This is a genomic window from Mesorhizobium sp. M0587, assembly GCF_040320945.1.
Classification (GTDB): Bacteria; Pseudomonadota; Alphaproteobacteria; order Rhizobiales; family Rhizobiaceae; genus Mesorhizobium.
On the sequence record NZ_JAMYQP010000020.1, the window covers coordinates 57,672 to 106,030 of the forward strand.

Annotated in this window: 46 protein-coding genes and 1 pseudogene (1 of these 47 only partly in view); 21 read left to right on the forward strand and 26 right to left on the reverse strand. The window is 60.6% G+C overall.

Features of this window, described 5'->3' with window-relative positions:
• The 3 genes in view from queC to queE are tightly spaced (each overlapping or abutting the next) and all read left to right on the forward strand, a layout consistent with a single transcriptional unit that may run on beyond the window.
• Positions 1 to 618: the 3' portion of a 7-cyano-7-deazaguanine synthase QueC gene (gene queC, locus NKI49_RS18970; RefSeq protein ID WP_352695710.1), read on the forward strand. 81 nt of this gene lie to the left of the window's left edge; 618 of the gene's 699 nt are visible here — the last part of the coding sequence; the start codon falls outside the window, past its left edge; its stop codon occupies positions 616 to 618.
• Positions 618 to 974, forward strand: coding sequence for a 6-carboxytetrahydropterin synthase QueD (gene queD / locus NKI49_RS18975; RefSeq protein ID WP_352607713.1), 357 nt, complete (start codon positions 618 to 620; stop codon positions 972 to 974). Before queC ends, queD begins: the two co-directional genes overlap by 1 nt.
• Entirely contained in the window at positions 971 to 1,708 is a 738-nt protein-coding gene (gene queE / locus NKI49_RS18980) for a 7-carboxy-7-deazaguanine synthase QueE (protein ID WP_352607715.1), read from the forward strand. Before queD ends, queE begins: the two co-directional genes overlap by 4 nt.
• A gap of 87 nt (positions 1,709 to 1,795) precedes the next feature.
• Here the strand turns inward: queE and NKI49_RS18985 are convergent, their stop codons facing one another.
• Positions 1,796 to 3,142 carry an IS5 family transposase gene (locus tag NKI49_RS18985; RefSeq protein WP_352695712.1) on the reverse strand — a complete coding sequence of 449 codons (1,347 nt, stop codon included), beginning with the start codon at positions 3,140 to 3,142 and terminating at the stop codon, positions 1,796 to 1,798.
• Positions 3,143 to 3,325: 183 nt separating this feature from the next.
• Positions 3,326 to 4,469: pseudogene (locus NKI49_RS18990) on the reverse strand (ISAs1 family transposase).
• 208 nt (positions 4,470 to 4,677) lie between these two features.
• On the opposite strand from NKI49_RS18990, the gene NKI49_RS18995 reads away from it, so the two are divergent.
• Entirely contained in the window at positions 4,678 to 5,211 is a 534-nt protein-coding gene (locus NKI49_RS18995) for a Ros/MucR family transcriptional regulator (RefSeq protein ID WP_352606446.1), read from the forward strand.
• Between the two features lie 150 nt (positions 5,212 to 5,361).
• Here the strand turns inward: NKI49_RS18995 and NKI49_RS19000 are convergent, their stop codons facing one another.
• From NKI49_RS19000 to NKI49_RS19010, 3 genes are all read right to left on the reverse strand, one after another.
• Positions 5,362 to 5,712: a hypothetical protein gene (locus tag NKI49_RS19000; RefSeq protein ID WP_352606448.1), complete on the reverse strand. Its 351-nt coding sequence runs from the start codon at positions 5,710 to 5,712 to the stop codon at positions 5,362 to 5,364.
• A gap of 30 nt (positions 5,713 to 5,742) precedes the next feature.
• Positions 5,743 to 8,085 (reverse strand): xanthine dehydrogenase family protein molybdopterin-binding subunit, encoded by a 2,343-nt coding sequence (locus tag NKI49_RS19005; RefSeq protein WP_352606450.1) that lies wholly within the window; start codon positions 8,083 to 8,085, stop codon positions 5,743 to 5,745.
• A gap of 153 nt (positions 8,086 to 8,238) precedes the next feature.
• Positions 8,239 to 9,504: a type III PLP-dependent enzyme domain-containing protein gene (locus NKI49_RS19010; protein WP_352606452.1), complete on the reverse strand. Its 1,266-nt coding sequence runs from the start codon at positions 9,502 to 9,504 to the stop codon at positions 8,239 to 8,241.
• 514 nt (positions 9,505 to 10,018) lie between these two features.
• On the opposite strand from NKI49_RS19010, the gene NKI49_RS19015 reads away from it, so the two are divergent.
• A complete protein-coding gene (locus tag NKI49_RS19015; RefSeq protein ID WP_352695714.1) occupies positions 10,019 to 11,560 on the forward strand; it encodes an FGGY-family carbohydrate kinase in 1,542 nt (513 codons plus the stop codon).
• 108 nt (positions 11,561 to 11,668) lie between these two features.
• Here the strand turns inward: NKI49_RS19015 and NKI49_RS19020 are convergent, their stop codons facing one another.
• Positions 11,669 to 12,391, reverse strand: a complete 723-nt coding sequence (locus NKI49_RS19020; RefSeq protein ID WP_352606456.1) for an HAD family hydrolase — start codon at positions 12,389 to 12,391, stop codon at positions 11,669 to 11,671.
• A gap of 152 nt (positions 12,392 to 12,543) precedes the next feature.
• A complete protein-coding gene (locus NKI49_RS19025; protein WP_352606458.1) occupies positions 12,544 to 13,458 on the reverse strand; it encodes an ABC transporter substrate-binding protein in 915 nt (304 codons plus the stop codon).
• 506 nt (positions 13,459 to 13,964) lie between these two features.
• Between NKI49_RS19025 and NKI49_RS19030 the strand changes: the two genes are divergently transcribed.
• The 3 genes from NKI49_RS19030 (at position 13,965) to NKI49_RS19040 (ending at position 17,056) form a co-directional block, all read left to right on the forward strand.
• On the forward strand, positions 13,965 to 14,216 hold the full coding sequence (locus NKI49_RS19030) for a hypothetical protein (protein WP_352606460.1): 252 nt from the start codon (positions 13,965 to 13,967) through the stop codon (positions 14,214 to 14,216).
• 311 nt (positions 14,217 to 14,527) lie between these two features.
• A complete protein-coding gene (locus NKI49_RS19035) occupies positions 14,528 to 16,006 on the forward strand; it encodes a phenylacetate--CoA ligase family protein (protein WP_352695715.1) in 1,479 nt (492 codons plus the stop codon).
• Between the two features lie 18 nt (positions 16,007 to 16,024).
• Positions 16,025 to 17,056 (forward strand): beta-ribofuranosylaminobenzene 5'-phosphate synthase family protein, encoded by a 1,032-nt coding sequence (locus NKI49_RS19040; protein WP_352606464.1) that lies wholly within the window; start codon positions 16,025 to 16,027, stop codon positions 17,054 to 17,056.
• On the opposite strand, the gene NKI49_RS19045 is transcribed toward NKI49_RS19040, so the two are convergent.
• On the reverse strand, positions 17,013 to 17,489 hold the full coding sequence (locus NKI49_RS19045) for an NUDIX domain-containing protein (RefSeq protein ID WP_352606466.1): 477 nt from the start codon (positions 17,487 to 17,489) through the stop codon (positions 17,013 to 17,015). The genes NKI49_RS19040 and NKI49_RS19045 overlap by 44 nt on opposite strands.
• A 302-nt stretch (positions 17,490 to 17,791) precedes the next feature.
• On the opposite strand from NKI49_RS19045, the gene NKI49_RS19050 reads away from it, so the two are divergent.
• Positions 17,792 to 19,171: a S8 family serine peptidase gene (locus NKI49_RS19050; RefSeq protein WP_352606468.1), complete on the forward strand. Its 1,380-nt coding sequence runs from the start codon at positions 17,792 to 17,794 to the stop codon at positions 19,169 to 19,171.
• A gap of 59 nt (positions 19,172 to 19,230) precedes the next feature.
• Here the strand turns inward: NKI49_RS19050 and NKI49_RS19055 are convergent, their stop codons facing one another.
• Positions 19,231 to 20,250 carry a phosphoribosylaminoimidazolesuccinocarboxamide synthase gene (locus NKI49_RS19055; protein ID WP_352606524.1) on the reverse strand — a complete coding sequence of 340 codons (1,020 nt, stop codon included), beginning with the start codon at positions 20,248 to 20,250 and terminating at the stop codon, positions 19,231 to 19,233.
• A 131-nt stretch (positions 20,251 to 20,381) separates the two neighbouring features.
• On the opposite strand from NKI49_RS19055, the gene purH reads away from it, so the two are divergent.
• Positions 20,382 to 21,920: a bifunctional phosphoribosylaminoimidazolecarboxamide formyltransferase/IMP cyclohydrolase gene (purH, locus tag NKI49_RS19060; RefSeq protein ID WP_352606470.1), complete on the forward strand. Its 1,539-nt coding sequence runs from the start codon at positions 20,382 to 20,384 to the stop codon at positions 21,918 to 21,920.
• A 100-nt stretch (positions 21,921 to 22,020) separates the two neighbouring features.
• On the opposite strand, the gene NKI49_RS19065 is transcribed toward purH, so the two are convergent.
• A complete protein-coding gene (locus tag NKI49_RS19065; protein ID WP_352606472.1) occupies positions 22,021 to 23,784 on the reverse strand; it encodes a GMC oxidoreductase in 1,764 nt (587 codons plus the stop codon).
• A 325-nt stretch (positions 23,785 to 24,109) separates the two neighbouring features.
• Here NKI49_RS19065 and NKI49_RS19070 point away from each other — a divergent pair, with 325 nt between their 5' ends.
• Positions 24,110 to 24,769 (forward strand): phosphoribosylanthranilate isomerase, encoded by a 660-nt coding sequence (locus NKI49_RS19070; protein ID WP_352606474.1) that lies wholly within the window; start codon positions 24,110 to 24,112, stop codon positions 24,767 to 24,769.
• A gap of 15 nt (positions 24,770 to 24,784) precedes the next feature.
• On the opposite strand, the gene NKI49_RS19075 is transcribed toward NKI49_RS19070, so the two are convergent.
• From NKI49_RS19075 to NKI49_RS19085, 3 genes are read right to left on the reverse strand one after another with little or no spacing between them, the layout of a single operon-like run.
• Positions 24,785 to 26,011: an amidohydrolase family protein gene (locus NKI49_RS19075; protein ID WP_352606476.1), complete on the reverse strand. Its 1,227-nt coding sequence runs from the start codon at positions 26,009 to 26,011 to the stop codon at positions 24,785 to 24,787.
• 4 nt (positions 26,012 to 26,015) lie between these two features.
• Positions 26,016 to 26,363: a hypothetical protein gene (locus NKI49_RS19080; RefSeq protein WP_352606478.1), complete on the reverse strand. Its 348-nt coding sequence runs from the start codon at positions 26,361 to 26,363 to the stop codon at positions 26,016 to 26,018.
• Complete coding sequence (locus tag NKI49_RS19085) at positions 26,353 to 26,721, reverse strand: Rieske (2Fe-2S) protein (protein ID WP_352606480.1); 369 nt, start codon at positions 26,719 to 26,721, stop codon at positions 26,353 to 26,355. The genes NKI49_RS19080 and NKI49_RS19085 overlap by 11 nt, the downstream gene beginning before the upstream one ends.
• A gap of 264 nt (positions 26,722 to 26,985) precedes the next feature.
• On the opposite strand from NKI49_RS19085, the gene NKI49_RS19090 reads away from it, so the two are divergent.
• The 4 genes from NKI49_RS19090 to NKI49_RS19105 all read left to right on the forward strand — a co-directional run bounded on the left by NKI49_RS19090 (position 26,986) and on the right by NKI49_RS19105 (position 28,805).
• Complete coding sequence (locus tag NKI49_RS19090; RefSeq protein WP_352606482.1) at positions 26,986 to 27,789, forward strand: BtpA/SgcQ family protein; 804 nt, start codon at positions 26,986 to 26,988, stop codon at positions 27,787 to 27,789.
• Between the two features lie 247 nt (positions 27,790 to 28,036).
• A complete protein-coding gene (locus NKI49_RS19095) occupies positions 28,037 to 28,219 on the forward strand; it encodes a hypothetical protein (protein WP_352606484.1) in 183 nt (60 codons plus the stop codon).
• 8 nt (positions 28,220 to 28,227) lie between these two features.
• Positions 28,228 to 28,473 carry a hypothetical protein gene (locus NKI49_RS19100; RefSeq protein WP_352606486.1) on the forward strand — a complete coding sequence of 82 codons (246 nt, stop codon included), beginning with the start codon at positions 28,228 to 28,230 and terminating at the stop codon, positions 28,471 to 28,473.
• Positions 28,474 to 28,553: 80 nt separating this feature from the next.
• On the forward strand, positions 28,554 to 28,805 hold the full coding sequence (locus tag NKI49_RS19105; protein ID WP_352606488.1) for a hypothetical protein: 252 nt from the start codon (positions 28,554 to 28,556) through the stop codon (positions 28,803 to 28,805).
• A gap of 87 nt (positions 28,806 to 28,892) precedes the next feature.
• Here the strand turns inward: NKI49_RS19105 and NKI49_RS19110 are convergent, their stop codons facing one another.
• The 5 genes from NKI49_RS19110 to NKI49_RS19130 all read right to left on the reverse strand — a co-directional run bounded on the left by NKI49_RS19110 (position 28,893) and on the right by NKI49_RS19130 (position 32,687).
• Complete coding sequence (locus tag NKI49_RS19110) at positions 28,893 to 29,144, reverse strand: DUF2285 domain-containing protein (RefSeq protein WP_352606490.1); 252 nt, start codon at positions 29,142 to 29,144, stop codon at positions 28,893 to 28,895.
• 237 nt (positions 29,145 to 29,381) lie between these two features.
• Complete coding sequence (locus tag NKI49_RS19115) at positions 29,382 to 29,570, reverse strand: hypothetical protein (RefSeq protein ID WP_352606492.1); 189 nt, start codon at positions 29,568 to 29,570, stop codon at positions 29,382 to 29,384.
• 45 nt (positions 29,571 to 29,615) lie between these two features.
• Complete coding sequence (locus NKI49_RS19120; RefSeq protein ID WP_352606494.1) at positions 29,616 to 29,822, reverse strand: hypothetical protein; 207 nt, start codon at positions 29,820 to 29,822, stop codon at positions 29,616 to 29,618.
• A 6-nt stretch (positions 29,823 to 29,828) separates the two neighbouring features.
• Positions 29,829 to 32,282 carry a relaxase/mobilization nuclease domain-containing protein gene (locus NKI49_RS19125; RefSeq protein ID WP_352606496.1) on the reverse strand — a complete coding sequence of 818 codons (2,454 nt, stop codon included), beginning with the start codon at positions 32,280 to 32,282 and terminating at the stop codon, positions 29,829 to 29,831.
• Positions 32,283 to 32,285: 3 nt separating this feature from the next.
• Positions 32,286 to 32,687 (reverse strand): MobC family plasmid mobilization relaxosome protein, encoded by a 402-nt coding sequence (locus tag NKI49_RS19130; RefSeq protein ID WP_352695716.1) that lies wholly within the window; start codon positions 32,685 to 32,687, stop codon positions 32,286 to 32,288.
• A 675-nt stretch (positions 32,688 to 33,362) separates the two neighbouring features.
• Here NKI49_RS19130 and NKI49_RS19135 point away from each other — a divergent pair.
• The 5 genes from NKI49_RS19135 (at position 33,363) to NKI49_RS19155 (ending at position 36,120) form a co-directional block, all read left to right on the forward strand.
• Entirely contained in the window at positions 33,363 to 34,076 is a 714-nt protein-coding gene (locus NKI49_RS19135) for a ParA family protein (protein ID WP_352606526.1), read from the forward strand.
• A gap of 163 nt (positions 34,077 to 34,239) precedes the next feature.
• Positions 34,240 to 34,509 (forward strand): hypothetical protein, encoded by a 270-nt coding sequence (locus NKI49_RS19140; RefSeq protein WP_352606498.1) that lies wholly within the window; start codon positions 34,240 to 34,242, stop codon positions 34,507 to 34,509.
• Between the two features lie 3 nt (positions 34,510 to 34,512).
• A complete protein-coding gene (locus NKI49_RS19145; protein ID WP_352606500.1) occupies positions 34,513 to 34,905 on the forward strand; it encodes a hypothetical protein in 393 nt (130 codons plus the stop codon).
• Positions 34,906 to 35,174: 269 nt separating this feature from the next.
• Entirely contained in the window at positions 35,175 to 35,678 is a 504-nt protein-coding gene (locus NKI49_RS19150) for a helix-turn-helix transcriptional regulator (protein WP_352606502.1), read from the forward strand.
• Positions 35,679 to 35,718: 40 nt separating this feature from the next.
• Positions 35,719 to 36,120, forward strand: coding sequence for a hypothetical protein (locus NKI49_RS19155; RefSeq protein WP_352606504.1), 402 nt, complete (start codon positions 35,719 to 35,721; stop codon positions 36,118 to 36,120).
• A 397-nt stretch (positions 36,121 to 36,517) separates the two neighbouring features.
• Here the strand turns inward: NKI49_RS19155 and NKI49_RS19160 are convergent, their stop codons facing one another.
• The 6 genes from NKI49_RS19160 to NKI49_RS19185 all read right to left on the reverse strand — a co-directional run bounded on the left by NKI49_RS19160 (position 36,518) and on the right by NKI49_RS19185 (position 46,238).
• Positions 36,518 to 37,189: a tyrosine-type recombinase/integrase gene (locus tag NKI49_RS19160; protein ID WP_352606506.1), complete on the reverse strand. Its 672-nt coding sequence runs from the start codon at positions 37,187 to 37,189 to the stop codon at positions 36,518 to 36,520.
• Between the two features lie 257 nt (positions 37,190 to 37,446).
• Positions 37,447 to 37,842, reverse strand: a complete 396-nt coding sequence (locus NKI49_RS19165) for a hypothetical protein (protein WP_352606508.1) — start codon at positions 37,840 to 37,842, stop codon at positions 37,447 to 37,449.
• A gap of 300 nt (positions 37,843 to 38,142) precedes the next feature.
• Positions 38,143 to 41,427, reverse strand: a complete 3,285-nt coding sequence (locus tag NKI49_RS19170) for an Eco57I restriction-modification methylase domain-containing protein (RefSeq protein ID WP_352606510.1) — start codon at positions 41,425 to 41,427, stop codon at positions 38,143 to 38,145.
• Positions 41,428 to 41,441: 14 nt separating this feature from the next.
• Positions 41,442 to 44,828: a helicase-related protein gene (locus NKI49_RS19175; RefSeq protein WP_352606512.1), complete on the reverse strand. Its 3,387-nt coding sequence runs from the start codon at positions 44,826 to 44,828 to the stop codon at positions 41,442 to 41,444.
• A gap of 194 nt (positions 44,829 to 45,022) precedes the next feature.
• Entirely contained in the window at positions 45,023 to 45,412 is a 390-nt protein-coding gene (locus NKI49_RS19180; protein WP_352606514.1) for a hypothetical protein, read from the reverse strand.
• Positions 45,413 to 45,599: 187 nt separating this feature from the next.
• Positions 45,600 to 46,238, reverse strand: a complete 639-nt coding sequence (locus NKI49_RS19185) for a TetR/AcrR family transcriptional regulator (RefSeq protein ID WP_502899599.1) — start codon at positions 46,236 to 46,238, stop codon at positions 45,600 to 45,602.
• Positions 46,239 to 46,751: 513 nt separating this feature from the next.
• On the opposite strand from NKI49_RS19185, the gene NKI49_RS19190 reads away from it, so the two are divergent.
• Entirely contained in the window at positions 46,752 to 46,997 is a 246-nt protein-coding gene (locus NKI49_RS19190) for a hypothetical protein (RefSeq protein WP_352606518.1), read from the forward strand.
• A gap of 366 nt (positions 46,998 to 47,363) precedes the next feature.
• Here the strand turns inward: NKI49_RS19190 and secG are convergent, their stop codons facing one another.
• Together secG and NKI49_RS19200 are read right to left on the reverse strand one after the other, a co-directional pair.
• Entirely contained in the window at positions 47,364 to 47,825 is a 462-nt protein-coding gene (gene secG / locus NKI49_RS19195; RefSeq protein WP_352606520.1) for a preprotein translocase subunit SecG, read from the reverse strand.
• Between the two features lie 178 nt (positions 47,826 to 48,003).
• Positions 48,004 to 48,156, reverse strand: coding sequence for a hypothetical protein (locus NKI49_RS19200; RefSeq protein ID WP_352606528.1), 153 nt, complete (start codon positions 48,154 to 48,156; stop codon positions 48,004 to 48,006).
• Positions 48,157 to 48,359: the final 203 nt, after the last annotated feature.

Consider the following 48,359-nt stretch of genomic DNA (forward strand, 5'->3'; position numbering starts at 1 on the left):
GGCCTCCTGTCCTTCGACTACGGACAAAGGCACAGGAAGGAACTGGGCTTTGCCGCCCTCTGTGCGGAGCGACTGAACACCCCGCACCGGATCATCGACATCCGCGAAATCGGCAGCAACCTTTCCGGCTCGGCGTTGACCGATGATTTGCCCGTGCCGGACGGTCATTATGCCGAAGACACCATGAAGGTCACAGTAGTACCAAACCGGAACGCCATCATGCTGGCAGTCGCCTTCGGTGTTGCCGCCGCACAAAAGGCTGATGCCGTTGCCATGGCCGTGCACGGTGGGGACCACTTCATCTATCCCGATTGCCGTCCGGCCTTCATCGACGCCTTCCAGATGATGCAAGACCATGCGCTTGACGGCTACGCCAGAATTCGCCTTTACGCCCCTTATCTGAATATCTCGAAGGCGGACATCGTTGCGGACGGGGCGAGGTACAACACGCCATTTGCTCAGACCTGGTCCTGCTACAAGGGCGGCGAACGTCACTGCGGGCGGTGTGGCACCTGCGTTGAGCGCCGGGAAGCGTTCCACCTGGCAGGGCAAGCGGATCCGACCAATTACGCGGACCACGACTTCTGGCTGCACGCAATACGGACAAGGAGCGCGTAATGTTCCACATCACTAAAGAATTCCACTTCTCGGCCTCGCATCAGCTCACCTCCTTGCCGCCCAACCATCAGTGCGCGCGCCTGCACGGGCACAACTACGTCGTCGACGTAGAGCTCTCGGCGGGCGAGTTGGACGAACATGGCTTTGTGCGCGACTATCATGACCTTGCCGCCCTCAAGCACTATATCGACGAGACGTTCGACCATCGGCATCTCAACGACGTGCTCGGGCATGACCAGGTCACGGCGGAATATCTGGCCAGACATTTTTACGACTGGTGCAAGGCGCGACTACCCGAAACCTCGGCTGTGCGGGTGAGCGAGACGCCAAAAACCCGGGCAGAATACCGGCCATGACCTGCGCGTTGGATCCCGGAATCCGCGTGAGCGAGATTTTCGGGCCGACCATCCAGGGCGAAGGCATGCTGGCCGGCTTGCCGACGGTGTTCGTTCGCACGGGCGGATGCGATTATCGCTGTTCCTGGTGCGACAGCCTGCATGCCGTGGATAATCGCTTCCGTCATGAGTGGAACATGATGTCGACCGATGCGATCTGGGAAAAGGTCGTCGCACTTTCGGGTGGCCGGCCAATGATGGTGTCGCTATCAGGCGGCAATCCGGCCATCCAGCCGCTCGGCGCGCTGATCGAACACGGACATCGTAATGGGTACCGATTTGCGTTGGAAACCCAAGGTTCCGTGGCCAGGGATTGGTTTGCCGAGCTTGACGTTCTCATTCTAAGCCCAAAGCCGCCATCGAGCGCAATGACGACCGATTGGACTGCGTTCGAGGCGTGTGTCGATGCGGCGCAGGATAAGCCGCAAACCGTGCTCAAACTCGTCGTCTTCGACGAAAGAGACTACGCCTATTCTAGGGATGCCGCCGCGCGTTATCCGCAACTTCCCGTCTATCTACAGCCCGGCAATCACACGCCGCCGCGCCCCGGTCACGAAGATGCGTTCATTGACATGGACGGCATAATGAAACGGATGGAATGGCTGGTCGAGAAGGTGATCCGTGACAGATGGTTTGAGGCGCGCGTCCTGCCGCAGCTTCATGTTCTGCTCTGGGGCAACAAAAGGGGCGTCTAGCCCGCGCAATACTCTCGGCGCAGCACATCCCCGGTTGCCGCAGGGGAATCGGGTGCGTTAATTAGTCGACCGTGAACAATCCACCCCCTAAGCGGCGACCGGCTTGGGCCGGAGTTGGAAGAGAGCGATCAAGAGCGACAAAAAACCCTTCAGCCACCTGAGCAGGAGGGAGAAGTTGTAGCCGGCGGCGGCCAGGATGGCGTTGACGGCGTCGCCCTGCTGGCCGGCGAGGTAGTTGCGGCCCATGCGGTGCTCGGCCTTGATGTGGCCGATCACCGGCTCGACCGCCGACCGCCGCCGCATCTGGCGTTTGATTGCCGGGGTGACGCGGCGTTTCTGGCCGCTGGTGAAGACCCTGAACCTGTGGCTCTGGGGTGCGTTGTGGCCGCGATAGCCGGCGTCGGCGAGGATGCGGCCGATCTCGTTGCCGATGGTCTCTTCGATATCGGGGATGACGCTTGCCAGCGTGTGGCCGTCGTAGGGATTGCCGGGCAGTGCTTTTGCATGCAGAGCGAACTGGCCACCCTTGGAGCGCTTCAGCGTGGTGGCCACCGAGACCTTGACGCCGAACTCGTAGGGCATGTGCGCCTTGCCCTTGCCGATGCATTCCACCTCGTGCGCGTGCAGGCTGTAGATCTTGCGGCCGCGCTGGCGCTGACGCCGTTCGAGAACGGTGGCGGCCTGGTAGAGCGGCCATTTGAAGAGCGCGTCCAGCCCCGCATCGCCGGCAATCTGGCGGGCGATGTCGCGAATGGTCCGGCCGAGATAGGTCTTGAGCCTGCGCAGCGCCTTGTTGGCCCGCTTGAACTGCTTGGCGTGGGCATAGCGCTGGTGCTTGATCAGCGCCAGCTTGCCGACCCGCACATAGCTCTGGCGCAAATTGAGCCCCGTCTTCCTGGCCAGCCGCACCAGCCGTTCACGCGCCCGGTGAATGAGCTTGGCGTCGGTCGGGAACATGACGTTCTTCGGCTGCACGGTGGTGTCGACGATCACCTGGCGCGTGTCGGACGGCTTCATCGCCCCGGTCTTGACCGCGAGGCTGAGGCTTTCCTGCAACAGCGCCACGATCCGCTCCTCGCCCATGCGGCCGCGCCAGCGCGTCATCGACGAGCGATCGAACGGCAGCGCGTGGCAGAAGAATTCCTCGCCGCAAAGGTACTGGAAGTAGGGGTTCTCCACCCAGCGCTCGCACAGCACCTCATCCGACACGTTGAAAGTGTGTTTGAGGATCGCAAGCCCCGCCATCAGCCGGGTCGGCAAGGGCGGCATGCCGGGGCCGTCCGAATAGACGGCGCCGAAACGCTCCTCCAGCACCGGCCAGTCGATCGCCTGCGCCAGCCGCACCAGCTCGTGCTTCATATTGATGATCTGATCGAGCCTGGAGCGGAACAGGTCCTGCTCTCCCGTCTCGCGCTTCTCGCGTGGCCTGGACATTCGCCGTCCCCTCGATTCGCCGCCGCCGAACCAAGTGAATCACGCTCCGCAGCACAAGGGAATCGCAAAACGAATTGCAGGAAAACAGCCCCCATAAACCGCTAATCCTGCAATCCGAAAGCCGCTATCCGCCTCAATCAACATGCTAGATCAACAGCTTGCGGATAGTTCACGGTCGACTAATTATCGTGTGATGATGCTTGCCAGAAAGTCATCGTCCCATGCGGCGACCTTTCGTTTCAGCCGCAAGGAATCCTTTCCGGGGGCTTTTCGTATCAGGTTGAGAGCGATGTGCTTTATGGTTGTGAAGTTTGCGGGAGCATGATCGGTACGCAGGCGGCATTCATCGTCTCGGAAGACCATGTCCAGCACCCGATGGAGGCTGTTCTCGACGGCCCAATGGTCGCGGATGAGAGGTCCGATCAAGCTGGCGATGAGAGCCAGCGAGGTGATGTAGAAACGCGTCTCCCGTTCGATCTTGCCGCCAGCCTCACGGGTGCTTTGGACCATGACGACGCTCTTGAGGCCCGGCCACTGATGGCTTTGTTGAAGCCAGTCAATGTCGTGGATGACGGTAATATCCGGGTCTCGATACGTCCGTGATCGCCATCGACCGTACTGGCACGGCTTACGGTGGTGTCTTTGAAATCGCTGGCTTTTTGTTCGGCCGCAAAGAGTTCGACGTCATTGCGCAGTGTGCCTTGATTGCCTTTGAGGGCGAAGATGTAGTCGGCCTTCTTGTCCAGGACCTTCTGGGCGATGGCGCGCTGGCAGCCCATGGCATCGATGGTCACGATGGCCCCTTCAATGGCCAGCATGTCCAGCAGCTTGGGAATGGCGAGGATCTCATTGGCCTTGTCCGCTACCTTGACCTGTCCCAGCACCAGACGCTGGCGGGCGGCGAAGGCGGAAACCATGTGTATCGGCTCCTCGGCATTCCTGGAGCCTTGGAGCGGCGGACCGTCTTGCCATCTATGGCGACGACGCCTTCCGGCGCACCCGTCAGTGACGCTACCCACGCCACAAAGCAGCGCTGGAAGTGTTCGGCATCAAGGCTGGCAAGGATATCACCCAGATGATCATGCGCTGGCACGCCTTCACGAAAGGGTCGAAACCGACGAAGCAGATCGAGCTTTTTCTCACCAAAGCGGGCGATGTCGGTGATGGCTTCCGCCCCGGCGATCACCGCCATAAGACACAGCAGCAGCACCTCATCCAGCGGGTACCTTACCTTCGCACTCTGCCGACCATCAGGCAGATCCTTGAAATGACCCAGAAAAACAACCGTTTCCGCGAACGCACCGGCGTTGCAAGCCACATCGTCCATCCAGATATTCCCTCTCAGAATCAAATCATCTCGACAGATTCAGCTCTCAACCTCCTTGTCACGCGTTAACTCACCCGATTGCCCTGCCGGTTGCCGGCTAGATGTTGACGACGAACCGAGAATGTTTAAATAGTGGGCAATTAATTTGTCTGTGAATAAACAAATCGCACGTTCTCAGCGTGACGCCCATATGACTACAGGAAACTCTATGATCGTTTCTCCCGAACAGGACGACAAAACCGATATTGTGTCGATCGCCGCCGATATCGTCTCAGCCTACGTGTCAAACAATCCGCTTCCGATCGGCGAGTTGCCGAAGCTGATCGGGGATACCTATGCCGCCTTGCAAGGAATTGGCACGCCTGTGTCCCCGACCGCGGTCAAGCAGGAGCCGGCAGTGTCGCCCCGGAAGTCGGTAACGCCCGACTACATTATCTGTCTGGAAGATGGAAAAAAGTTCAAATCCCTGAAACGTCATATAGCAACCCATTACAATTTGAGTCCTGATGAATACCGGCAGAAGTGGAGCCTCCCAGCCGATTATCCGATGGTGGCGCCGACCTATGCCGCGGCGCGTTCGGCCTTGGCAAAGGCATCGGGGCTCGGCCGCAAGGCGGCGGCGCCCGCACCAGTTGTGACAGAAAAAACAAAGCGAACCGCACGCGCAGCGCCAGCCGAAGCGATTGCAACGGTGGTGAAATCCCCATCAAAGAAACCGCGCAAGGCACCCGTCGCAGTGTAGCGTCCAGCATTGGGCGGGGCGCCAGGCAATGGCGCACTTGTACATGGCGAACCCCGTGGCAACAGGCTGTTTTAGAAACCGGCCAAATCAGTTAGATGGTCGCATCGCCGCCGCGCGGCCAATTTCAGGATAAGCGTCGATCTATCGCATTCAGCACTGCTTGAACTGAAGACTGACAGCGGCACGATTGAGCTGGCCGTGAATAGGTGCGTTGCCGAGCGACTTCATTTTGTCGTCGTCGAATTTCTCCGGGAGACGGTTTCTCAGAGAGTCGAAAAGCTCGGCCAAGCATCGCCCATGAAACGGCGAAACTATCTCGATATTTTCGCGACGACGGTCCCTGATCCCGTCGAACTCGGCCTGACGGCCGCCGAAGCCCAAGCATAAAGAGCCGCCAATTGCGGCTCTCAATGCAACTTCAAGTGCGAATGTAGCGCTCAGAAGAAGATGCAAAGACAGCTTCAAGCCTGACATGCCGGTACGGCCGGCGGTCGTTGCCATCACCAAACAGGGCGGCGGCAAGATCGCGGTCTAGAAATCGTTGCCAGCCTTTAGGGCCTGGCAGGCGCGCCATATCTTTTCCGGCGTCGCGGGCATTTCCATCTCGCGGCCGGCGCGGCACGGAATGGCATCGGCAATGGCGTTCATGACGGCCGAAATGGCTGCAACCGCACCCATCTCGCCGATGCCCTTGACGCCGGCAGGATTGGTCGTTGCGGGCACCTGCTGGCTGGCAAGTGCCAGATGCGCAGGCATGTCACCGGCCCGCGGCATGCTATAGTCCATGAATGAACCCGTGATCAGCTGACCGCTCGCTCCATCGAAGATCGCTTGCTCCATGAGCGCCTGGCCAATCCCTTGCGCGATACCACCTTGGATCTGCCCGGCGACAAGTGTCGGATCGAGCACCGAGCCGCAGTCGTCTACCGCGGCATAGGAAACGATCTCGATAGCGCCGGTGTCGGGGTCGATTTCGACTTCCGCGATATGACAGCCGTTCGGAAAAGCCGTCGGAGTCTCGGCGGTGATGCGCGTATCCAGGGTCTCGCCGATTTCATGCTTCATCTGCGCGGCCCAGTCGGCGACTTCGAATAGCGAGACGCTATTGGCCTTGGAGTCGACATGGAAGCCGCCGTCGGCATAGACAAGATCCTCTTCTGCGGTCTGCAGCATGGTCGCGGCAACTTTTCGGGCCTTTGCCAGCACCGCTTCCGCCGCCTTGATCGCCGCATGGCTGACCGTCATCGCCGATCGCGAGCCGACTGCCGCGTAGCCGGCTAGTTCGAAACGCGAATCGCCATGGAGATGCCCGATCGTCTCGGCCGGCACGCCGAGGCGCTCTGCGACGAGGCGGCCGAAGGTAGTGGCATGGCCTTGGCCGGTCGACTGTACGTTGAGCTTCAGGATGATGCGTCCATGGCCGGGGAAGGCGATCTCGGAGCTCTCGGTCGGCTGCGACCCCGAGTGTTCAAAGGCTGAGGAGATGCCGATGCCGCGCAGGCGGCCGGCTGCTTGCGAAAGGCACCGCCTCTCCTCGAAGTTCCGGTAGGCCGCCAGGTCCAGGGCCTTGTCGAGTGCCTGTTCGAATTTTCCACTGTCGTACACGGTGCCGATCGCCGTCACGTAAGGCATCGCCGCGGGTGCTACGAAATTGCGGCGGCGCAGCTCGACCGCATCGATACCGCTGATGCGTGTCGCTTCCTCGACAATCCGCTCGACGAGATAGCTCGCCTCCGGTCGGCCGGCGCCACGATAGGGGCCGGTCGGCACGGTGTTGGTGAAGACGCATTTGATGCCGACATCGATGAGCGGGATGTCGTAGCAGCCCGGCAGGCAGCGGATGAAATTGTCGGTCTGGATCTTGGCGGCAACGACGCCGAGATAGGCGCCCATATTGGCGAGATGGCGGACACGCAACGCTAGAAACCGGCCGGTCTTGTCCATCGCCAGCTCGGCTTCGCTGATGGTGTCGCGGGCGTGATGGTCGCTGACGAAGGCCTCCGAGCGCGTCGACATCCAGTGGACCGGACGGCCGAGTTTTCGCGCGGCGACGAGCAAGGCGGCATATTCGGGAAAGACGCCGACCTTCAGCCCGAAGGCACCGCCGACATCGTCGGTGAAAATGCGCATCCTGGTGCCATCGACGCCCATGATGGCGGCCATCGCGTCACGCACCGGGCGCACGCCTTGCGTGCAGACCCTGAGCGTATAGCCGCCGTCGGCCGTATCGAATTCGCCAGTTGCGCCACGCGGCTCGAGCGAGTTGACGAGGATGCGCTGCTGCCGAAACGAGGCTCGGGCGACGAAGCGAGCTTGCGCGATGGCTGCCTCGACCCGGCACGCATTGGCGTCCGGATCGGCGATCAGCCCTTGCCATTCGATGGCGAGATTGCCACGCGCCTGCGGCCAGACAAGCGGCGCACCGTCCGCGGCGGCGTCCTGCAGATCGACGATCGGCGTCCGCTCGACATAGCTGACTTCAACCAACTCGGCGGCATCGTGCGCTTGTGCCGCCGTTTGCGCCACCACCATTGCGACGGCCTCGCCGATGTGGCGCACCGCGCCGTCCGCCAGCGGCGGCCGCATGGGATTGACCAAGGCCGCGCCGGCGCGACCTTGCATGGGTGGATGCGGCGCGAGGCTGCCGAGGCCGGCCATATCCGCGCCGGTCAGAACCGCGAGCACACCCAGAGCCGCGACCGCTTCGGCTGTGTCGATGGAGGTGATCCCGCCCGCTGCATATGGCGAGCGAACGAACACCGCACAGACCTGCGCGGCCTTTCCCGCGTCCGCCATGTACCGGCCCTCGCCGCGGATCAGCGCATCATCCTCGACGCGCATGCCGCCAGCACGGGCAGGTTGCGCCTGGGTCATGGTCGCGGTCCTCGCGACATGACCCAGGCGCGCCGCGGCACCATGCGCCGGTCGCCATCGGCCGATACAGCGATTCCCGACCGCCATGCCTTTCGATCGGACTGCAAGGCCATTTCGAAGCGACGCGCGTACGGCTGCCGGCTCTGGCCAGGCCTAGCTGGGTCTCAGCTCCTTCTTCTGGTCGAGAAGGTTGCGCCATTTGTCGAACTTGTTGCCTTGCGCTGTGATCAGTGCAGGCGAACCCGACTTGTCGATCAGCACTTCGGCGGCTGGCGGAATGTTCAGGAATTCCATGTGCTGCGTCGCGCAGTAGGCACCGACGTCGAGGATCACGAGATAGTCGTCCTCGGCGAGCGTTTCCGGAACCATGTAGTCGCCGGGAAGCACATAGTCGTGCCGCAAGATGCCACGCCCGCGCAGGGCCGCGGGAATGCGGTTCGACGTGATCTCGGCCATGTTGGAATCCAGGAAAAGCACATTGTGGCGCCGATCCTTGTATTGTGCCGACGGCATCAGAACCCTCGACCCGTTGGTTAGCACGCGATTGGCGCCCGGATGCTTGATGACGGTGCGCTCGATGCTGAGCAGCAGCGCGCCGACATCGGCCAACAGATCGCGTGCCGGCTCGAACAGAAACTTCACATCGGCGGGCACACCATAGCGATTGGCGATCTCGCCCAGCCTCTTGAAGTATTTCTCCCAGTTGAAGTGCTTTTCCGAATACGCCCGCCCCTCGTAGTCGAAGCCGAACCCTCCCGCGAAATTGATCGCCTTGGCCTTGGGGAAATAGGTTTTGAAGATCATGAACACTTGTTCGATGATGCTGATCATCGCGTCGGCGGAGTTTCCGCTGCCGCAGTAGAGTTCGAAGCAGTCGAGATCGCGTCCATGCCTGGCCAGCAATTCCGACAGCGTTGTCAATTCGCTGTACTTGATACCGGGCTTTCCCGACCCCAGGCTGTCGAAGCGCATATTAATCGAGGCGCTGGGATCGACGGCGAGCAGTTGCGAGATTTCGTCCATGCTAGACAGGAACATCGGATGGCCGGTCTTGGCCCATGCGCTGATTTCGTCGTTGGAGACATGTCCGGGGGAAATGATGAACTTGTCGAAACCGAATTTGCGCAAGATCTCGTACTCGCTCGGCAATTGCAGCAATATGCCAATGCCGACGGCTTGGAGCGGCTTCAATATATGAGGGTTGGAGTTGGGAAAGAACGGCACATAAAGTTCAACCCTGCCGTCGATCCCCGCTGCGACCGCGGCACCCTGGATACGGTCGATATTCCTCTGCAGCTGTTCTTCGCTGTAGACGAAGACCGGGGTCCCCGCCTCCGCGGCGATCAGTTGCAGATCCGAGCGACTGATCCATCCGTCGACATCGGCGATTTTGCTTGAAATCCTCGCATCGTAGTTCATCGCAACACCTCACTTCGCTTCTGAACGTCCTGGCTTCTTCATGCTTGTTGAAGGCTGACGCGGCGCGGAAGCCGTGCCCGACCCGCGACAGCCGCAGGCGGGAAAAACATCGAGACCGGTGAAGCAGCAACCGTTCGTTGGCGTAATTTAGGCGCCGTGCATGCTTCATCTGCGCTGTATTCCGATCTTCCTCGACGTCAGAGAGGAGTGCCTGGAGCAGGCTATAGGCAAACTAGCTTCCCCGGCTAAGTCTCCGGGAAATTCAAAAACTCTCCATGGCCCGATAATCCCCTGGTGCGACTTCGTTGCTGGAAGTAGTTGACCACTACTAGCATAGGGCAACAGCTTTCGTAAATACCTTCTGTATCTCTTCTATTTTTTTGGTGCTAGATTTCACCTGAGCCACTGGAATTGGTTTCAGCCTATACTAATCAAGTTCTCGCTAATTTGAAACTTTCGTGACCCCCATCCGGGTGATCGCAGACCTGGCCAACTACACTTGGTAAGAAAATCAATGCCTTTTCAGGTGCGCTCGCAACCGACCCTTCTGATGGGCATCGATTTCGGAACCACCCAGATCCGGGCAAGCATCTATGCGCCGGACGGCACGCTGGTCGCTGCCGGCAAGGTCGCCACGCCGACGGTCAGGCCCGATGCGGACAGCGCCCATCACGAACCCGAGGCGGTGTGGGCGGCAACGCTCGAGGTTATTCGCGCCGCGCTTGACGGCATTGCCGAGCCTTCTCACGTGCGCGGGATTGCCTGCGCCAGCGTTGGCGAGGCCGGCCTACTGATCGGCGCAAAAGGCGAAGAGCTCACGCCGATCATTGCCTGGTACGACCGGCGGGCCATCGCCGAGTGCCATGACTTCGTCGGCCGGCTGGGCGCCGATGCGCTGTATGGCATCACCGGTCAGCCGCCCGAGCCCATTCTTGGCATCTACAAGCTGCTTTGGCTGATGGCACGGCAGCCCAACCTGTTTGCACGCCCGGCACAATGGCTGAATGTAGCGGACTATCTCGCATTTCGGCTGAGCGGCAGAATCCGCGCCGAGTCGAGCCTGGCTTGTCGCACCGGTGTCTTCGACCTGCATCGGCGGAGATGGGCCATGGAGCTCTTGAAGCAAGCCGGACTTCGCGCCGATCTCTTTCCTGAACTGGAAGCCAATGGCGCGCCGCTCGGCACAGTGCTCCAGCCTGTCGCGGCGTCGACGGGTCTGCCTACATCCTGCGTCGTGGCGGTTGGTGGGCACGACCAGGCGCTGAGCGCGCTTGTCTGCAGCGGGTTGGCGGATGGCATCCTGTCGGCGACGCTCGGAACCACCGAAGCCTTGCTGGCTGCCGTCACCAGCCCGTCCCGCTCGGCAAAGCTCGGGCGGCAAGGATTCTGCCAGGGTGTGCTGACGACCGGACGGCCGCGTCACTATGTTCTCGGTGGCGTGTTCACGGCCGGCGCCTCGATCGAATGGTTCCGCCAGACCATATTGGGCGGGATCACACATGAACCGCTGATCGCTGCCGCCGCCGCCATACCGATCGGCAGTCGCGGCGTCTGCTTCCGCCCGCAGCTCGCGCTGGGATCGGCGCCGCATCCCAGCCCGCACGCCAATGGCTCGTTCTGGGGGCTGAGCATGGCAGCGGATCACGGCGCAATGTTTCGCGCCATTCTCGAAGGTCTGGCCTATGAAGCCCGGCTATGCATCGAGGCGCTTACCTCACGGCCGGAGGTTGGTGCGATACGACGGATCAACGCTGTTGGCGGCGACACCCGCAATCCGCTGCGCATGAGCATCAAAGCTTCGGTCTCGGGAACGCCGATCGATATTATCGACGTGGACGATGCCACCAGCCTCGGAGCCGCGTTGATGGCCGGGCTCGGCGCCGGCGTCTATGCCGATCTTGACAGCGCTCTGGCAACACTTGCTCTGCCGAGGACGACGATCCTGCCGGTGCCAGAGGACCAGGCCTTCTATGACGCCTATTTCAAATCGGTCTATCGCCATGCACCCGCCGCGCTTGCGTCGCTGCGCGAGCCGCAGTCCCGGCAGAAAGCTTAGTGCGACGTGCGTTCACCTAGACACACAAAGTACGCTCTAACAACTTTGGACCTGCGCATCGTGCTTTCCGGAAATCGATTCCAATTTTCGGGGTCGATGCGTCAGACGTCAATCCATGCCTTCCATCTCTCGGAGGGCGTCTGCGACCTCGGTGAGCGAATTGCACAGGACATAGGTGCGGTTGTTGGGGTCGAGTGAGCTTTGGCCCTCATGCTTCCAGGTGATTTCGTATGGGACGTGTATGGCGCGCGCGCCGAGCTTCAGGATCGGGTCGATGTCAGAGCGCAGCGAATTCCCCACCATGACGAAGTTCGACGGGTCGACGTCGTACTTCGCCAGAATTCGCGCATAGACGGATTGGTCCTTCTCCGAAACGATCTCGACGCCGCTGAAGAAATCGGCCAGGCCGGATCTCGCCACCTTGTGCTCCTGGTGGAAGAGCTCGCCTTTCGAAATCAGGATTAGCTTGTAGCTTCGCGACAGCTCGTCCACCACCTGTGCCGCACTGTCGATCAGATGCACCGGATGCCAGATGATGTCCTTGAGTAGGCCGATAAGAGACTGTATGTCGGCGACTGCGATGCGACCGTCGGTCACTTCTATCGCCGTCTCGATCATGGAGAGAACAAAGCCTTTTGCCCCATACCCGAACAGCGAGAGATTGCGCATTTCGGTTTCGTACAGCCTGTGGCTCAGATCCTCCGCGGACAGGTAGTGGAGCAGGACTTGCTGGAATTTCTGCTCGGCGTACCACAATATGTTCTCGTTGTGCCACAAGGTGTCGTCACCGTCCAAGCCGACGACCAGCCTCTTCTCGACGTCCCTGCTCATGTTCTGTCTCTTTGATCTTTACTGCGGCGCCGACCAGTCCGTTCGGTGACGCGGCGTTGCCAACCGCCGGGACTGGACGCAAATTTCTCTTCTGCGGACAATGCACCCGGCGGCCATTGTGCAGGAGCGTGACTACGCAGTTTTCGCTGCGGTCAGGTTCTGAGTTCGCTCGCGGCGATGCGGTTGTCGACAACGTCGTCATAGGAAGCGCCGCCGGCAATCAGATCCCAGCTTTGCATCCATGCGTAGGCGCGCTCGAACTCATCGCGAGTATAGGGTTCCGGCTTGACGAACCGCAGGCGGGGAAGATAGAAGTCGTCCGGCGTGATCGTGCCGCGCACATCCTCGGGCAGCGCCTCGACGAGATAATGCAGCCACTTCCTCTTGTCCTTGTTTATGACATGGACCGCCTTGATCTCGGCGCGCCGCAAGGCGGCATAGGTTTCGTCGTCGATCTCGGGACCGGCAATCTCTGATCCGGAATAATGCGTCTCGATGATCTTCTGAAACCCTTGCTTCTCGGCGACAGTCAGCCAGGGTTCGGTCAACGCGATAGCAGCGACCTCGCCATTCTGCACCGCCTTGTAGCCGTCGACGTGATGCTGGCCGATCACTTCGATTTCAGAGCGCTGCAGAAAGCCTTCGAGCATTTGCAGCGTCGCGTAGTGGTTGCCGTTGTGGTAGCTGACCGAGATCGGCGCATTCCTCAGCGTCTGCGGATAGGTGTAGCGTGAGCCGGGCGCCGAAACGATCGCCATGACCGCAACCGAAGAACGCTTGCCGATCACCTTGCCGCCACGCCGGCTGTCGAAGGCTCGACGGATCTGACCCCATTCGCAGGCCCGGTAGATGTTGACCTCGCCGTCCTCGAACGGCGAATGGGTGCGGATGGAATCCACTTGGTTCGGATCCATCGATGTCAGCGGCAATGCCTGTCGCTGACGGTTTTCGCGAAACTCGACCTTTATCCCTTCTTCCTCGAAGAAACCGCAGTCCCTGGCAACAAGCCAGGGCAGCGCAAAAACGGTCGATACGCCTCTGCCTTCACTCACAACTCTTCTCAACATCTGTGCCTCCTGACCAGCTGCGATATTTGGACAACATTTATACCGTCGCCGATGATCTTAGCACGTGCAACCCGTTCCATGAATAATTGATCTGCATCGAGAAATATTTCAGCCGGGGTGTCGCCCAACCTGCCCCCGCCCTCATCGTTAAGTCCAGGTGATCTCGCCCACCGGTTTCGCGGGTGTTGCAGGTGGTTGGCGAGGCAAGGCAATCATCCTCGCCAAGGCTCTGGTATCCGGCGCACGGTTCCGCCTTGCCGGCAGATTCTTCAGCTACGTTGGCAACGCCGGTGCTTACGCAAACCCGCTAAGATTAGTAGATACTAAAAAAGCATCGAGAACAGAAAACCAAATGAACACAACGCCTTCGCAGGTCGATTGCACTTCGTGTCGATTTTCCAAGTACAGCCTATTTTCTTAAAAAGAAAAATTTTATTGCGATCACGGCAGGTTGCTAGAGACATCTGGAAGATGTATGCTGTTTCTGCCTACCATAGGAGGAAGTCATGGAAGAAGTGGTGAAATGGGTTACTGACACTCTGGTTGCGCAGAAAATAGACAAAACCTCGGCGTCGAAGCTGGCGGCGGACCTGACGTCCGAAGTCTCGGCCGAAGTGTCAGCCGAGTCGGCCGCCGAAGCATCGATGGAAGCCGCCAGCGAAGCTGCCAGTGAGGTCGCTTCCGAGGCAGCGTCGGAAGCGGCATCGGAAGCCGCCTCAGAGGCGGGAATACCAGGAGCCTTCCGGTTCAGCCGTTAATCGTCATAGCAGGCAGGCCATTGGAAGGCCGGCGGACAGACTTCTTGTCGTGCACAGGATGGCAAATCAGCAACGTCCAAATATTACTGCAGCATTTCAAGCATTTGCCCTTGACGCACGACGGGTACCGCCGGCCGTTCCGACGCGACTGAAATCTTTGGTTGTCCGTGCGGTGTCGTCCGTGGCCGGAACTATTGCACCGTGGGGTCCGCCATGCGCAAATTTCAGTGCGCGGGCGGGTTCAGCAGGCTGCTCGATCTTTGTTTCTTCACTAGGCGAACATGCCTGATGATTCCCGGGGTCAGATCCGCATGACGGCGATATCCAAGAAACCGTCGCCAGAGACTTATGCCAGCGAACTCGCACGCCGCCTGTCCATGGTCGAGACACCATCGGCGACGGCGCTTCCCGAACTGTTCTACAGGTCCAACGGCGCATCCGCCTTGCACCGCGCGACGCTCAATTGTCTGCATGACTGGCTGGCGCGCTATACGCTGCGCGAGGCCCGCGCCAACTCGCCCTACTATCGGGCGCATTCGGCCTATGCCGAGCTTCCGGCGATCACACCAGGCGACCCCGTCGATCTGACTGCCTTGCCGGTGATCGACCGCAGGACTGTCGTCGAAAACCTCGAATCCATGGTTTCCGACACGTTGGAGTTGCGCCAGATATGCCATAGCTCCGGCACCACCGGCACGCCGCTCGAAGTCTATAAATCCTATGCGGAAGTCGCCTTCATCGGCGACTATTTCGGCAGCATGTTTGCGCCACTGCGCAAGATGTTCACCAAGATGCCGCTCGCTTTGTCGTTTCCAAATGTCAACCATGGTATGCCGCTGCCGATACCCGGTTTCGGCAAGACCTTCCATGGTGGCGTCACCGACGACACGCTGATCCGCGATGCAGTGCGCGTGCTCAGAACCAGGTACCGTATTCCCGGCCACAACGATCGCATATCGGTGCTGTCGGGACTTGAGCACCACATCCTCTTCTTCACCAGTTTCCTGATGGAGCAAGGCATCGACCCGCGCGAGTTCGGGCTGCAATCCGTCAACATCACCGGCAACCTCGTCGCTAGCCATTGGCGCGACTTCCTGGCCGATGCCTGGGGCGCGATCCTCAACGACCGTTTCACGCTGACTGAATTCGTCGGCGGCGCCTCGCGTCTCGGCAGGAGCGAGGAATTCGTGCTCGACCCGCAGATCATCGGCGAGGTCGTCGATGACGACGGCAAGCCGGTCGAGGAAGGCGTCGGCCGCCTAGTGCTCACCGGCCTCGCACCGTGGATACAGATGCAGCCGTTGATCCGCTACGACACCGGCGATCTGGTCTGGCGCACGCGCCGTGACGACCTGTCCAGCATGACCTTCCGCTTCCTCGGCAAACAGAAGAACGCCATCCGCCGCAAGCTGAACGGCAAACTCGAATGGCTGTTGTTCTCAGGGCCGCTGAACGAAATCCTGTCGCCGATCGCCGACATCCGCCTCTATGATTGGTTCGCCAATGTGCGAGTCGCCAAGGACCGGACCATTGGCTCGCTGCCTGTCATGGCAGTGAAGGCAAGTGACGACGACGTCGGCAAGATAACGCTGCGGATCGCCATCGAACTGCGCTATGCGCCCCACTGTTTTCGCGAGCGGACGCGGGCGATCGCCGAGACCATCACCCTGCAGCTTCGCGGCGTCGAAGGGACCACGCTGGGCAGCGCCATGGATCGTGGCGAGGTCGCCCTCGAATTCGACTTTAGGCCGCCAGAGGGCCTGAACGAACCGATCGTCATCAAGATCTGATTTCGCGGGAAACCAGCCATGTCCTTCCAGCCAGTCGCCATCGAATCGCCCTGCCGCCTCTCCTTTACCTTGATCGATCTGACTGGAGCAACCGGCAGGAAGAACGGCATGGCGTCGATGGTGGTCGAGGATCCAAGCTTTGCTTGCCGCGTCTGCGCGAGCGACCGCGACATCGTCGAGGTCGATGATGCAGGATCGGAGTACCGTGAGCACATTGCCGACTATCTCGGAAAGCTGCGCCGCGAGCTCGGCGGCGGGCGCGTCAGAATCGTCGTCGATCGCCCCATACCGACCCATTCCGGGTTCGGCTCCAAGACCAACACCCTGCTGTCGATCGGCAAGGCATTCGCGGCCGCCCATGGCCTGGACGTCACCACAGACCGCCTGGCTGGCATCGCCGGGCGTGCCGGCACGTCCGGCGGCACGGTCAACCTGATCGACCGCGGCGGCTTCCTTGTCGATGGCGGCCACGCAACGCCGCCGGGTTTTGCCGAAGCGCCCAACAAATATCTCTTGCCGAGCCGCTATGCGGGGGCCGGCCGCCGGCCGCCGGTGTTGATCTCGGCAGCTTTCCCCAGCTGGCCGCTGCTGATGATCCTGCCGGCCGGGCGACACATCCACGGCGATGCGGAACTGAAGTTCTTCCAGTCGACGTTGCCGATCCCGATCGAGGAGACCCGCCGCACCGCCCACATCGTGCTGATGAACCTTGCTCCCGCCGTGCTCGACCAGGACTATGGAGCATTCTGCAATGCGCTCAACGCCATCACCTTCGAAAGTTACTTCAAGGGCCGCCAGATCGCCCTGCAGAACGAGAACCTGAATCACGTCGTCACCAACGCCCGCGACAATGGCATCGACGCCATTGGCATGAGCAGCATGGGGCCGGTCTGCTTTTCTGTCACACAGACACCGGAGCGCGCCTGCGCCTGGCTCGACGAGCTTCAGGCCCGCGGCGTCGTGCGCCGCCACTGGTTCACGCGGGTAGCCAACGGTCCTGCAAAGGTCACGCAGTTGCCGGCTGCCGCAGAACAAGCTCGCACAGGGTGAGACGCAAGCTGTCCAGCTCGTAGCAAACAGTGCCTTCGACGCTGAAGCCGTCGAGAACGGCAGTCAGCCAATAGCGCTGGTCCGCCCACATGCTGTCGAAAGGCAATGCGTCGAGCGCGTGCCACGACAGCGCCCCCTCCCGTTCGAAGGCGTCGCCTTCCAGGGCTGTGGCGACGAAAATTTCGACGCTCAGTTCCAGCGATTGTGGCGCGGGGAAAAGCAGCGTCAGCGATCCGCGCGGCGAAGGATCGACGACGCGCAGGCCGGTCTCCTCCAGCACCTCGCGGACGACTGCCTCGGCAGCGGTCTCACCAGGTTCGATCTTGCCGCCCGGGCCGTTGAGCATGCCCGCCCAGATTCGCCCGGCGGGCCGTTCCTGCAGCAGCAGCCGGCAGGAACGCAGGATGAGGCAGGTCACCGTTCGCAGCGGCATGGGTGGTCCTCTCGGGGAACGTCTGAACGATTGCGGCCCCATCGCCATGGGAGCAACATGTTGTCTGACACCGCCGGGAAACAATCAAGATCGGGCAGCTGCCCTTCCCTGAATTCTCAGGTGAGAATTCAGGGCCTTCTTGGAGATTTTCGGAGATTGTGAACTACCGTTCCTCAAGTATCGATGGTATATTCCACAGTCAAGTGGATGAGGGTTCTGCGTTGTTTTAGCATCTGAAGATGTAGCGGCCTTGTTGTGTTTCAGTTTACAGAAACACGCGGACTGCGCCGAGGAGGAACGGCATGGCGAATACGAGCAATCGCGCCAGCTTCTATGAAGCGGCGCCACGGCTGGCGAATGGGCACCATCTGTTCGAAGACGGCCCTCTTCCCACGGCCAACAATCTCGAAGCGTTCCGGGCGAACCCGGTGGAGCTCGCGGCCGCCGAAGGGGCATTGAGCGCGCTCGGGCTTACGCCCGTAGCCCGCAATGATTTCACCATCACGGTCAGCGTCGACGCGATGCGGCCGACGGCAAGCTTCGGCGTGGCGAGCATGGGCGATGCAACCTGCCTGCGGCTTGGCGATCCGGCGTCCGATGTGCTTGTCGGCGGTCTGGCAGCACTTGCCCCCAGTGAATTCAGTACGCTACCGCCACTGCCGCCGCCAGCCGGCTATTTCCATCTGCGGGCACCGGGCGATTTGCAGGTCGTTCTCAACGGCGTCAACGCCGCTGCCGCCGGCTGGACCGGCTGCGGCACGCACGTCGCCGTGGTCGATTCCGGCTGCTATGTCGAGCATCCGTTTTTCCGTCAGCGCAACGCCGAGATCACAGTGGTGCTCGGGCCCGGTGCGTCCGATCCTGACGTGGACACACTTGGCCACGGCACGATGATCTGCGGCAACATCGTCAGCATCGCGCCACGCGCGCGCGTCACCATGATCAAGACGACGGATGACGCTTCGTTGGCCGCCTTCAAGCAAGCGGTGGCGCTGAAGCCGCGCCCGGACGTGATCCAGAATGCCTGGGGCAACCCGTCGGACGGCAGCATTGTCGCCGCCTATGACAGAGCCGTTCAGGCGGCGGTGCTGGACGCCATTGCCAAGGGCTGCGTGGTGGTGTTTGCCGCCGGCAACGCAAAGATCCTGTTCCCGCCGCAGATTCCCGAAGCCATCGGGGTTGGCGGCGCCTATATCAACGAGCAGGGCCAGATCATCGCCTCGACCTACGCCAGCGGCTATCGCAGCGTCGTTTTCGACGGGCGGATCGTGCCGGACTTTTGCGGCTTGGTCGGGCCGTGGCCGGCCGGCGTCTACATCGCTCTGCCGACCGCGCCCGGATCGATCATCGACAGCTATTCGGCCGAGAGGCGGTTTCCCGATGGCGACGACGGCTTTCCCGACGACGGCTGGGTGGTGATCAGCGGCACGTCCGCCGCCTCGGCGCAAGTGTCGGGCACGGTCGCGTTGCTGCGCCAGGTCGACCGGAAGCTCAACCAGGCAGCGGTAAAGGAGATGCTTGCCCGCACGGCGTTCAAGGTGGACATCGGAACCTCCGCGCAAGGCTCGCCGTCGGGTCCGCCCTATCCCAATCTGGCCACCGGCTTCGGGCTGATCGATATCGGTCGGGCGATCGAGGCCCTTGAGGCAGATCACGCCGCGAAGAGACCGAGGGCAGACTGAACCGCGGCGTCACCAAGCTCGGCTGCCGCAGAGGCCGGGCGCCGGCGTGGCGCCGCAACTCATGCCGCCGCCAGATGGCGGATCAACACCCGGTCGACCTCTTCCACCGTTTCATCGAGAGGCCGGGCGCCCCACACCGTCTCGCCCGTCCAGCTTTCGCACAGCGCCCGGTACATTTCGGCGACCGCGGCCAGCAGGTTGGCGGGCAGCCGTTCGGGCCTCGCCCATTTTTCGCGCGGCACGCCGGCCGCCACCAGTTGCTGCACCTGCCGCTCGAGGTCATGCGTCAGATAGTAGTCGCGCAAGGGCTGCTTCGAGACATGTCGGCCGGCGAGCAGGAAGCGGTTCTCGTCGGGCGTGCCGGCGACGTCGACCAGCATGATCCGGCCGTCATCGTCGATGCCGAACTCGACCTTGCCGTCGGCGCAGATGAGACCGCTTCGCGCGGCAAGGCCGCATACCACCGCATTGGTGTGCAGGGTCAGCTCGCGCACCATGGCAAAATCCCCGGCATCTAGCCTGGCGATCTCGCGCGCTTCGTCGGCCGGGATGAACCTGTCGATCTCCTCCAGCTTGGTGGTGAATTCGATGATCGGCTGCTCCAGCCAAGTGTTGGCCTCCGGTAACGTCTTGAGCCCCAGTTCCTCAAGCGTCACATTGCCCGCCGCGAGCCGCCGATAGACCGACGCGCCTGGCGGCAACATGTTGCGGTAGATCACCTGCAGCGGGACCAGGCGGGCGCGGTCCCCCTCGTGGAGTTCGTCTCGGGCCGGGTCGAGGACGTTGAGCAACCGTACATTGATCGAGCGCGGCGGGTCGAAGGCGATGAGGTGGGTCGGAACGCCGGCCTTTGCCGCCTCGCGCAAGGTCGCCACCGCCATGCGAGCGATCACTTCGCCCTTGTCGGGGATCTGGTCGGGCATTTTGCTGAAATGAAAGACAGAGTAGTCGTCAGTGAAAACGAACGCGCCACGGCCACTTCGCCCCGGTTTGGGAGCTTCGACGACGCGAAGGTCTTTGGTCGACCAGCGTTTGGGGATCGTACGTCTCCCGTTTCCATTGAGGCAGTATGATGACACTAACAAGAAGCGTCGCTATATTCAATTTATAGTTTAGATGAAGTCCGTTTCATGGCTCGTCCACGGGCCGTCCATGGACTGGCATTGTTCAAGCGGCAACCGCAGCGCTGCCGCATGGAAGGAAGCCTCCGATGTCCAATCCCAGGCCACGCCGCGCCATTATTTCGGTCTGGAACAAGGACGGTGTGGTCGAAATCGCCCGGGTCCTTCGGGATCTGGGTGTCGAGCTGTTCTCGACCGGCGGCACCGCCGCCACTCTTGCCGCGGCCGGCATGCGGGTCGCCGACATTGGCGAATTGACCGGCGTCGCCCCGCTCCTCGACGGTCGCGTCAAGGCGCTGCATCCTGCCGTCTTCGCCGGTCTGCTGGCGCGCCCGGACAGGCCGCAGCACGATGACGAATTGCGCAGCAACCGCTTTGCCCGCTTCGATTTTCTGGTTGCCGGCGTCCGGCCGTTCGAAGCTACCGCGGAAGACGAAGCCGGTGCCCTGGACCTGATCGATATCGGTGGGCCGGCTATGGTTCGCGCCGCCGCCAAGAACCCCGATGGCGTCGTGGTGATGACCGCTGTGGAAGACTATGCGCCTGTCATCGCCGCGCTCGCAAACGAAGGCGCCGTCAGCGCCTCGCTTCGCCGTTCGCTGGCATCCAGGGCTTTTGCACGGATGGCCGCGCACGATGCCGCGATCGCCGCTTGGTATGCGCGCGATGCCGATCCCTTCGCGGCGGAGGCGCTACATCTGACGGCTGCAAGTCGCAAGATTCTGCGCTACGGAGAAAACCCGCACCAGCGCGCCGCCCTATATCTGACCGGCGCGCGGAGCTGCGGCGCGGCGACGGCGACGCTACTGCAGGGCAAGGAGCTCAGCTATGTCAATCTTCTCGACGCGGATGCCGCATTCGCGCTAGCTTGCCGCTTCACCGAGCCCGCCGCCGTCATCGTCAAACATGCGGCTCCGTGCGGCGTCGCGGTGGCAGGAACTGGCCTCGAAGCCTATCAAAGGGCACATGCCGCCGATCCGTTGAGCGCCTTCGGCGGCACTGTCGGCTTGAATGTCCCGCTCGACGCCGCCACCGCCGAACGCCTGTCGCAGGTGTTCACCGAAGTGGTCATTGCGCCCGACGCCACGCCGGCGGCGCGGCAACTATTGGCGGCAAAGCCCAATCTGCGTCTGCTGGTCAATGGCACGGTTGGCGCGCCCGGCTGCACGGAGTTCCGCTCGATCGGCGGCGGCATCTTGATGCAGGATGTGGATCAATTGGCGCTGACGATCGACGATCTGCGCGTCGTCACCAGCAGACAGCCGTCGCCGCTCGAGCTGAACGACATGCTGTTCGGCTTTCAAGTGGTCAGGTTCGTCAAGTCGAACGCCGTCGTACTGGTCAGCGATCGGCAAACGCTCGGCATCGGTGGCGGACAAAGCAGCCGGATCGGCGCCGTCAAGCTAGCGTTGGCTGAACACGGCGAGAGCGCACCCCGGCCGTTGCAACTGGTGCTGGCGTCGGACGCCTTCTTTCCATTTCCCGACAGCGTCGAGGCGGCAGCCGCGGCCGGCGTCGCCGCGATCATCCAGCAAGGAAGTGCTGCGCGCGACCGCGACGTGATCGCTGCCGCCGACGCGGCCGGAATTGCGATGGCGTTCACCGGCGTACGCGCCTTTCGCCACTGAACCAGCTAGAGCAAATTCCACCTAAAGTGAAACCTAGATCCACTCACTTTTGACCATCGAGGACCTTCGGTTCGGGATCGTGGTCCAAGCAACTCGTTTCTCAACTCTTGCGTTTCGCCTTCTTGCGGTCGGACTCAGGTACCAGCCGTTCGACGAGGTCGAAGGCAAGACCGACCATGGTCATGGTTGGATTCCAGGAGCCAGCCTTCGGCCACAAGGCGCCGCCCGTGACATAGATGTTCTTTGCCGCGCGCAGCCGGTAGTCGAGGTCGACCGGCGCATCCTCACTCGACCCGATATGCAAGGTCGAGCTGTCATGCACCAGCGCGGTGTTGCGCCGCTCGGTGATGTTCGGCCGTTCCCGGCGCCACTCGCCGGCATCGGCGCTGCCATGCCAGTATTCGAGGTGGGTCGGCCCCTTTGGCGAGAGCACATCTTCCAGCGTCCGGAATGTCGCTTCATCCATGGTGTCCCAGGTGGAACGGTCGCCGGCGTTCTCGACGACCTGCAGCAGCGAATTGGTCGTCGGATCGGCATCGTCCGGATTGCCCCGGTACCAGGTTTGCGGGTTGTGGCAGTCGAGCTCGCCAAGGGTCGCGCAAGGGTAGATGACGTGATCGCGCGAGGTCAGAAGCTGCGCCATCGTGGCCGTCGTCAGCACGTCCGGCATGTAGCGCAGCGCGATGCCGGCGTTCTTCACCGGCTCCGGGTCGCTGACCGCCGAGATCTGGATGTGGAATTGCCTGGCGTAGCTGCCGTCCTTGCCCGCCACATAGCAGGCGCCAAGCTGCAGCCCGTGGAAAGCGCCGTTGGGGTCGAAGTCCTTGCGTGGCACCCGCGCCGTGATCGACGAGGTGAAATGCGAGGCGAAGCGATCGCCCAGGCCGCTGTCCGGGAACGCGTTGCGGACCAGCGTCGCCGCCGGCAGCGAGCCCATGGTGAGGATGAGCTTCGCCGCGCCAAGCGGCAGCACGCCCATGCTCGTCTCCAGCGCCGTCGCCGCGCCGAACTGCTGGACGATCCGCTCGACCACGCAGCCCGCGACAATGTGGAAGGGCGCACCGAGACCGACCTTGGCGCGGTCGCTTTGCAATCTAACGTGACCCAGAACCTCGCCAGGCGTCGCGAACTTCTGGAAATCGAGACCATCGACCGACTGCGCATCCGACGCCAGCGGCGCCGGCTCGGTCCTGTAGATCGAGGCAATCTTGCCGGGCGCCTCCTTGAGCAGCGCCTGCATGCGGTTCTGAAGCGGGCCGTAGACCGGACGCTCCTTGGCCAGACGCAACAACATCTCGGGAGCAACGTCCGCATCGACCTTGTTGGCCGGCTGCACATGCAGCAGCTTTTCAGCCGCCTCGAAATGGCGCCTGGCAGCAGCGATTGTCTCTTTCGGCCAGCCTTCCATCTCTTCCGTGGTCGGCCGCGGGCACCAGGCGCTCCACAGCGTCGATCGGCCGCCGAAGAAGGGCACCATGCCGTGCTGCCAGCGGATGGAGCCGCCTTCCAGCCCCGTGGCGGTGATGCTCGAGAGCGTCCAGGGAAAGGTTTCGGCAAGGCCGCCCATCGTCTCGACGAACGGGATCGGGAGATTCTGAAAGTGCTCGGGAAGGAAGAACGTTCCGCGCTCGATCATCAAGATGCGGCAGAAGGGGTCGCGCTCGAGGGCCTTGTGCACCACCGCCAGGCCGCAAAAACCCGACCCGATGACCACCAGATCGTATATGCCCTCCTCGCGCGCTTTCTTCCACTGCGTCCCGGACAGGAAGAAGTCATTGTTCATCACTTGCTGACCGGTCGGGCTTTGCGGGCCCGGCGTCGGATAGCCATAGTTGAAATTGGCGGAAGAGGCGGCCGCGCCCATCGAAACTTCCTTCTTGGTGACTGCGCTACAGAAGTGAAAACGAGATACTGACACCCTATGTCGAAATTGCAGCATCAGCAACTATATATCCGACAACAAAAAGTTCCTTCTTATTTTACGAAATGCTAAAAAGAAAATCTCTTGACGATTGTTTTATGGTTCTCTAGCGTGCTTTGACACTTGGAGAGGAAAGGTAGTCAAAATTTTCGGGTGACCCGCGCGACGTCCGATCGATCAGGTCGACCGGATGAACTTTGTTGTTCGTTGCAAAGTCTGCTCGGAGAAAGAAACGAGATGCGCCGGGGGGAGGCAGAGGCAACCTTCCATGTTGACACAGATCTATGAAGTCTCCGGCCCGGAGGAGGCGCGGGCCGTCGCCATGATCGGCGTCGATCATATTGGCGCCAAGGTCGGCTCGGGGCAGTTTCCGCGCGAGCTGTCGGTCGCCGCGGCGGCCGAGATCATCGCCGCCATCCCGCCGCCGTCGAAATTTTCGGCGCTCTTTCTGAGCAGCGATATCGACCGGATCGAGACATGGACGCGTGAATTGCGCCCGGCGATCGTGCATCTCGGCGCGCGCCCCGAGATGTTGTCGCCGGCCGATCTTCTGGCGCTGAAGCGGAAGCTGCCGGAGAGCCTGATGATGCGCAGCATACCCGTTTCCGGCGAGGACAGCCTTGCGGTCGCCCGCAGCTATGACGGCATCGCCGACATTCTCATGCTGGACAGCATCCGGCAGGCCGACAACAAGGTCGGGGCGCTCGGCATCACCCATGACTGGAGCCTCAGCCGCCGCATCGTCGAGCTCGTCTCGATACCGGTGTTCCTGGCCGGCGGGCTCGGTCCCGACAATGTCGCCGAGGCGATCCGCCTGGTGCGGCCGGCGGGTGTCGATTCCAAGACCAGGACCGACCGGGAGGGCACGCACGCCAAGGATCTCGAACGGGTGCGGCGGTACCACGAGGCGGCCCGCGCGGCAGGTTGAGGGTGTGGCTGGACGTCACAGGGAAGGCGGACGCCTGTCGGGCAAGCGAAACAACGCCTGTGCATTGCGGCCCAGTATGTTGCGCTTGGCGGTCTCACCGAGAAACGGCAGATCGTGGATGACCCGCGGCGTGTCGAAATCGAAATGCGGCCAGTCCGAGGACCACAGCAATTGAGTTTCGGCTGCGATCATCTCGAAAGTGACTTCCAGCGCCTTCATGTTGCTGCGCTCCATCGGCTGGCTGGAATACCAGCAATGCTGTCGCATATAGTCGGACGGCAGCATCTTAAGCGCCGGCGCCTCCGACTGGCGCATCAGGAACTGGTCGTCGAGGCGCTGCATCAGGAAGGGGATCCAAGCAAGCCCGCTTTCGACCCATAGCGACTTCAGGCCCGGGAACCGCTCGGGAATGCCCTGCAGAACCCAGTTGGTCATGTGCACCATGTTGCACCAGACGAAGCCCAGCGCATGCATGCCGAGGAAGGTGGGGATCGTCGCCAGCGACGGGTCCTGCCAATGGTAGCCGGCGTGGAAGCAGATCGGCTTGCCGGTCTCCTCGATCATCCGGTAGAGCCGCATATAGTCGTTGGCGTGCACCGGCTTATAGCGGGTCGACGTCACCATGAAGCCAACAACCTTGTCGTTGCCGGCATGCTCCGCTACCACCTTGCAAGCTTCCTCCGGCGTGTTGAACGGCAAATAGAGCAAGGCGATGATGCCGTTGTCGCCGGCTAGCAGCGTGTCGACGACCCAGCGATTGTAGGCGCGGGCGAGAGCCACTTCCATGTGTGGCTGCGGATGCATGCCGAGCATCAGCATCGAGGTGGGAAAAACCACCATATAGGCAGCCGCCAGCCCTTGCATGGCGCGGCGGGTCAGTTCGACATCGCGGTGAATGCCCGGCCGCGGCTCGATCCTCTCGCGCTGATCGGACTGGTGTGGAATGCGGCCGCCGCAATCCTGGTAGCGCATGCCGAAATCGCCGACCAATCCGTAAGGCGGCGAGCCCACCCGTTCGCGGTGATAGGCTTCGGCCTGGTCGCGCAGCACCGGATCGTCAATGTAGCGGACGATCTCCTTCCACGATATCGACTCGACATGGTGGGCATCGACATCGACGATGGTCCAGTCGGAATAGCCGTTCGCCTCGGCATGCTGGCGCGCGTGACGCAGATATTCGCGCGTGTCGGTGCAGGTATCGATGTCCTTGAGGTCGCTGGAATGGCCGGTTTTGCTGTCCATCGTCTCACCTGTCGGGATCGGTCAGGTAATGGTCTTCCGGCCGCCGCCGCGACCACAGCCCGAACTCCATCGGTCCGAGGCGCAACGCGCGCAATATCTCGGTCGTCGCCGTCAGCGCTTCGGTTGGCGTCACCACCTCGTCATAGCCGCCCACCAGCGCGCGGAACGTGCGCATGCCGCCATCGGCCTTCGCCGCATAGAGCTTGATCGCTGCGGTCATGACGCGGCGAACCGCCTCGTCGGAGATACGATCCGCATCGCCGCCGTCCAACGCCTGCCGCGCCAAGGCCCAGAAGCGCTCGGCAGCCGCCTCTGCCTCGGCATAGGGATCGTTGCGCCCTTCAATCGACATGCAGCACGATCTCCCCATTGTGGACCACCGCCTCGATCGGATCGAGTGCCAGCCTTTTGGTGCCGGCGTGGCTGCCGGTGCGGATGTCGAACTCAGCGCCGTGCCATGGGCAGACTATGTGGCGCACCGTCTCGTCATAGAGCAGACCATGAAGCTTACGGTCAGCATCGATATTCTCGATGACCCGCTTGAAGATGAGCCCCTGGCACACTGGCCCGCCCTGATGTGGACAGACGTTGCGCCAGGCATAGAACGCATCGCCAAGCCTGAAAATGCCAATTTCGGTCCCGCCTATGCTGACCAGCAGCTTGCTACCGTCCTCGAAATCGGAAACTGATGCAACCCTGTATTCGGCCATGACCGCTCTCAGCATCATTCATGTGCAAAGCAATCTAGCACCGGATCGTGGAGCAACACCATCGAAAACGGGACATGGCACAGTATCTGGTGTGGCTATCATTTATGGTGAACAAAGTCAGGCGCACGAAATTCCATTCTTTTGATGTCTGACCTGTTTCGACTGTGTTAGTGTCCGGCGACTAACGCCGGCAGAATTTCTACGGCACCGACGGCGGGAACGCTGTCGACGTACAGTGGTGCTTGTACTGGGAGAGAACCTGTCATGGTGATGAATATCAGAGGCTTCGACGGCAAGAAGCCTATCGTCGGCGTCATCCATTTGCTGCCGCTGCCCGGCGCGCCCAGATACGCCGGCGATAGCCGCAGAATCGCCGAAATGGCGCTCGCTGACGCGGCGGCGCTCGCCGAAGGCGGCGTCGACGCAATCATGATCGAGAATTTCGGCGACACACCGTTTTTCCCGGACAATGTTCCGCGCGAGACCATCGCCTGGATGAGCCGCATCGGCGGCATGATCAGGGACCGCCACGATGTGCCGCTGGGTGTCTGCGTGCTGCGCAACGACGGCCGCGCCGCCCTTGCCGTCGCCCACGCCATCGAGGCCGAATTCATCCGCGTCTGCATTCTCGGGTCGCCGCGCGTCACCGACCAGGGACTGGTCGAAGGCCGCGCCTACGAGTTGCTGCGCGACCGCGTGCGGTTCGGCGCCGACATCAAGATCTTCGCCGACGTCGACATCAAGCACTCCTCTCCGCTGGCCGTCGGCTTTTCGATCCGGGCGGAAGCGGCCGATCTCGTATCCAGGTCGCATGCCGACGCGCTGATCGTGACGGGACCGGCGACCGGCATGTCCATCGACGAATCGGATCTGTCGACGTTGCAGGGCGTTGCGGACGTACCGATCTTCGTCGGCAGCGGTGTGACCGACAAGAGCATCGCGAAACTGGCCGAACAGGCCAACGGCTTCATCGTCGGCACTGCCTTCAAGGATTCGAAACGCGCCGACGCACGGATCGATCCGGACAAGGTTCGGTCCATGGTGCGCCAGCTTCACCCGGCGCAGTGATCCTTGTTGTCGAGGCCTTTAATTTCGGACTGGAACGTCTCCGGGGAGTTGAGGTCGCGGACGCTTCACCCCAGAGTCGGCAAGAACGTCTTTCACAATCCTGGCAAAGCTGCCGACCGGGTCGGGTGTCGCTTGGCAGTTTGGATGGCCAACTGCAATTCTATCGGGTGAGCCGGGACGTAAACGCGACCGTCAAAGACGGGGAGCCGAACGATAGCCAACATATGATCGAACCGATTGCACTGCTATGAGCGACGAAATCCGGCTTCCTGAAACGTCCGAGCCCTTGCGAGCGCACGGCCCGATTGAAAGCCACGTTTGCGAACATCCGGGCTGCGGTAAGTTTGGCGGTTTCGGTTTCGCTAAGCCGAGGAAACCATCGCGCTGGTTCTGCCTGGAACATCGCGCCGACGGCGAAAGCTATCTTTGAGGGAAAACATGATCAGCCTGCCAAAAAGTCAGAATGAATATCCCGATCGCAAGATCGATTGCCAGGAGGCCATGGAGCCAGGCTTCCAGGCGATTGTCGATTGCATGTTGGAAGCGGGCTGGACGCGCGGAGAGATCATGCGCTCGCTTCGGCTCCTGATCGCGGCCGACAACATGACGCAAATGGAAAACGCCAAGGTCGAGGCGCAGCTCGCGATTGCGCGCGCCATGATTCGCGCCGGCCGCCCTTTCTAGCTCAGCGAAAAATCTGCAGCTTGGCGCGCTGCTTATTAGCAATATCTTGACGACCGCCGAGGCAGCTCCAGAATCATGGAATGGCGTGGGAAATCTCAGACATCAATATCGGCGATGAGGTGGCGGTAACCGTCACCGTCTTGAAGCTGCTGGATGACGGACGGGCCAGCGTCAGCATCCCGTCCTGCGGGTTCCCCTATTCAATCCCTGTACCGAAGAAGGCCAAGCCAGGCGACAAACTACAGCTTACAGGCGAAGTCACGCGCGTGGACGAGGACCATAGAATAGTGACCGTGAAGGCCGGTGGCCGTGGATGCCGATACGATCACTGATTGGACGCCTGTTCCGCGCAAAAAGATGGCGCTTCGAGATGGAGGCGTATTAGAACTAACAGCATCGCCACCGCCGTCCAACAGCGTTCAGTGCGGCGCACCGCCTGCCAGAAGATATCTGTAGCCGTTCGTCGTCATCCAGCGGGCGCGGGCGAGATGCGTCTCCCAAGCCCTGAATGCCCGCTCAGGCTCCTTCTCTGGATCGATATGTAGAACGATCCTGGCGACCTCCCTCCAGTCCGCATTTTCAGCGGCTGCATCGAGAAGACGGATATAAGTCAGGAACGAAGACGTCGGCGCCACGTCGGCAACATCGGGATCGAGCAAAGGCTTGAGCATGATGATCTACCTAAAGAAGGCGGCATCGTACCAAAGCGTCAAGAGAAAAAAAGGCGCCGCACATTTGGGCCCTGGGGTCGCGGTGACTTCTCGGAATTCGTGCAGCCGTTACACCGACGTTGAAATACGAGCGCCGCGTCCGGCCTATTCGACGTTCTGCCGCCGGCGCGATAAGCAGCTCGGACGAGCGCTGATCGGTACAGTGGACTGCCACAAGGCAGCCTATCTTCTTCGTCGTTAGTGGATCCCCGCAGCAGGCTGTAAAGTGAGCCGCTCTTGACGTTTATATGCTGCCCAAGCCTCGGCGGGCACTGCCGAATCCGCCCGGGCCAGCCAGTCCGCGCGCTCAGCCTCGGTGAGTGAATTCCACCACTGCATACCGGCTATTTCGTCAGCAGTCGGATTCCGGTTCGGATCGTCTGCCATTTTCTCATCCTTGCATAAGACTCGAGCGCCAGGGGCCCGCAACTATCAGAACGGCCAAAATCCGGCCAAAAAAGCCAGCGTTTCGCTGCTCCACTGCATGAAGTTTTGGTACCAGCCAGACACCGTTTCATAAGCAACCTGCAATGCACCCAGGAAGAAAACGACACAGATGACGATAGCAAATACCTTGCCAAACCCCTCGTCACCCTTCGGGTCGCTGCTCTGGTAAACGTAATCCTGTCGATTAAACATGGTCCATTAACGGTCCCGGTCGTCGCGGTCGCGTTCCCTTCTTTCTAGTTCCTCGCGCTCCAACTCCTCGAGGCGAGGAATATGCTGTTGCGCCGGATCGGTCCGCGTCGTTTCACCGCCGCGTTGTGCGGCCTCCTTGTCCCTGTTTAACTTATCCTGCAGCCGATTTGTAGCATCCACGGTCGACGCCAGTTCGTGAGCCTGCTCGGCCGGTTCGCCCGGCCGGCGCTCGGCCTCCTCGGGGCGAGGATCTCGCTGCTGTTCGATCACGGCATCGACATTTGCAGGGGTTTTGCCCTGCTCTTCTGCCGGCCGCTCTTGGGTCTGCTCTGCCGCCTCGATGGCGCGCTTGAGCTCCGGATCCTTCTCGGCTACCTCGCGCATATAGGTGTTGCCCTGGACGGCAAGCTCTGCCGCGCGAGCCAGTCCGCGTTCAATATCTGCTCGGAATACCCTTGGATCGTTGGAAAGCTCCCCGGCCTCAATTCTATTCAAACCCTCGCGACTGGTTTCGATGTCCACAAGAACGTCATTTGCCGCCTCGACAACCGCCTTACCGTGTTTGGCGGCTGCCGCATCCCACTGTTCATTCGCATCGTCTCGACGCTCCCGGCCTTTGTCTCGCCCGGTCGCAGTTCCCTGCTCCGCCTGTGCCTGGCCCTTCATCTCGTAAAGCTCTATGAGCTCGCGCCGGCCATTCACATGCTCGCGAGCAACAGACGCGACTTCATCAAAATCGGCTCGCTCGTCCGGACCGACGCTCCGCTCTAGCCGGAACAAAGCCGTCTCGACCTTCTTTTCATAAGCTTCAAACTCTGCCCGCGTTGTCTCGCGCATCTCCTGACCCTCCAAAACGATTTTCTGCAATGTTACCAGATTGGCGCGGAATTTTGACCCGAAATCTGCATGGATGACATTTACGCTCCCTTCGGCCAGACCAGTCGAGAGGCTTGCTGTCAAGTGATCCCGCTGCTGCTCTGCATAAGCGACAACACGTCGATCACCGCTGACGAGTGCAATTTTCTGCCAACTCTGCGTTGCCTTTATGGCATACTCCCGGCTTCTTTCGGCCTTCGCCAGACTGCGCCGTCCGCCCCGCTTGGCATCGTACCGTCCCTGTGCCGCCTCGCTGGTCCCGACGTGCTCGGTCCGCCCTTCACTGCTCACCGGCCTCACCTGATTGCGGGTGAAGGCGGGCGGACTGGCGAACTCGCGGCGATCGGTCATCTCCATCGCGATTCCATGCGCCCGAGCCATCCGCGCCATTGTGGCCCGCCACTCTCGAAACACCTGAGGGGTCGTCTCGATCCGATCGCCCGATTCCGATCGCATGGTGATGATCGCGTGCGCATGGACATGTGGCCGCTTGCCCCCCTCGCCTTCTTCCTTCGGATCATTGGCCGGATCATGCATGGCAAACACATAGCGATGGCCGGCGAACTGCTCGGCAAGGAAGTCGCGTGCAGCGTTTTCAAACGCCTCGACATTCGTTCCGGCCCGGGCCGACATGATCAGGTGCATCACGTCGCGGCCTTTGCGGCTGTGCAGATCACCGCGCCATTCCTTTTGCACCAGGTCGCCAGCGAGCTTTTCGTCACCGATGACTTGGCCGCGGTCATCGCGAACGTTGCCGTCATGACGTTCGACCAGGCTGCGCAATTTGCTGGCGCCATACTCGACACCGTTGCCGTAGCCCTGGAACGAGAACCGCGCCGCCACATCCTGAGCGGCCGCACTCGCGTCATATCGCGCTTGAATGATGCTGGCGGCCTTGTCGTCGCCAGTCAGCCGCTCGCCCTGCCCGCTTCTGAGTACCACCGCTCCTTGAACCGTCAACGCGCCGTCGGCCAGGCGCGTAACGGCGTAAGCATAGCGTCGATCGCCGAACGCGCTCGTCAAACTGTTCCTGACCAGCTCATGCATCGCCTCGTCTGACGAAACCGCCGCAGTCGCAATCTCTACGGTGAAGCTGCCGATATCGCGGCTCTCTGCGCGGTTCTGGAACAGATGGTTCCAGTCTCCCCGCAACAGCGCTAGATCCTCGCGGCTCCTGATGCGCTCGCCGTTCTCGTTCTCGACAGCGAGCTCGCCGCCGCGCGACACATAATTCAGCATCGCCCCTACCCTCGCGCCGGCGCCATAGGATGCCATTTTGACAACCGCGGGCTGGCTGCCCTGGGCAACCGCCGCTAGCCGCGCTTCTATTGGACGGGACGCATCTGCTGCTGCCCGCGTCTCGGCCGCGAAGATCGACTTGGCGGCCGTCCGCCGCATTTTCGGCTGGCTGCCACCGCCGCCACCAGCACCACCGCCACCGCCCAGCGCGGCCATCGCTTTCAATCGACGCTTCATTTCGTCTTCGGCCGACGATCGGCGTTTTGGCCCAAGCGATAGCTCATGCAGCAACGCCGCGCGGCGCTGTTCCCATTCGCTCGTAAAGGCGCCGAAGAAGATTTCCACCCCTTATCCCTCCCCTCGCCGCTTGTGGCCGGCGCGCTTCGCCAGCGACCGTAACTCGGTCAAAACGGCCGCCTGGATGCGCTGCACGTTGCCAAGATTGATGTCGATCTCGCTTGGGTGAACGGTCTTGCCGCTGTTTATTGATCGCGCCACCTGGTTCAGGTTGACGCCGATCGCGCGCATGTCCTCCAGCAACAGCGCCATGACGAGCCGATCATCCTTAGTCAGGATTGGTCGTACGCCGGCGCCTTCGAGGATTAGCGACCGGAAAAATCCCGAAACCGTCATGTCGGCCGCTTTGGCAGCCTTTTCGATCTCCGCATATTCGTCCGCGCTGACGCGGGCATGCACCATTCGACCCTTCCGGTCCGGCTCGAGCCGGACCTCGAATTTCGCGTCGTCCATTGGCCTTTGGCCCCTCTCTCTGGCGCTTGCGGCAGGCATCGAGGGCTTGTTCCTCGATCGTCGGGAAAAATGTCGCACATTTTTCCGTATCCTGCCACCTCAATAGGCGTTAAATTTGTACTCAATAACACCAACTTTTCAAGCGGCCGACACTTCGCTCGACTTTACCGCGACCACGAGCTCGCCCTGCCCATCAAACGTTAAAACGCTCTCCAGGGTTCACCTCCAGGACCGCTTTGTCGGCCTTTGTGTGCCCCTCGGACTCGCCCGCAAGGGACGCTCCGCTCTTCGCCCTGGCCGGCTGCGTGCGAGGGTCACAGACGGCCTTCGCGCGGCTCCGGGGTTCACCACAAAAGGACCGGGAAGGTCTGCGGCGGCGCTGACTGCCTCTTTGGCTAAACGAGGTCGACTGGCGAGGGCTCCAGGGTTTGCTCAACGCCAGCGTGCGAACATTCCAGTTTCACACGATGTGTTCACATGCCATGACGTTCCGACGTGAAAGGAAGATGTGATTGAAGTATCACACCTTGGGATAGTGAGGCGTGATCGCATCGTGTAAAAAGGCCATGCGAACGCAAGCATTCGCTTGGAAATGCAGTTGCCCAAGAGGAGGGCATGAGCGTGGCGACGGCCTGCCGTGTTCGGCTTTGGGGCGCCAAAAGAGGGAGATCAGACATGCCTCGAAGAATTTGCGCGATCAGCGGCAAAGGCGGCGCCGGGAAGACGACAGCCATTATCCTCATTGCCGGCGAGTACGCTATTCAGGGAAAGAAGGTTCTTCTGATCGACGCCGATCCGCGCCAGAACCTCGCCGAATGGTGGAAGCGATGTGACGCCAAGGACAATCTTCCGGCCAACATCGAGCTGCACGGCGCGGCAACCCAGCGAAGCATTGAAACTGTGCTGGCCGAACGACACGGCGTCTACGACGTAATCCTGATGGACTCACCGGGCGTCGACAGCGTCATCCGCGATACGATCATCCGCAACTCCGACCTGGTGCTGACGCCAATTCAGCCGAACCAGGATGAAATCAAGGCGGCCGGCGAAGCCGCCACCATCACGGCGGATATTGGCGACAAGGAGGGGCGCGCGATTCCCCACCTCAACGTGGTGACGCGCATCGCCCTGCCGGGGCGCGTTCTCGAAGCTTACAGGCTGATCCGTCCGTTCATCGCCAATCTTCGCGACAATGGCTATGAATCAACGCTGATGGAAACCGAGCTCACCGAAAGAAATTGCTACCGCGAAATCCGTAACGGCCTAGGCACCTTGCAGATGCTCGAGCTGACCGACCCGGTCATGAAGGGCCGCGCGGAGGTCGCGGCGTTTGTGACCGAGCTGGATCGCCATCTCGCGACAAACCGGGAAAAGGTGGGAAATGTCTAAGCCAGGCAAACTGTCCGTCTCTGACTTTCCGATCGCTCCGCGACGGCCGAAGCCAGCCACATCCAAAGCCGCGATGAAACCAGCCTCTTTGTCGGAAGAGGCAGAGGCGCGAATGCCTGCACGGGAACCAACAGCGGCTCCGGTTTCAGAAGCTGACGCGACAATGGAACTGCCGCGGCGCGGTCTGCCAAACCCAGGCGGTGAAGAGCGCAAGAGCAAGTCGATCGAACGTGCTCTGGCTCAGGAGGAGGGACGCTATCGCCTGCGCGACCTCAAACGAGCGCACGCGCGAGAAGCCAAGCACTACGTCAATTGCCCGCTGGACTACGACACGAAGATGCGACTGCAAAAGGCCGCCTTCGACAACGACATCAAGATGACGGTGATTATAAAGGCGGCCATCGACCAGTTTCTCCGAGACAACGGCTATTGATCCGTGGGCGGCCGAAGCTTCCTGCTCGGGATGATGATTGGTATCCTTATTGGCATCTACGCCGCACCGTTCGTCGGTAGCCAAGGCTTCGACTTTGGTGAAGGCTCAAAGGCCGCTTCCCTATTGAACGGACTTAGGGAATCCGCTCTCGGTGCGGCCATCCGGCCGTCTGACGAAACCGCCAAAGGCGAGCTGTTTCGCTTATCCAATTGGGATATCTCAATGCACGGGACCGGATCGACGGTTACCGTGAAGCGATGTATTAGTCTCGGCAAAGATTCTATCGCGTGCGAACTCTTGGCGCATCTGGGGTGGGTCGATGGGGAAAAACTTGTCGAAGCTGTGTTCGAGGGCGAACCGGGTACTTGGCGAATGGTTGCAGCCAGGGCGCGCTGATTTTCTCTCAGTGGGCTGTGCCTATCCCCGCGCCAGCTCAAGGGCGTTATGAATGCAGGCTTCCGCCAGAAAGAACCATGCGAGGCGAGCGCAACACGGCCCTGATGGTCGTTTATTGCGAGTAGCGGAAAGCGCTGTCCTCACTCCCCGCTTCTGGAAAATCGCTGTGCAAGGAAGTGCCGGGGCGTACTTGGGTCAATCCCGTTTTGAATGTTTGATTGAGGTCGTCGCCCTGCCCGCGACTGGAAAAAGGCAAGAAGGGAGAGGACGTGGCTAACGATATGGACGCCTATAAAAACAAGATGGAATTGGTTGAGACGATCGATCCTGAGATCGACAAGCCTGTTTTCCGCCGGCCGGGGTTTGAAGGCATCAAAACACTCGGCGAGATCGATGAAAGAGTAGCTCAGTTCATTCGCAAGGCGCGCGAGGACAAGGACCTAACGCGCGCCGAGCTCGCGCCCTTGCTTGGCCTTTCGATGCAGGTTTATGGCCGCTATGAACGCGCATTCTCAAAAATGCACGTCACGCGCATGATCCACCTGTGCGAAATCCTCGGATTCATGCCGATGGAAATGCTGTTCAGCGCTGCCCCGCATCTATGGGGCCGCACGCCGGAGGAAGCGCGCGACACCGTGGAACTCGCGCGACAGGTCGTGTCTTTGCCGCACGGCACCAAGCGCGATCTGCTGGCCCTGGTCAAGAAAATGGTAGATTTGGAGCGTGCCGCCGGCACCGCGCCGGCGGATGCGTCAAAGGGCAACGGCCATTAGGAGCCGCACAATTGAGTGTGCTGGCCAAGCGGAGGGAAGCATGAATCTGACGGTCGAAGAAGCGAAGCTGGACGAGGTATTTGCCGACACCGTCCGGATCCCAAAGAAGCATCGGAATGGCACACCCAACGGTACCGTCGTTCGGATAAAAAACGATGGCAAAGCCGTGTACGCGGTGGTCCGAGGCTTGGCTGACGACACGAGGCCTGTGATCTGGGTGGACGAGTTCCTACGCAGACAGTTGGGCGTGGCGCTTGGCGGTAGGATAGACAGCGCGAACATCGTTCCCGCAAAGTGGTGGCAGCACATCTTCTGGTACTACCACGCATCCAATCCGTCGGTGCGCGTCCCGGCGCGGGTGGCGGTGATCTCCCTTTGCCTCGGGGTATTGTCGGTCGCGCTCGGTATCTGGTCCGTCTACCTCACCTATCGCGCAGCGTGATGGTCGTTACAAAAAGCAATAGGCGGCTTGCGATGCACAGATCGAAGGCGCGTGCCGGCGGCACACTGGGCGTGTAGGACTTCAAGCAGATGGCGCAGCTCGTCAGGCCCGCCGCCCGGCCTGAGTCTCCGCCGAGCACGATGCCGCCACCGCCACAGGACCTGGACGACTGGCCAAAATCGGTTGCCTCCGTCTGCCGACGCCAGCGGCCCATCCCGGCGGCGGTGCGCTGAAGAGTCTAGGCGAGCCAGGCGAACGAATCGACGCCGTTCATCTTCGCGGTTTATGCCGACCGCCGAACTATGCCGAGCGCCTCTTCCGATCATGGAGGTATGAAGCGCTTTGCCCGCCATTTCGACCAGGAACCGGTCGTTGACACTCGGCATAGTTCTCATGCTCAAAGGGCGTTCAGGAATTCAAGAAGTCGGTCGTTTGGCCGAAATCGTTCGGCCTTTGCGCGTTCGTATGGCTTCAGCTTGCCAAGTGCGGATTCCTTCAGCTCAAGATGTGCGTGAAGATAGGTCAGCGTCGTTTCCATCGCCTCATGGCCGAGCCATAGGGCGATGACCGAACAATCGACGCCCGCCTGCAGCAGCTCCATGGCAGCGCTGTGCCTCAAAACATGGGGCGACACCCGCTTCGAGCGGAGGGGGACGCAATGTTCACGAGCTTTGGCGACATATTTGTTCAGCAGCGCCTGCACACCGTCGGCGCTCAACTTGCCGCCGTGCATGTTCGGAAAGAGAGCCGTTGCGCCCCGCTTCCTGGGCTCGTTGAGCCAACCCCGAAGGGCTTGCTGTGCAACCTTGGTGAGCGGCGTACTTCGCTCCTTGCGGCCCTTGCCAACGCATCGCACGTGGGCACCGTGCCCCAGCATCACCGAGTCCCGGTCGAGATCGATGATCTCCGAGACCCGCAACCCCGTTTGCGCGGCCAGCAAGAGCAAAGTGTGATCACGCCGTCCCAGCCATGTGCTGCGATCCGGGCAGGACAGGATCGCTTCAATCTCGGGCCTGGTGAGAAACTGAAGCTGTCGCTTGTCGCATCGCTTGCTCGGGATCGCGAGCACGCGTTGAATCTGGGCGCTATGGGCCGGCTCCTCGAACGATGCATATCTGAAGAAAGACCGAATGGCCGTGAGGCGGAGATTCCGGGTGCTCACTGAGGCGGACCGCAGTGTCTCGAGGTCCTCCAGGAATGCGCCGATGAAACCCGAGAAACAACCGGCCCGATCTACTCGACCCGGTGAGGGACGATGTGTTCGATCTATAGCTCACCGGAGCCCTGCAAGATTGACCTTCAGGGCATAGACATCATCAACCTTGGTCACCTCACCTTCCCGCTCGCGATCATGCGCGCGGCGAACGCCTCGATCTCCGCCGAGGTAATGACGGCGTTCACTCCGTCGGCATCCTTCGCAACCAATTTGTCGGCAGGAATTCGAACGACCGGCACTATTGAAAGTAGCAATCCTATTTGACCACCCCTTAATTGCCGACTCATTTGAGCCGGTCGCGCTCTAATTCGACGACACCGGCCGGCGTCGAGCTTTGGCGCATAGAGCGCTTCGAGATAGCGGATCGCAGTTTCCACCGAAAACGGCTCGGCTACTTTGTCGGGTTCATGGAAATTAGTAGCGAGCGCTGTCCATATTGCCGCATCAAAGCTGTTTGCCTGCGCCCAGGTCTTGATCGCCGTGACAGCTTGCGGGTGACGTTCCATGGCTCTGTCACCGTGCCTACCAGAGGCGACATCGACAAATCCGACACCTTTCGCGCTTGGCATGCCTTCACGGAGGCGGAGGTTCTCGATGGCCGCATCGAGATCGCCAATGGCGCGCCTGCGGCGATATAGGTAGAGCAGGACGCGCCGAAGGCTTCGTCGATCACGAGCGTTAGACGCCCGCCACGGGAGACCCTGCTGAATTCGATCGGCAAACGCGGACCGTTTGGCTCAAACTCCGCGGCTACGGCCAGATCGCCACGCTTCTCACAAGGGAACCCCAGGCCAGGACTGCGACCTTCATTCACCCTCGCCTGCAAGGTCATCGGCCGCGCCCATTCGGAATTTTGCGTCGTAGTTCACCAAATAGTCGACCTGCTTCGGAGATAGTTCAAGATAGGACCCGAGCTGACGATCGAGTTGATCAATTATCGCTTTACTCTTCTTCGGGTAAATGAACTGAATTCGAAGAGTATCATGCTTAAACCGCATCGACCTGGTCACAGACCTTTCCTGCAAATCATCCATCAGTGATACGACCGTATCGATTATCTGATCGGAATACGGGGAGCTGGCCAACGCTTCCAAGTGCATTGGAAGCGCCTCAACCTCCCGCTTGTTGAGATGCCGACAATCGGAAGTGACTGTGACAAACCAATAGAACAAATTAGAATTGAGGCAGGCCAGTGCCAAACTGGCTAGCCGGGAGTTTGTAAACGTTATCCGCTTGAATTCGGATGGCGGTCTCTCGTTACCATTTCCGTCCAAGACCTTTGGTGTGAAGTTCAGGACCTGAAGAAAGTATCCTACCTTTCTTGAATACAGTACGCAGCCACTGCCGCCCCTCACGAAATACTTGGCGATTGGGGTCTTCTGGTGGGCAAGATGCTCAGCGACCTCTACGTCACGTTCAGAGCCAATCTTCGCCATGCTCTTGGGCACCAGCGTCAGCGACGACCTAGCGTACGCCAGCATGCCAAATAGATGTGGTCTCTCTTCCGAGAACCACTTTTGATAGCGCGTCGCGTAGATCGTCGGGGAATTGGACCGGATTCCCAGGATGTGTATGGTTAAGCGGATGTGCTCGAGTCCATCGAACAGTCGAGAAGGTCTGTCGTCATAATTGCTGAAATACAGGTCGTAGCTCGTAAGATATTTTTGGAGAGGGTAGTAGCGGTCGGTCGAGACGGAGGAAACCGGAACAATGAATCCTTGGCGGCCGCTCGCACTAATCAAATGGCCGCATCTCTCAAGTACGAGTGCGTATAAATTCCCGCATCCCTCGCATTCATAACCCCTAGCGGCGTAAGCCCTTACCTCTAGCAATTCTATGTAGGGCGGGTTTCCGATAACGACATCAAAGCCGCCGCCCTGCATGATGCCGTAAAATTCAATAAACCAATGGAAGGGTTCGTGGCTCTTAAGCCACTTCGAATAAGCGGGGGTGTCGGTACTCACTCCGTATTCGACAGCAAGCTGGCGGTTGAGTTCTTCCTCCAAATGCTTGAGCCGCTCGCGAAGCCTTGCCTTATCCGCGGGCGGGACCGAGCCATCCCCCTCCATCTGGCGCGCGCGAAAGGCGTCGGACGCTTGCTGAAGATCGGCAGCGCTTCGGGTGATGCGGCCCACGGCGTTGTCAAGGTCAAGCTTGCTCGTCAGCGCTCTTTTCACGTCGCCATAAGTTGCGTAGCCGACCAGCGTGTTGCCGGCGCGGATATTGAAATCGATGTCCGGCAGCGGTTCGATGCCGAGGTTTTCGTGCTTCTGATCGGGATCGACTTGTGCCGCAAGTTTCAGGAACAAGCGGAGCTTACAGATCTCGACCGCCTCTTCCATAATATCGACACCGAAGAGATTGTTCAGGATGATGCTCTTCAGCGTGAAGTAGCGGGCGTTCGGGTGCGCGCTGACCTTAGCCAGCGTAGCTTTGAAATCCTCGAACTTCTTCGGTGCGTGGCCTTCGGCCGAGCGCTCAAGATCGGCTACAAAGGCCTCCATCCGATCGAGACAGGTCTCGTAGAGCGGTTCGAGGATGTTAAGCGCGGCGAACAGGAATGCGCCTGAGCCGCAGGTGGGATCAAGAACCGTGACGGCCTCGATCGCCTTCCAGAAGGCGCGCAGCAGGTCCGGGCCTTCGCAGCGCTCGATCACGTCCTGGGCGAATTGTCGTATGTCGACATTGAGCGTGATGAGATCATTGACGTCGCGGATCTCGCCCGCCGCCAGTTTTGCGCGGATTTCCGCATGGCGGGTGCGTCGCGCCACGACCTCGCGCCAGATTTCCGTAGGCAAGGCGAAGTCGGCGGGCGCCTTCTGGTTCCATTGCGAGCGCGCCGAAACGTCTTCGATGCCAGCCGCGATCTCGGGCGGGATCGCGTGTTCTACGCCGTGCTTGACGGCGGTGTAGATATAGCGGTCCGGATCGTCGCGCAGGTGATCCCAGATCGTCGGCCCGCCCGGGTTCTCAAAGGCCACCTTGCATTTTGCCTTGGCGGCATCGAACAGGAAGGGGATCACCGTGCTCTTCGAAATGTACTCGGTGATGTCCTCCTTTGTGTAGTAGGCGCCCATCTGCTTCTGGTTGATGTATTTCTCGAAGATGTAGCCGAGAACGTCCGGATTGATCTCGTTGTCGTTGCGCAGCGGCCGTTCGTCGAGATGCCATTGATAGCGGTCGAAATAGGCGAAGATGCGTGTGAAGGCTTCGTCCGGAATCTTGATGTCCGGGCAGCGCTCCTCGATCGGGTGTTTTTCGAACAGGCCGCCGTTCAGATAGGGGATGCGGCCGAGGAGCTTATCGAGTTCCGGGTTCCGCGCCTTGCCGCCAAGCCCTTCATGGAATAGGCGCAGCAAGAAATAGCGGTAGAAGGAATAGAACTTGTCCTGTCCTTTTTCCCGCTGGCAGCGCGCAAGCCGGTCGCGCAAATAGTCCCGCTCGCCGTTCAAAAACCCCTTCCGCTGCATGAAGTAAATGAACATCAAGCGGTTGAGCATCAGCGAGGCATACCATTCCTTGTCCGCCACCTCGGTGATGCCGCTGATGAAGCTGAGGAACGCGATATGTTCCTTTGTGAACTGGTCGTAGAAACGCTTTGTGACGCGTTCGACATCGAAGGCGGCGCGAGCCCGCGCCGTGACATCAACCAGCGTAAGGGCGTTCTCCTCGGCGAGTGAGAACGCGATCGCTTCCAGCTTTTGCAGGAAGCCGCGATTGCCCGATGACGCATACCAAAAGTGCTCGGGAACCGAGGCGGGTTTGCCGGCCTCGCGCCGCGCCCAGCACCAGATCTGCTCCGCGCGTTTCGCGTCGGTGAAGATGATGAGGTGCTCAAGCGTCGTCTTTGCGACTTGGGTCTCGATCTTCCTTCGCATGGCGCGATCGGGGATTTGCTGCCCGGCAGGCGCCTGGCAGACCCAGGCAACCATCCCGCGCTTCTCGGCGACTGCTCGCAGCGCAAATGTCGTGCCCGCGCTGGGAATCGAGAGGTCGGCAGCGTGTCGATCCCATCCCAGTTCCTCGATGAAGAGCTTCGCGAACTCGAATTGTTCCAGCAGCGTTCTGGCATTCCCGGCGTTGAAGTCCATCCCCGTCCCCTTCATCACGCCGTTAGACGCGCAAGCCCCAACGAGCAGATGATCTGCGGTTCGCCGGATTGTTCTTCATCCTGGACCAGGCAGAGCCGATCCTCCTCTCGTAGCGCCAAAGCCAGTTCGGCCAGCTTATCGTCGCTGACCCCCGTCTTCATCTGGCGGTTCAAAGTGTCTGTCGCCGATTGGCGGAGCGGGAAACGGTAAATCTCCTCGATAGCTTTGCCGAGCTCACGCAAATCGAACAATGTACCCTTCACCTTGTCGGCGTGGCGCTTGAGCCGCTCGTAGGTTCGGAAGCGCGCGCCCGAAGGGCGGCCGAGTTGCCCGCCGACCTGCTTTTCTTCGGCGGCGATGTGCTCGACGCCCTTGGCAACCATTGTGTGATGTTCTTCTTGCCGCGCCAATGCGGGGGTATTCGGCTCACACGCCGCGACTTTTAGGATTTCGAACTGAGATTGGGTGACGCTGGCGCCATCTTTGTCCACCCACGCGAGAGCGTCGTTGCCTTGGGCGGTCCGCAAATACACGAGCGCTCCCGCGGGGCGCCCATCCTGAGGCGTATATGCCTTCGTTGAATATACAACCGATGGAAGCTCCGGGACGGCCTTCTGCAGCGCCGGGTTCGCATCAATCGCGTTTTTCCATATCTGGTAGGCATAGGATGCAAGATCGACCTCGGTATCGGCCTCGCCGTCGAGAATCCCCGCGTTCTCATTGTAGAGATCGACAAGCTCCTGACGTTCGCCTTCGTCCTCGAAGAACGCCTCGTCGGTTCCGACGACTTCCGCGTTTTCCTTCAAGCGCTGGCGGACGCGCGAGCGCAATTGGATCAAGCGCTCCACACCATCGGCCGGTAGGAACGAATAGCAGAGGATTTTCTCGGCCTTCTGCCCGATACGATCCACACGGCCCGCACGCTGGATAAGGCGAATGATCGCCCAAGGCAGATCGTAGTTCACCAAGATCGCGCCATCCTGAAGGTTCTGGCCTTCGCTGAGCACGTCAGTTGCGATCAGGACGCGCAATTCCACTTCGGGTTGGATCTTGTCGCGCTTGTTGTTACTGCCTGGGCTGAACCGCCAGGCAACGCTGGTTGGGTCCGACGTTTCCCCGGAGACAGCCGCCATTGCCTTGAGACCCGCGCCCTTCAGGCGCCGCTCAAGGTAGCGAACCGTGTCTGCAAACTGGGAGAAGACCAGGACTTTCTCTTTTGGATGCTTCTTGGTCAGCAATTCGATCAGCGCGGTGAGCTTGGTATCTTTCGCATGGTCCCAGTCGCCGCATTCGTGGAGAATCTTTAAAAGTCGAGTGCTATCGGTCGCCAGATCCTTCTTCAACTGCGCGACGAATAGATCGGGCCGGAGCCACTTGAACCGCCGCTTGAACTGGCCGGCATACAAACGATAAGTCTCCGCCGCCCGCTCCCGAAAAGCTGCCTCGTCGCGCAGATCAAGCGTCTCGGAATTCTGCGTATTCTCGTCCTCGCCCTCCGCAAAGAGTTCGGCGTCGGCGCTCTGATCGTCGATATCCTCGTCATAGTTCGCGGTGTCCAAAAGTCCGGCGTCCTGCGTGCCGAGTGGCAGAGGAAGATCGTTCTCGATAGCGTGCAGAAAGATGTAGTTCCGGAGGACGTGGCGCTCTAGTGATTGCTGAAACGCCTCACCGCTGCTTTCCAGCCGTTTGAAGAGGTTGGTACGGCAGAACCCCATGAGGCGCTTACCAGCCCGCGAAAGGTCATCGAGCTGCTTCGCCTCATTCGGCGTCGGCGGCTTGTGTGGTCTGGGCGCGACATAGTTCCCGAGGCCGTAGCGCGGCAGATGCATCTGGTTGATCGCATCTACAACCGGCGCAGCGTAAAGGCTCGCATACTGATCGGTCGTGTCCTTGTCATTGATGTTGAACCGCAGCGTGCGCGGCACACGTTCGGGGAAGTACGAGCGAGATCCGTCTTCGAACGTCAGGAATTTCCGACCGTTGGCCGGGTCGGTCTGGGCATAATTGTCCTGAATGAACGTGCGCGTGCGTCGGACCATGTAGAGGCGCATCAATTCGCGCCAGTCATCCGTATAGGTACTCTTTTCGAAGGCCGCCAAAGATCGGACGGGACATTGGTGGCGCCTTATGAATTCCGTTTCACCGATGTCTTGAAGCAATCGTTCCGGTCTGACACCGATGTCTCGATCTTCGGGAACAAAGAGCCGCAACTGGCTTGAAAGGTCGCCGTAGGTTTTGTTGTAGGGCGTGGCGGACAGGAGGATGCAGCGGCTTTCGTTTTCCGTGAGATATTCCTGGATCGCTCGATATCTTCGCCCTTCCCGGTTCCGTAGGTTGTGGCTTTCGTCGATAAGCACGACGCGATAGCGACGAAGCTCGGGCAGTTCACGGGTGGCACGTGTCACCGAAAGAACTTTGGCGATCAGCCGATACTCGGAAACATAGTCCTCCCACATCTTCACGAGGTTCTTCGGGCAGATGATCAACGTCTCAGTGAAATGATCGTCCTGGAATATTTTCGCCAAGGCCGTGGCCATCAGCGTTTTGCCGAGGCCAACGACATCGCCGATCAGAACGCCACCGCGCTTGTTCAAGTGATGAGCCGCGATTTTGACCGCAGCTTCCTGATAGGCGAAGAGCCGGTTGCCGAACTCAGAGGGAATTCGAAACTCGTTCAGGCCAGCACGTGCTTCCTGCGCAAGATGGTAGGCCATCTTCACGTAGATCATGTAGGGGTCGAGTGTCTCTTCGCGCGCCCAACTTTCCTCAATGACCTGGATCAGTTCTTCGGTGATATCGATGCACCAGCGATCCGACCAACGGTCGTCGAACCACTTCGCCAGCTTTGATGTTGCGTCATGGTCGAGGACATCGACATTCAATTCGCCTTGCTTCGCGAGGCCGGAGAGGGTCAGATTGCTGCTTCCTAAAAAGCCGGTAATCGGGTTGTTCGCATCTGGCCTGAACAGCAGGTAAAGCTTTGCATGAAGCGGGTGTTTCAAAAAAAGGCGAACCGACACCTGTTTCGCCTTGAGTTGGGCAGTAAGGCGGCGCAACCCCGCCTCGTCGGCGTTGTTTGGCATGCCAAGGGTCAATTGAACGCGGAATTCTTCTGCCAGCTTCCTTTTCAGGCGAAGCGCAGTTTGGTTATCGAGCGCATGTTCTTCCTTGGTAGCGCCGAGTTCGATCCGTAATTCCTCTTGCGGGAGACGTTGCATCCCGACCAGCAGCCGACACTGATCGCCTTCGCCGCCAGGCCAAGCAGAAATCAGATCGTCAATCGACTTCCACCCGCGCAGATTGAAGTAGCCCACGCAAAAATCACCTCGCGCCGAGACTTCAAGCGTCTGACGCAAAGCCGGAAGCAAGCCGGTTTCAATGTTGTCAAATATTCGCGGCAATCGCTCCCCCTAGATGTGCGCCTGCCGCTGCTGCGGTCATGCGATCTTCTCGCCCCAAGCCGTAATGCCACAAATACCCAGGAATTTGAATTCCAATAAAGGCCTAGGAGTTTAAGGGAGGTACCACAAGCATGGAGTCGAGCGTATGCAGCGCCTGCCGATCAGCGCCGAAGGGTTCGAGTCGCGCCAGCCAATCAGTCACGAGCGTGATCCCTCCGCCCGCTCACGACTGCAAATCCAGGCTGGCCTGCCGGTCGCCGCCGAAATGGCCGCAACGGGTCGCGCCGCGCGGCTTCTTGGTTGGTGCGACCTTGGCAATTGCGTTTCGATAGTCGACCCGCACTCCGCCATTTCAGCCACAGCACGGCGACGAGCGCGATGTGCTGCGGCAGTTCGCCCCGGCCGGCATAGTTGGTCACCGAATTGGGGTTCATACCAATCAACTCGGCAAAACTGCGCACACTGAGTCCAGCACGATCAAGTTCGGCGAGGAATTCAGCGTAAGGCACCGCACCGTTTCTTCCTAACACAGTGTTTGATGACAAAACGATGTTAGCAACAAAACTGGCATAATCTCCCGCCACGCGCCCCCATGCGAGGTAGAGTAGAATGGAAGTGGCGGTTGGCCGGCTGTCCGCTTTTTCCGATCAAGATCCGAAGCCGGCCGGCTTGCGCCCTCTACCTCACAGCGCGCGCCCATCCCGCGCAGCGGGTCTTTCTCGGGCGCAAAGCCGACTTCGTTCTAGCGCCGCGCCTTCGGCGGCCCAGCCTTTACCCACTACCCTTCGTCGCCCCAAACCGCAGCCCGTCCATCAGCAGCGACACCAGCCGGCGCGAGCGGTCGTGCCAGTCCTGGCTGTCGGGCGCCGAATAGATGCCGCCCAATGCGTGCAGCACGTCGGAACTGTCGACGTCGCCGCGGATCGAGCCGTCGGCGACGGCGGCGTCGACCAGCCGCCGCAAGACCAGCGACACCCGGCCTGACGTATCCGAGAACAGCGTGGAATTGGTCGAGAGCAGGATGCGCAGGCTCGTGGCCAGCCCGCGCTTGGTGGCGATGTAGTCGACGAAGCGCTGCATCCATTGTTCGAGCGCGACGTCGGGCGGATGGTGCAGGGCGAGCTCGTCGGCGGCCGCGCACAGGCCTTCCACTTCGCGCCGGTAGACCACCTCGACCAGATGCTCGCGCGTCGGAAAATGCCGGTAGAGCGTGCCGGCGCCGACGCCGGCCTGGCGCGCGATCTCCTCCAGCGAGGCATCGACGCCATGTGCCGCAAAGGCCACCGCGGCGACCTCGATCAGCGCATCGCGGTTGCGCTGCGCATCGGCGCGCAACGGTTTTGTCGCTGCGGCTTCGGCCCTGTCTCCAGGCGTGACGGGAGGCTGCGAGGCCAATTTTTTCTCCAACATCAATCCGGGCTTGAACCGGGCAGAGGAGGGTCCGGTGAGCCCCCGTTAATATAGTCATGGGATCGACTATGTCATGTCCATCGAGCCCGCAAGTCTGCTCCCGGCCGCGGCCGACTGCCAATGCAGATTGGCAAAATGCCATGGCATCTGGCCGGACACCGGCTAGGCAGAAAGGCTCAGCCCGTCGGCGTGAAGGCCGCGTCGGAATATATCGGTGATATCTATAAGCTGTCCAACAGCGACACTTGCAGGCCTCACCGCTGATGCCGTGAGACTGATTGAGGGGCTTTGGAAGAGCCCCGACGATACCAAGTCACAGATACTGGTGCGGGCGCTTACCCCGCTTCAGAAACAGACAGCAAAGCCCGCTGCTCCCGCAGCTAAATTCATCGACTACAAGGAAGGCATCCACCCGCCGGTGGGCGAAAAGCTGTATTTGGTCCTGTCTCGCCCCGCGAAGTATGCCGGTATTCCCGACGGGGAAGCCGTAATCCGTGAGGGGACGGCTTCTATATGGACGGCAAGCGGATCGAGCCGTCACACGGTCGGCCGTTCCAGCCCGCCATGGAAATTGTGCAGACCAAAAAGAAGCACTTCAGCAAGACGAACGGGGGAACGGTGTCGCTGAGCGCCATCCGGAAGTGGCATGTGTTCCGTGATGGAAAGTTCGTGATGCTCGATGAGCTGAAAAACCCCGAGCTGAAGCGCACCCGTGGCAAGAAGCTAAACTCCCTCACTCTGGAAGAGCTGAGGCTATAGGCGAATGACGGCATAGGTCAGTTCACGCTGAGGCACGAAGGATGTGACGGTCCGCTTAACAAAATCCGAGCCTCGAAGCTATTCGGTCCGGCTCCGGCCCCAACTGGAACTCTTATTTCGCAGCTACATGTACCGCGTGCTTCAGCGTCGCCTTCGTCTTCGATGCCGAACTAAGCGCCCGGCGTTGGCTCTATGCACGTCCTCCGCACCAGAAACGGAGTTCTCGACACCGCCGGCGTCCCCAATCAAAGCGTCGTACTAGCTGGCGCCGGACTCACGTGTCCTAAATCCTAAATGACCAAATGACCCTGGCCGTCGGACCAATGTGTTCAAACAACAACAGATCGCGGCGCCGGACACTGCCGATTACTGGTTTGGAACCTGCGGCGTTACTGGCAGGGTGACGCCGTTTGTAGCCGGCGGCGTAGTCGATCCCGCTGCGGGTGGTGTAGCGGGAGCCGGGGCTGCGGCATCATTGCCGGAAGGCGGCGTTGGCGCCGTATTGTCGGAAGGTGGCGTTGGCGCCGTGGTGCCAGGCAACTGGTTGAGCACGCCGCCGCCCGCGCCGTTCGTCGCAGGCACACGATCGAGAATGTCGATCGGCTTTTCGCCGTAACGGGCGACGATGGACAACGTCAGCGAAGTGGCGAAGAAAGCCGCCGCTAGGATCGCCGTCGCCCGCGTCAGCGCGTTGGCGGCGCCGCGCGCGGTCATGAAGCCCGATCCGCCGCCGATGCCGAGGCCGCCGCCTTCGGAGCGCTGCAGCAGCACCACGCCGACAAGAGCGAGCACGACCATGAGGTGGACGACGATCAGTACGGTTTCCATAGTTTATCCTGGCAAAGCCTTGCGCGGCCGCGGAAACGACCGGTGATTTGGAGGCGGCTCAATACGATGCTTTGACGGCATTTCCAAGCCCGTCGCCGGAATATGAGAAGCAATGCGCCCTTTGCAAGGATTCCCGCTGCAGCACAGCCTATCCGAAGCGCCCGATAGGCTTTGGATGCTACGAGATATTTCGATAGGCTTCGGCGATGCCGAGAAAGTCCGCCGCCTTCAGGCTGGCGCCGCCGACCAGAGCTCTCGTGAGGTGGTGTTTTAGCTCGACTTGACCCCGGATGCGGCAAAGGTTGAAAGGAGCAAAGCCATTGAGCGTCATTTTGCACTCAAACGGTCATACGGCTCCTTCTTTCCTCCGGAACCAGACCTGCCGGGATGGAGAGATTACACGATTGTTCAAGCCAACTGATTATTTCGACTGACCTGCCACTGAACTGTCATCCAGCTGCGATTAGAGCCTCGACCGTTTTTGTTACGCCTTGTGGCGCGGGTTGAGCAACCGGCGGAGGCGCGGAGCCTTCG

What these genes read in the sequence shown, in the direction of transcription:
- queD (WP_352607713.1), top strand. Translation starts at nt 618, where the DNA reads ATGTTCCACATCACTAAAGAATTCCACTTCTCGGCCTCGCATCAGCTC.
- queE (WP_352607715.1), top strand. Translation starts at nt 971, where the DNA reads ATGACCTGCGCGTTGGATCCCGGAATCCGCGTGAGCGAGATTTTCGGG.
- NKI49_RS18985 (WP_352695712.1), bottom strand. Translation starts at nt 3,142, where the DNA reads ATGTCCAGGCCACGCGAGAAGCGCGAGACGGGAGAGCAGGACCTGTTC.
- NKI49_RS18995 (WP_352606446.1), top strand. Translation starts at nt 4,678, where the DNA reads ATGATCGTTTCTCCCGAACAGGACGACAAAACCGATATTGTGTCGATC.
- NKI49_RS19000 (WP_352606448.1), bottom strand. Translation starts at nt 5,712, where the DNA reads ATGGCAACGACCGCCGGCCGTACCGGCATGTCAGGCTTGAAGCTGTCT.
- NKI49_RS19005 (WP_352606450.1), bottom strand. Translation starts at nt 8,085, where the DNA reads ATGACCCAGGCGCAACCTGCCCGTGCTGGCGGCATGCGCGTCGAGGAT.
- NKI49_RS19010 (WP_352606452.1), bottom strand. Translation starts at nt 9,504, where the DNA reads ATGAACTACGATGCGAGGATTTCAAGCAAAATCGCCGATGTCGACGGA.
- NKI49_RS19015 (WP_352695714.1), top strand. Translation starts at nt 10,019, where the DNA reads ATGCCTTTTCAGGTGCGCTCGCAACCGACCCTTCTGATGGGCATCGAT.
- NKI49_RS19020 (WP_352606456.1), bottom strand. Translation starts at nt 12,391, where the DNA reads ATGAGCAGGGACGTCGAGAAGAGGCTGGTCGTCGGCTTGGACGGTGAC.
- NKI49_RS19025 (WP_352606458.1), bottom strand. Translation starts at nt 13,458, where the DNA reads ATGTTGAGAAGAGTTGTGAGTGAAGGCAGAGGCGTATCGACCGTTTTT.
- NKI49_RS19030 (WP_352606460.1), top strand. Translation starts at nt 13,965, where the DNA reads ATGGAAGAAGTGGTGAAATGGGTTACTGACACTCTGGTTGCGCAGAAA.
- NKI49_RS19035 (WP_352695715.1), top strand. Translation starts at nt 14,528, where the DNA reads ATGACGGCGATATCCAAGAAACCGTCGCCAGAGACTTATGCCAGCGAA.
- NKI49_RS19040 (WP_352606464.1), top strand. Translation starts at nt 16,025, where the DNA reads ATGTCCTTCCAGCCAGTCGCCATCGAATCGCCCTGCCGCCTCTCCTTT.
- NKI49_RS19045 (WP_352606466.1), bottom strand. Translation starts at nt 17,489, where the DNA reads ATGCCGCTGCGAACGGTGACCTGCCTCATCCTGCGTTCCTGCCGGCTG.
- NKI49_RS19050 (WP_352606468.1), top strand. Translation starts at nt 17,792, where the DNA reads ATGGCGAATACGAGCAATCGCGCCAGCTTCTATGAAGCGGCGCCACGG.
- purH (WP_352606470.1), top strand. Translation starts at nt 20,382, where the DNA reads ATGTCCAATCCCAGGCCACGCCGCGCCATTATTTCGGTCTGGAACAAG.
- NKI49_RS19065 (WP_352606472.1), bottom strand. Translation starts at nt 23,784, where the DNA reads ATGGGCGCGGCCGCCTCTTCCGCCAATTTCAACTATGGCTATCCGACG.
- NKI49_RS19070 (WP_352606474.1), top strand. Translation starts at nt 24,110, where the DNA reads ATGTTGACACAGATCTATGAAGTCTCCGGCCCGGAGGAGGCGCGGGCC.
- NKI49_RS19075 (WP_352606476.1), bottom strand. Translation starts at nt 26,011, where the DNA reads ATGGACAGCAAAACCGGCCATTCCAGCGACCTCAAGGACATCGATACC.
- NKI49_RS19080 (WP_352606478.1), bottom strand. Translation starts at nt 26,363, where the DNA reads ATGTCGATTGAAGGGCGCAACGATCCCTATGCCGAGGCAGAGGCGGCT.
- NKI49_RS19085 (WP_352606480.1), bottom strand. Translation starts at nt 26,721, where the DNA reads ATGGCCGAATACAGGGTTGCATCAGTTTCCGATTTCGAGGACGGTAGC.
- NKI49_RS19090 (WP_352606482.1), top strand. Translation starts at nt 26,986, where the DNA reads ATGGTGATGAATATCAGAGGCTTCGACGGCAAGAAGCCTATCGTCGGC.
- NKI49_RS19095 (WP_352606484.1), top strand. Translation starts at nt 28,037, where the DNA reads ATGAGCGACGAAATCCGGCTTCCTGAAACGTCCGAGCCCTTGCGAGCG.
- NKI49_RS19100 (WP_352606486.1), top strand. Translation starts at nt 28,228, where the DNA reads ATGATCAGCCTGCCAAAAAGTCAGAATGAATATCCCGATCGCAAGATC.
- NKI49_RS19105 (WP_352606488.1), top strand. Translation starts at nt 28,554, where the DNA reads ATGGCGTGGGAAATCTCAGACATCAATATCGGCGATGAGGTGGCGGTA.
- NKI49_RS19110 (WP_352606490.1), bottom strand. Translation starts at nt 29,144, where the DNA reads ATGCTCAAGCCTTTGCTCGATCCCGATGTTGCCGACGTGGCGCCGACG.
- NKI49_RS19115 (WP_352606492.1), bottom strand. Translation starts at nt 29,570, where the DNA reads ATGGCAGACGATCCGAACCGGAATCCGACTGCTGACGAAATAGCCGGT.
- NKI49_RS19120 (WP_352606494.1), bottom strand. Translation starts at nt 29,822, where the DNA reads ATGTTTAATCGACAGGATTACGTTTACCAGAGCAGCGACCCGAAGGGT.
- NKI49_RS19130 (WP_352695716.1), bottom strand. Translation starts at nt 32,687, where the DNA reads ATGGACGACGCGAAATTCGAGGTCCGGCTCGAGCCGGACCGGAAGGGT.
- NKI49_RS19135 (WP_352606526.1), top strand. Translation starts at nt 33,363, where the DNA reads ATGCCTCGAAGAATTTGCGCGATCAGCGGCAAAGGCGGCGCCGGGAAG.
- NKI49_RS19140 (WP_352606498.1), top strand. Translation starts at nt 34,240, where the DNA reads ATGGAACTGCCGCGGCGCGGTCTGCCAAACCCAGGCGGTGAAGAGCGC.
- NKI49_RS19155 (WP_352606504.1), top strand. Translation starts at nt 35,719, where the DNA reads ATGAATCTGACGGTCGAAGAAGCGAAGCTGGACGAGGTATTTGCCGAC.
- NKI49_RS19165 (WP_352606508.1), bottom strand. Translation starts at nt 37,842, where the DNA reads ATGGAACGTCACCCGCAAGCTGTCACGGCGATCAAGACCTGGGCGCAG.
- NKI49_RS19170 (WP_352606510.1), bottom strand. Translation starts at nt 41,427, where the DNA reads ATGGACTTCAACGCCGGGAATGCCAGAACGCTGCTGGAACAATTCGAG.
- NKI49_RS19185 (WP_502899599.1), bottom strand. Translation starts at nt 46,238, where the DNA reads ATGTTGGAGAAAAAATTGGCCTCGCAGCCTCCCGTCACGCCTGGAGAC.
- NKI49_RS19190 (WP_352606518.1), top strand. Translation starts at nt 46,752, where the DNA reads ATGGACGGCAAGCGGATCGAGCCGTCACACGGTCGGCCGTTCCAGCCC.
- secG (WP_352606520.1), bottom strand. Translation starts at nt 47,825, where the DNA reads ATGGAAACCGTACTGATCGTCGTCCACCTCATGGTCGTGCTCGCTCTT.
- NKI49_RS19200 (WP_352606528.1), bottom strand. Translation starts at nt 48,156, where the DNA reads ATGACGCTCAATGGCTTTGCTCCTTTCAACCTTTGCCGCATCCGGGGT.